The sequence below is a fragment of the Lelliottia wanjuensis genome, from assembly GCF_030238365.1.
Classification (GTDB): Bacteria; Pseudomonadota; Gammaproteobacteria; order Enterobacterales; family Enterobacteriaceae; genus Enterobacter; species Enterobacter wanjuensis.
The window spans coordinates 55966-113636 of the sequence record NZ_JASSOT010000079.1 but is presented as its reverse complement, the minus strand read 5'-3'; the positions used below and the strand labels follow the sequence as shown (position 1 = coordinate 113636).

Below are 57671 nucleotides of genomic sequence, written 5' to 3'. Positions count from 1 at the left end.
AAAGAACTGGAAGCGACGGTTCGACAGGCCAGAAATCCCGGCCATGGTCGGCAGCAGGGTGCGAATAAATGCCAGAAAACGCCCGGCCAGCAGTGCCAGCAGACCGTGGCGGTCGAACATGCAGGTGGCTCTTTCATGGTATTTAACCGGCAGCTGTGCCAGCCAGCCTTTCACCACGCGGGTATTCCCGAGCCAGCGGCCCTGCAAATAGCTCAGCCAGCAGCCGAGGCTGGCGGCGGAGGTTAAAATCACGACCGTCGGGGCGAAGTCCATAACGCCTTTACCGATTAACGCACCCGCTAATAACAGCAGGCTGTCGCCAGGGAGAAACGAGGCAGGCAGCAGACCGTTTTCCAGAAATAGCGTGGCAAACATAACGAAATAAACAACACCCACAACGTGCGGGTCCGCCAGCGCGGCAAAATCGTGTTGCCAGAGCGCAGCGATAATATCTTGAATGACAGCCATGGACTTTCCTGTGGAACAACGGATATGCGGCTATTGTACTCCTGATTTACCCGGCTTGGGTTGATCGCGGACGCAACAAACGCAGACTTTTCTGCTGTCAGTGTCTGTAAAACCGTCCGGGAGTACGTTTACAGCCTGCACTCTACACGATACGTGCAAAACCTGCCGACAAATCCGCGAGCAGATCATCAACATTTTCTAAACCGATATGCAGGCGGATTAGCGTGCCGGTAAAGTCGATTTCCCCGCCGGGACGCAGCTCGGCCAGTTGCTCGGGCTGATTCGGCAGAATCAGTGATTCAAAACCGCCCCAGGAGTAGGCCATGCTGAAGAGCGAGAAGTTATCCAGGTAGGCCGCCAGCTCGTCGTTATTCAGGCGCTTTTTAAGCACAAATGAGAACAACCCGCTGCTGCCCGTAAAGTCCCGTTTCCAGAACTCGTGGCCTTTGCTGCCCGGCAGCGCCGGGTGATTGACGCGTTCCACCTGCGGATGTTGCGCCAGCCATTCGGCAATTTTCAGGCTGCTTTCGTGATGCTGACGCAGACGCACGCCCAGGGTACGAATGCCGCGGCTGGTCATGTACGCCGTATCGGCGTCGACCATCTGCCCCATCAGGTAAGCATTCTCGCGCAGCTGATCCCAGCAGCGGGCGTTAGACACCGCCGTGCCGATCATGCCGTCCGAGTGGCCGATGAGATATTTGGTTGCCGCCTGAATCGAGATGTCTATATCAAACTCGAGGGCTTTAAACAGCACGCCCGCCGCCCAGGTGTTATCGATGATGATGATCGCCTCAGGCGCGACGCGGCGTACCGCGCGGACGATCGCCGGGACGTCGTGAACTTCCATGGTGATCGAGCCGGGAGATTCCAGAAACACGATGCGCGTATTAGGTTGAATAAGTTCGGCAATGCCTTCGCCGATCAGCGGATCGAACCAGCCGGTGGTGACGCCCAGACGGGTGAGGATTTTGGTGCAGAAATCCTGGCTCGGTTCGTAGGCGGTGTTGGTCATCAGGATATGATCGCCCTGCTCAACAAACGCCAGAATGGTGTTCGCCACCGCCGCCGCGCCGCACGGGAACAGGGCGCAGCCGACGCCGCCTTCCAGCTCGCACATCGCTTCCTGCAATGAGAAATGGGTCAGCGTACCGCGACGTCCGTAAAACAGTTCGCCTTTCGCCCGGTTGCGGGTGGCGTGTTTCTTGGCCTCAACCGTATCGAAGACCAGCGAGGAGGCGCGCTGAATCACGCTATTGACCGAGCCCTGAGTGTACTTTTTACTGCGTCCGGCCTGAACGAGCGTGGTATCAAGATGCTTCTCTGTCATGTTCGCTAAACCTGTTTTTATCCGTCTGGACGTCCAGACTACCACGATTGCGAAAATCTGCACCCGCAAGCTTTGCGAATAAGCACAATATTTTATGAAAAATACGCATAAGAATTTTTTACTGCGTAAGCGCAAGGAAAATGAGCGAAATTTACGGCACTATGCAAATACTAATGAGAACCACTATCAATTCGACGTGATTTTGATATTATTATGCTCAGAATTTGTGATTTGCGTCCTGGAGATACAGAGTGGGTAATAATTTGATGCAGACGGACCTCTCCGTTTGGGGCATGTACCAACATGCTGACATCGTGGTTAAGATTGTGATGATCGGCCTGATTCTGGCGTCCGTGATCACCTGGGCAATTTTCTTCAGCAAGAGCGTCGAGCTGATTTCGCAAAAGCGCCGCCTCAAGCGCGAACAGCAGCAGCTGGCTGAAGCCCGCTCTCTGAATCAGGCGTCTGACATCACGTCAGCGTTCCACGCGAAAAGCCTGACCACCCAATTAGTCAACGAAGCTCAGAACGAGCTGGAACTCTCCGCAGGCAGTGAAGATAACGAAGGCATTAAAGAGCGTACGGGCTTCCGCCTGGAGCGTCGCGTTGCCGCCGTCGGTCGTCACATGGGCCGCGGGAATGGTTACCTGGCGACTATCGGTGCGATCTCCCCGTTCGTCGGTCTGTTTGGTACCGTATGGGGCATCATGAACAGCTTCATCGGGATTGCGCAGACGCAAACCACTAACCTCGCGGTTGTCGCCCCGGGTATCGCAGAAGCTCTGCTGGCAACGGCTATCGGCCTGATTGCCGCCATCCCGGCGGTGGTTATCTATAACATCTTCGCGCGTATGATTGGCAGCTTCAAAGCCACGCTCGGTGATGTTGCCGCCCAGGTTCTGCTGCTGCAAAGCCGCGATCTCGACCTCAGCGCCAGCTCCGTTAAGCCGGTCCACTCTGCTTCGAAACTGCGTGTAGGTTGATAAGCCATGGCAATGCGTCTTAACGAAAATCTGGACGATAACGGCGAAATGCATGAAATCAACGTGACGCCGTTTATCGACGTTATGTTGGTTCTGCTGATTATCTTCATGGTGGCCGCGCCTCTGGCGACGGTGGACGTGAAGGTCAATCTGCCGGCCTCTTCCAGTCAGCCGCAGCCGCGTCCGGAAAAACCGATTTACCTGTCGGTGAAAGCCGATAAGTCGATGTTCCTGGGCAACGACCCGGTCACCGATGAATCCGTCGTTCCGGCGCTCGACGCGCTGACACAGGGCAAGAAAGACACCACCGTCTTCTTCCGCGCGGATAAAACCGTCGACTACGAAACCATGATGAAAGTGATGGATATGCTGCACCAGGCGGGCTATCTCAAAATCGGGCTGGTCGGTGAAGAGAAAACTGTTCAAAAATAAGTTCGTTGTGCCGGGTGGCGGCTTCGCCTTACCCGGCCTACGTGCTGGAAAGTAGGCCCGGTAAGCGAAGCGCCACCGGGCAGATTGAAAGCACTATCCCAAATGTTCCCCGCCGCACACGCCGTGCACTTCTGCCGTTACGTAGCTCGACTCCTGACTCGCCAGATAGACATACACTCCGGCCAGCTCCGCAGGCTGCCCTGCGCGCTTCATCGGCGTCTTCTGACCAAACTGCGGGATTTTCTCCTGCGTCTGTCCGCCAGAAATTTGTAGCGCCGTCCAGATAGGACCCGGTGCGACCACGTTCACCCGAATCCCTTTCTCAGCCACCTGTTTAGCCAGTCCTCGGCTGTAGTTCAGGATCGCCGCCTTAGTGGACGCATAATCGAGCAGATGCGCGCTCGGCTGATAGGCCTGAATCGACGAGGTGGTCACGATGCTGGAACCGGCAGGCAGAATCGGAATCGCCTCCTGGGTGATCCAGAAAAGCGCCAGAACGTTCACCGCGTAGGTTTGCTTGAACTGTTCGGTGGTCAGGTCGGCAATCTTCTCGACGGCGACCTGTTTCCCCGCGACCAGCGCCAGCGTATCCAGCCCGCCCAGGGCTTCACGCGCTTTATGCACCAGCGAACGGGCAAAGGATTCATCGCTCAAATCGCCTGGGATCAGCACCGCTTTGCGGCCCGCCTCTTCGATCAGCTGTTTGACCTCCTGCGCGTCCTCTTCTTCCGCAGGCAGGTAGTTGATCGCCACGTCAGCGCCTTCACGCGCGTAAGCAATGGCGGCGGCACGCCCGATACCGGAGTCCCCGCCTGTCACCAGTGCCTTACGATCCTGGAGCCTGCCGCTGCCCTTGTAGCTCTTCTCGCCGCAATCGGGCACGGGCGTCATTTTCGCCTGAACGCCTGGTGCTGGCTGCTTTTGCTTAGGGTATTCGCCGGTGTGGTACTGGGTGGTTGGGTCCTTGAGCTGTGTCGGATGTTTTGACATAAGGCCTCTCCTGCTGGGTGAGTTAGGCCATTAAGTGTAGAAGAGCGAGCGGAGGGGATGACCGTATTCAGGGGAATCTGACTGGCGAGACGAGGCTATTCAGGGTCGACGGGCGCGGGGGAAGCGGCATCCGCTTTCGCGGCCAGCGCCTCTTCGTCGAGGGCGACGGCGGTGACGTTCGAGGTGTGATACCCGCCGTCAGCCAGCTTGCGCGTCAAACGCAGCGTGGAGACTTCTCTGGACAGCAGGTGCTGATAATTGCTCTCAAGACGCCCCATGATTTTTTCTGTCAACTCGGGCTTGAGGGTCATCACCGCATTGATCATCGCGCCATAAATCTCTTCTTTCACCTGCAGAGAATAGATTTCACGGCGATTTTCCCATTTCAGACGCACCAGCGCGGCCGGGATCGATACCATGTCTTGCGCAATGCGGGTCATCTCGTCGTTCTTATGCGTTATTAATGCGTCGAGATTTTGCTTTAAGATAAACTCATCGCTTTTATGGTTATCTAAAGTCAAATAAACGTTATTATCTTCAACTTCTTTCAACTTAATCATCCTCTAGTTTATAAAAGATGGGGTTGTTTTTTTCGCGAGTAATAAGATTAAGCCAAATTTCGTTGCCCGCTTCATTTATTTCTTCGGTTTTTTCAGCCATTATTTGACTTAATGTCTGGGCATCTATTTCACCCTCGGCCTGCAGGTCGTTAAGCAGGTGGGCAAAGGCTTCAATCTTCACGACGCGGAATAGTCGGTCTTTAATATGGCGGTCGTGCTCTTCCAGCAGCATATTACGTGATTTACCGGTACGGGTAACACCAATTAATATGTCAGCCTCAAAATCTGACAGCTTTCTTTTTCCCTGAGTGAAATTAGCATTGCTTTCTGCTTCCGCCGATTTAGGGACCACAGAGGCGATGTGGTACCTGACCGGCACAAGATTGTCGGGCAGCATTTTAATATCCTTTAATTTCAACAGGGTAGATTCAAATAGGGCGTGAGATTCGTTGACAATAACATGAGGCAAATTTAAAATCAAAAAAAATGGAGCCAACCCATGAACAGCATTTTTTATTCTGTCATTACCTTACTATTGCTTACCGCTGGTGTTCTTTTATTGATGCGAGAGTTCAATAAAACGAAAGACTTACGGCAAACTGGCGAGTCATCTCAGCCGGTTCTGATGACCAAAGAAGAGGGCGAGGACCATTTCTCGCTGCTGATGAATGCGATTACGCCGGTCTGGTACTGGCGAGTGAATCACGAATATATCGACTTTCTTCACGCGACAATTAAGCGAATGAAGATGACCGAAATAAATGACAGGCCCGGTTTGTTTGAAGCGCAGCGTCGCTGCAGCGATCTGAACTCCGCGGTCTATAAATATTATGACAATATCAAAAAGCGCTGCCTGAACGGCGAGAAGGTCTCTTATTCCGATCTCGACGTGCTGAATCTGCGCCAGTGTTTTCGTGAATTTAGCCTGGAAGCCTATCCGGAGCTGGTGGTGCTGGTCTGGCCGGAGTATGAGCGTCCGGTGGTGGATCCGGCGATGGTTTAGGGAATGTGCCCGTTTTTCCCCCTCACCCTAACCCTCTCCCACAGGGAGAGGGGATTTCGACTCCCTCTCCCTGTGGGAGAGGGCCGGGGTGAGGGCACCAGACCGCATTACTTATCCGACGACGCCTGCCACAAATTTAATTCGCCGTCCGCGACATGCTGATCAATCCGCTTCAGCTCATCGGCGCTAAAGTGCAGATTCTCTAACGCCTGAACGTTCTCTTCGAGCTGCTCCGGGCGGCTGGCCCCAATCAACACCGACGTCACCCGCTCATCCTTCAGCAGCCAGCTCAGGGCCATCTGCGCCATCGTCTGACCGCGGTCCTGCGCCATCTCATTGAGCAAACGCAGACTGTTCATGTTGGCGTCCGTCAGCATCTTCTCCGTCAGCCCGCGCACCTTTTTCCCCTCGCGCTGCATCCGCGAACCGTCCGGAATGCCGTTCAGGTATTTTCCGGTCAACAGGCCCTGCGCCAGCGGCGTAAAGGCAATACAGCCGGTGCCATTTTCCACCAGCGTATCCAGCAGGCCGCTCTTATCTACCCAGCGGTTTAACAGGTTGTAAGACGGCTGATGGATCAGCAGCGGAATTTTCCACTCGCGCAGCAGCTCGGTCATCTTCTGCGTGCGTTCCGGCGAGTAAGACGAAATCCCGACGTACAGCGCTTTACCGCTCTGCACGGCGTGGGCCAGCGCGGCGGCGGTCTCTTCCATCGGCGTGTTCTCATCCACGCGGTGGGAATAGAAAATATCAACATATTCCACGCCCATGCGCTTCAGGCTCTGGTCGAGACTGGCGAGGAGATACTTGCGCGAACCGCCGGAGCCGTACGGACCGGGCCACATGTCGTACCCGGCTTTGGTGGAGATAATCAGCTCATCGCGATACGCGGCAAAATCCTCGCGCAGCAGGCGGCCAAAGTTCTCTTCCGCGCTGCCCGGAGGCGGCCCGTAGTTATTGGCGAGGTCGAAATGGGTGATGCCGCAATCAAAAGCTTTGCGCAGCAGCGCGCGCTGAGTGTCCAGCGGCTGTACGTGGCCGAAACTGTGCCACAGCCCAAGCGACAGGGCGGGCAGGCGCAGGCCGCTTTTACCGCAGAAGCGGTACTGCATATTTTCGTAGCGGTCAGGGGAAGGGGTCCAGGTCATGATGTCTCCTTTCTATGATGAATTTTCGAAACAACGTTTTCATTCTATGATTATAAAATCACAATTCGAGGAGATATGCGATGACCCGCCTGACCGCCAAAGATTTTCCGCAAGAATTGCTCGATTATTATGACTATTACGCCCACGGCAAAATATCTAAACGCGAGTTTCTGAACCTCGCAGCGCGCTATGCAGCGGGCGGCGTCACGGCGCTGGCGTTATTCAATATGCTCAAACCCAATTATGCGCTGGCCGAGCAGGTGAAATTCACCGATCCCGATATTCTGCCGGAATACATTCATTACCCGTCGCCGAACGGTAATGGTGACGTGCGCGGATATCTGGTGAAACCCGCGAAAACGACCGGAAAAGTGCCTGCCGTGGTGGTAGTCCACGAAAACCGGGGGCTGAACCCCTATATTGAGGATGTCGCCCGACGGGTCGCCAAAGCGGGATATATTGCCCTGGCACCGGACGGATTAACCTCCGTCGGCGGTTATCCCGGCAATGATGAAGAGGGCAAAGTATTGCAACAGAAAGTCGATCCGACAAAACTGATGAACGATTTCTTTGCCGCCGTCGAGTTTATGAAAAAACATCCCGATGCGACCGGCAAAGTCGGGATCACCGGGTTTTGCTACGGTGGTGGCGTTTCTAATGCCGCGGCGGTGGCCTATCCGGAGCTGGACTGCGCCGTACCCTTCTATGGTCGCCAGCCCGCCGCGGCGGATGTCCCGCGCATTAAAGCGCCGCTGCTGCTGCATTACGCAGAGCTTGATAAGAATATCAACGAAGGCTGGCCCGCCTATGAAGCGGCACTCAAAGCCAATAATAAAGTCTATGAAGCCTGGATTTACCCCGGCGTGAATCATGGTTTCCATAACGATTCGACTCCACGTTACGACGAAGCCGCAGCCGAACTGGCGTGGAAACGAACGCTGGGATGGTTTGAGAAATATTTGAAGTAATATGAATTTAATGTTTCAAAAAGGAGCCGGAAAATCCCGGCTCTTTTTTATTATATTTGCGCGCTAATTATAAGGGTATTGGGTGATATTATTTTTTTAAAAATTAAGATGCGTAAGTTTTTATAAAAATACTCCTTAAAGTGTATGCGTTGCCGATAACGAAGATAAGACTCGTCTTAGACGAGTTTTCCCTAACGGCAAGGATACTCTTATGCAAATGCTTCGTAATTTTACTATCCGGTTCGTCATGCTGACGATTCTGGGTATTTTTTGTTTGATGTGGGCAGGGGTTGGGCTTTATAGCACCTGGTCACTTTCCAGGGTTTCAGACGGGAACGACATCGACCGCCAGATCGTGAAACAAATGACGATTTTGAGTCAGGGTAACGATCAATATTTCCGCTTCGTCACGCGCCTGAGTCGCGCAATGGAAGCCAAAGCGGCAGGCGGCAATCCTGATTTAGCCTCCGCACAGCAGGCGCTGGATAATATGAGCAAGAAGCTCAACGAGATGAAGGCCATCTCGCCAGGACCGATGGACGAAAACGTCTCAGCGGAAGTGATTAGCAGCTGGCAGGCGCTGCTGGATCAAGGGATTGCCCTGCAAATGCAGCAGGCGCAGCAGGGGACGATCGAGGGATATCGTCAGCAGGCGAATAACGTCACACCACCCCTGAGTCGCGCGTTTGGCGCGGCGGCGGATAAATTTAACACCTCCGCGGCGAGCACTCTCGACAGTACCCGTGACGTGGTGGACAGCCTGACCCGCATGACCCGCGTGGTGATCATCGTCGCGACGATTATCGGTCTGCTGATCCTGCTCTTCACCGACCGCTATCTGGTCGCCATGCTGGTGAAACCGCTGGATCGCATCCGCGAGCACTTCCGCCAGATCGCCCAGGGCGACCTCAGCCAGCCCATTGCCCCGTTTGGACGTAACTGCGTGGGCCGACTGGTGCCGCTGTTAACCGCGATGCAGGACAGCCTGCGCGAAGCGGTCAGTTCGATTCGCTCCGGCAGCGAGAATATCTGGCGCGGCGCGACGGAAATCTCCAGCGGCAATAACGATCTCTCCTCCCGTACGGAAGAGCAGGCCGCAGCGCTGGAACAGACGGCGGCCAGCATGGAACAGCTTACCGCCACGGTAAAACTGAACGCCGAAAACGCGCGTCAGGCCAGCCAGCTGGCCGATGTCGCCTCCACCACCGCGAGCCGCGGCGGTTCGCTGGTGGATGACGTCGTCACCACCATGAGCGGGATCTCCACCAGTTCGAAGAAAATCGCCGAGATCACCACGGTGATTAACAGCATCGCCTTCCAGACCAATATTCTGGCGCTTAACGCGGCGGTTGAAGCGGCGCGTGCCGGGGAGCAGGGCCGTGGATTTGCCGTTGTCGCGGGGGAAGTACGTAACCTGGCGAGCCGAAGCGCCAACGCGGCCAAGGAAATCGAAGGGCTGATTGCCGATTCCGTTTCACGCGTCGAACAGGGTTCTAAGATCGTCAGCGACACCGGCACCACCATGGAAGCGATCCTGCGCGCCGTGACCGAAGTGACGACCATCATGAAGCAGATCGCTTCGGCGTCGGAAGAGCAGAGCAAAGGGATTTCGCAGGTTGGCGTGGCGATTACGCAGATGGACGGCGTGACGCAGCAGAACGCCTCGCTGGTGGAGCAGGTCTCCGCCGCCGCCTCGGCCCTGGAACGTCAGACGGAAGAGCTGCAGCGCTCGGTGCAGAAATTCCGCCTGTCAGCGCAGGAGCCGCAAAACGGTGCGCCTGCTGTTTCGCCGAAAGCGCCAGCGCTGGCGAAAGCATCGGGCGTGCCCGATGAGTGGGTTTCGTTCTGATCGATCTTTAAAGCTTCTTTGTGGCGGTAGTGGAATTGTTCCGTCCACTCATCGTTGGCTGCTACCTGCTGACCTCTCAGCGGTGAACGTGTTAAGGGGGCCGCCGCCCCCTTAACAATCCCGGCTCCCGGCCAGGAAAATCGCCGCTTCGCGGTGCCCTCAGCTTATTCCTTACGGCTTTCGGGTCGGGCGCGATCCTGCATCCATGCAGGTCGCACCCTCTCGGCGCATCCCTGCGCCTCGACCCGGCCTCCAGGAAACGCTTCGGCGATTTTCAGCCGGACTCACGATCCCTCCAGCTTCACAACCGTCTGAATGTGGCGCTGGTGTTGGTCCCCTTGTCACGTTCACAGGTTATAGAGTGATTATATTCTGCTCAGCATAAGGTGAACGGAATAACCTCTAATGCTACAGGGGTCAACAGAGCCTCGCGCAGCCCCAATTTCCACTAGCCATCGCTCAAAATATCGCTATATAATTTGATATATAACGATTGAGGGTTAAGCGATGGAAAACCATTTTGGCAAAGGGTTGATGGCGGGGATGCGCGCGGCGCAGGCGGATACCGCACACAACGTGGCGCATTTCTGTTCCGACTATAAGCGTGGGTTTGTGCTGGGCTTTTCGCACCGGATGTTTGAGAAAACCGGCGACCGCCAGCTTAGCGCGTGGGAGGCGGGAATTCTGACGCGCCGCTACGGGCTGGACCGCGACATGGTGATGGATTTCTTTAAAGAGAATCAGTCCAGCACCACGCTGCGCTACTTTATGGCGGGCTATCGTCTGGAGGGGTGAGCGTCGGTAATCATCTGCGTGACCTGGGACAGGGAGCCGATTTTGACTTCGCTCGAACGCTGGAACTTACTCTTATCAATCAATAACAAAGACTGGCTGGCGCGGCGTAACAGCTGCGACTTAAAGGCCGCGTTTTGCTCGGCGGGGTCCCATATATCACCCTGTTCATCCACCCCTTCGCAGGAAAAGATAAACAGGTCGATCTCAAGCCCTTTCAGCAGCGTCACCAGCGCAGGGTTAACGTAGCAGCGATATTTGCGATCCAGCATCCCGCCCGTGCAGATCAAATTAATGCGCTCACGTTTCGCCATTTCATGGCAGATGGGCAGGCTGTTGGTGACCACCGTCAGGTCGATGTCGGGAAGCTGGCGGGCGAGATGAAAACAGGTCGAGCTGGCGTCGAGGGCGAGGGTCATGCCAGGGCTGACCCAGTCCAGCGCGCGGTGGGCGATATCCACTTTATCGGCATAATGGCTTTTGAGACGCGCGCCGAACGGTTCCCCGCCGTCGCGGTTGTCCGGATGAATCGCCCGCGCGCGGCCGTGGTGACGCACAATTTTTCCCTGCTGCTGCAACCCTTTCAAATCGCGGCGGATTGTCTCCTTGCTCACGGCCAGCTGGTCGGCCAGCGCCTCGGTCGTCAGGCCGTCGCAGCCGCTCAGCAGCTGGATGATCGTCTGCTGACGGTTGGCCTTCACGCGTCGGTTCCGGTGCGCGAAATGGAAATCAGCGTCGTGCCGATCGCCACGCCGTTCTTGCCGGTGTGTTTGATCTGATACATCGACTGGTCCGCGCGGCGCAGGGCGTTGACGAAATCATCCTGGGTTTGCACCTCATCAATCCCAATCGACGCCCCCACCTGCGCCTGGCCGTTATCCAGCTCGAAGGGGGTGAGCGCCGCGCGCAAACAGCTATGCGCGGTGCTGTTCACCCACAGACTGGAGAGCGGGAAGGGCAGCAGCAGGACAAACTCATCCCCACCCAGGCGACCGACAATCGATCCCTGAGGACAGGTTTCGCGCAGGCGTTGGCTCAGCTGGATCAGCAGCTCATCGCCGCTGCGATGGCCGAAGGTGTCGTTCACCGTTTTGAAATCATCGAGATCGATAAAGGCCACGCACAGCGGGCCCTGAGCTTTGAGCGCGCCGAAGTGTTTGACGAGGGCATGGCGGTTGGCGAGGCCGGTAAGCGGATCGTGATTTGCCAGCAGCGCGAGCTGTTCCTCGTACTGCTTCTCTTTGGTCATATCGATGTGGGTGCCGGTCACTTTAATCGGGTTGCCGACCTCGTCCCACTCGCTGACGCGCCCGCGATCCAGCACCCAGCTGACGGTGCCGTTTTTATGCTGCATCCGGTGCAGCGCTTCGTAGAAGGCGGTTTTGCCATGCAGATGGTCATAGAAGGCATCCAGCACCATCTGTTTATCGTCGGGGTGAAGATGTTCCCGCCAGACGTCAAACTGCGCGCTTAGCTCTTTCGGCTGGTAGCCGAGCATCGACCCCCAGCGGCGATTGTAGATAATCAACTTCCCTGTCGGCACATCAAGCTGCCACAGACACAGGCCCGTGCCGTCCAGCGCAGCGCTGAGCTTGCTCCGGGCGTCGCGTGCCAGCCTGGCAAGCCGGGCGTTATGCTTTTTCAGATTCTGGATCTGTTGTCTTAGCGCCTGTTCTGACATAGGAAATTTCTTAGGAAAATAAGAATTATTCTTGCCAGTTTAGCGTCGGTTGTAAATATGCTGTAAAAAAAAGAGGGTGATTTGCGATAAGTGCATCTTTTTTCAAAGATGTGGAACAATCGTCAGCGCGACGGCGTCCGATTTAACACGAATTTTTGAATGTTTAGTCCACTTTTGGAATTGAATTACATATGAATATAGGTGCCTGAGAATTATCTTGTAGAGGATTCACTATTTTTATTTGATGCAATGGATGCTATGGATTCCCTACCTCTTATTATTCTTTATGAACCACGCGTACTTATACGCCATGGCCTCTGTCTACAGCTTCAGGAGCTGGGGCATCAGGTGATTGCCTGCCTGTCTCCCGATCAACTGACCGAAGAGATTTGTAGCCAGTCAGATGCCGCCAAAGTGCTGCTGGTCGGGGCGGCAGGGCTTGAAGGCGTGCTGGGAAAAATCCTTCGGACGTTACACTTTACGAAAACGCTGTCGCTAAAAACGGTGGTCTATCTTCCGCAAAAAGAGGAACTGCTGACGCGTTTATTTATCGCCTCTGGGGCGAGCTATTGTCTGACAGAAGATGAGCTGGGCAGCAGATTGCCGCTCATGATTAACGATGTTTCTCTCCGAACCGTGCGGGGAAAACATTTTTCCCTCTCGGAACTGAATGTCCTGCTGGATTATTCCAGCGGTCTGCAAACGCAGGAGATCGCGACCCGTCGGCACTGCAATTATAAAACGGTATTTACCTTTAAACGCAATGCGCGACTGCGCTTAGATATTGATACCAAAGCGGGCTGGATGAATTTGCTCTCGGCAATGGCTCAACTCTCTTCTTACTGTAAATAAGGATATTTATGTTTATCTGTCAGATTCATTACCAAATCCGGAATGAATTATATCTTGCCGGGATCCGCAACAGCCTGGATAAACTGGCCAGCCACAATCCTCACTGGGGCTACCAGCTGACAGCGAAGGATACCTCCCCGCAGGACGAGGCGCATTTTTCGATTTTTGATATGACCGAGTGCCTGACAAAAGAGGCCTTCCTCAGCCATGGCATCGCCGATCAACCGCGCTCGCTGATTCTGCTGAAGGCAGCGCAAAAAGAGTTGATGTCCGCGCTGGTGCTGGGCTCCCGCTGCTCGATTCTTTGCGTGGATGAAGTGCATTTCAACATGCGTGAACTGATTGATACCGTCATGAAGAAAAAGCGCTATCTCAGCGTGCTGACCACCCGGCATCAGACCATCACGTTGCCAACATCACCGGTGGCGCTGACGCGGGCGGAAAGCATGATTCTGGATTATCTCTGGCAGGGGCGTTCCGGCGTGGATATTTCGAAGGTGCTGTTCCGCAGTGAAAAAACCATCAGCACGCACAAGAGAAGTATTATGCGTAAGCTCAATGTGACCACCGATCTGGAACTGCGAAAATGCATCCAGCACTATGAAAATAAGAAAATGGATGTCGTGAATTAATTCTCGCGGTGGGGATATCAATAAAAAGGCCGGGCAATCCAAAAGATGCCCGGCCTTTTTTCTGCGACTTAGTGAGTGGCTTCGCCCACCAGACCGCCTGCACCGGCGCCCACGGCCGCGCCTTTCAGCACGCTTTTGCCGGTGATCGCCGCCGCACCTGCGCCAACCACCGCGCCCACGGCACCGCCTTTGCGCGCCGCTTTGCCTTTATCGCCACTTTTGAACATCGCTCCGGTGCCTGCGCCCACCACGGCACCGCCGACGGTGGATTTCACGCTTTTGCCCGTTGCCGCGCCGATAGCCGCACCGGCAACGGCACCTGCGGCGGTTTTATCGATCGCAAGCGTTGAGGCGGAAACGAGGAGGGTACCAATGAGTAGCGTTGCCTTCATGCAGTTCATCATGTTTATTTCCTTATGCTCTAAAATCCACTTCGCTCACCCAGGTGGAGAGCAAACGCCAGGATACTGCCAGTAAAACGGGGCCAATAAATAGGCCAATCATGCCCCAGGCCAACATCCCCCCGATCACCCCGATCATGATCAGCAGCACCGACGTGTCTGCACCACGGTTGATCAGCAGAGGTTTAATAAAGTTATCCAGCGCGCCCGCGACGACCGTCCAGGCCAGCAGCAGCGACGCCATTCCGTGCATTCCGCTCCAGAATAACCACGCCACGGCGGGCAACATGACAATCACCGGGCCGAGCTGCATCAGGCACAGGACGAAGATCATGCCGGTGAGCAGGGCGGCCGCCGGGATCTGGCAGATCAGCAAACCGATACCCGCAAAGGCCGACTGAATCACCGCCGTCAGCACAATCCCCATCGCCACGACCTGAATCGTTTTACCGGCCAGAACCACGGCGGTTTCACCGCGTCCCTGGGCAATACGTCTGGCGAAATGCCGCAAGCCGCGCGCAATACGCTCGCCGTGCAGATAAAACACCAGGCACGAGACCAGCATCAGCACGCCGTTCACCAGCAATGAGCCAATATGCGTCAGCTCGTTGATCAGCAGGGTCGCGCATTTCATCAGCCAGGGTTTCAAGGTGCCAAACAGCACGGCGCTGTCGCTGTGAATCAGTCCCAGCCATTTGTTATGCAGATGCGGGCCAATTTTGGGGATCCGATTGAGGAACTCACAGGTCGGCAGATGAGCCATATCCAGCTGCATCAGCCAGTGCAGGGCATCCTGTGCCATGACGGTAAAGGCCGTGGCGCTCAAAATGACCGGAAGCAGGAAGATAGCGCTCAAAAACAGCATCATCAGCAGGATCGCCACCCCTCTGCGGCGCACGATTTTGCGCTGCAGCAGAGTAAACAGCGGCCAGGTAGCAATGGTAATCAATCCGGCCCAGATGACGCTGAGAATAAAGGGTTTCACGATCCAGACGCAGCAGCAGAGCATCGTTAAAATCAACAACACGCTGAACAGGATCTGCGGCACATCGCGCTGCGGGCGAGAAGCGATCATGAGTGCGTCAGCTCCTTCGCATTCGCGGGCTGCCTCAGGTCATTCAGATGGATATCCATTTGCGGGTAAGGCATGGCGATCTGATTAGCATCCAGCGCGTTCTTAATGTTTTCCATCAGGTCGTAATAAACGTCCCAATAGTTTTTATTTTCTGTCCACACGCGCACCACAAAATTCAGCGACGACGGCGCAAATTCGTTTAAACGAATGACCTGCCCTTTGTCATGCAAGATCCGCGGGTCAAGGGTAATGACGGTTTTAATGACGCTTTTCAGATGTTCAATCGAGGTGTTGTAAGCCACGCCTAACGTAATATCGACCCGGCGATGCGGCTGGCGCGAAAAGTTAGTGATTTCGCTGGCGATGATTTTCCCGTTCGGGACCACCACCATTTTATTATCGGAAGTGCGAAGCGTGGTGGAGAAAATATGCACCTCTTCGATGGTGCCTGCCACCGCGCCCACGCTGGCATATTCCCCGGCGCGGATCGGGCGCAACGTCACCAGTAAAACACCCGCTGCGAAGTTGGACAGCGATCCCTGTAACGCCAGACCTACCGCCAGCCCGGCGGCACCAATCACCGCGATGATCGATGAGGTTTCCACCCCAAGACGGCCCAGCGCGGCTACCACGGCGAAGGCCAGCATCGCATAGCGCAACAGGGCGCTACAGAATTGCGTGACGGTTTTATCGACCTGACGGCTCAGCAATAACCGTTTGAATCCCGCGCTGGCGATGCGCGCGATAAAGACACCGGCACACAATAAAAAAACGGCACCAATAAGATTGAAAACACCCTGAACGATGGTGGATTCATTATTGATAATCCAGTGGATCAACTGCCTGATCCCGGGGAACGCCTCGAACTTCATTTCGTATTCCTTGGCCAAGTAAATCCGTCAGTTTAATGGCGGTGAGGAGAAGTCCGGGAGCGCTATTTCGTCTCTTTTTGGAGTAAATAAATCTGGATAACTCATTGTTATCGCAACTGTTTCATGTATACCTACAAAGAGTGCGGCGAATCGATCTCTCAATCGTTATATAATCCATTTCATAACGAAAGTGAGAGGGCATTATGAACACACGTTTTTGGCAGGCAGTCACCTTGAGTTTACTGTTTTTACTCCCGTTATCGTCCGAGGCGTCCCGCCAGATAACCGACCAGATTGGCCGCACGATCACCATCCCTGACAAAGTCGATCGCGTCGTGGTGCTTCAGCACCAGACGCTGAACTTACTGGTGCAAATGAACGCCAGCGACAAAATCGTCGGCGTGATGGCGAACTGGAAACAGCAGCTTGGTGACGGCTACGCCCGCCTGGCACCCGAGCTGAACCAGAAAGCCACGCTTGGCGATCTCACCCATGTGGATCCAGAAAAACTGATTGCCCTGCATCCACAGGTGGTGTTTGTCACCAACTACGCGCCGCAGGAGATGATCGACAAAATCAGCAGCCTGGGCATTCCGGTGGTCGCCATTTCCCTTCGCCACGACGCGCCAGGGGAAAAAGCAAAACTGAATCCGACGATGGCCGACGAAGAGAAAGCCTACGATCTGGGGCTGCGCGAGGGGATCACCTTGATCGGCGAGATCGTCAACAAACCGCAGGAAGCCAAAGATCTGATCGCCGCCACCGATAAGGGGCGCAAGATGGTCAGCGATCGTTTGAAAGATATGCCGGCAGAACACCGTATTCGCGCCTATATGGCTAACCCGGAACTCACCACCTACGGTTCCGGGAAATATACCGGTCTGATGATGGCCCATGCGGGGGCTATCAACGTGGCGGCGGCGACTATTCAGGGTTTCAAAACCGTGGCGATGGAGCAGGTTATCGCCTGGAACCCGCAGGTGATTTTTGCGCAGGATCGTTATCCGTCCGTGGTCGACGAAATTAAAAATTCACCCCAGTGGCAGGTGATCGACGCCGTGAAAAACCACCGCGTCTACCTGATGCCGGACTACGCCAAAGCCTGGGGCTACCCGATGCCGGAAGCGATGGGCATCGGCGAGCTGTGGATGGCGAAAAAACTCTATCCGGAGAAGTTTAAAGACGTCGATATGCATCAGGTCGCCGATGAGTGGTACCAGCGTTTCTATCGCACCCACTACCAGGGTATCGACTGATGCACGTCCTGGCGGCGGGCAGCCTGCGCGGCGTGTGGCCGCAGCTGATGGCGCATTTCTCGCATCCGGTCGACACTCAGTTTGGCCCGGCCGGCCTGCTGCGGGAGCGGATTGAAGCGGGCGAGCCGTGCGACCTGTTTGCGTCGGCCAATGTCGCGCATCCGCAGGCATTGCTCCAGAACGGGCGAGCACGTTCCGTGGCGGTGTTCGCCAGCAACACGCTTTGTCTGACCGCACGCAGTGACGCCGTGCGCGAGGGCGACGACTGGCTTTCGCTGCTCACGCGTCCCGATTTACGCCTGGCGACCTCCACGGCGGGGTGCGACCCTTCTGGCGACTACACGCAGGAGTTGTTTACGCGCATGGGGGACGCGGGCGTTGCCGTGCGCAAGCGGGCGCTGGCCCTGGTCGGCGGACGGGAATCTGCGCCAGTTCCGCCGGGAAAACTGGCGGCGGAGTGGATCATTCAGAGCGGTCATGCGGATCTGTTTATCGGCTATGGGAGTTACGCGCCAAAACTGCGTCTGATTCCGGAGTTAAAGGTCCTGAACATTCCGGCACCTTTTAACCCGCGAGCGGAATATGCCTGTGCAGTGATGACGCCAGAGGCGGAGAATCTGGCGGAGTTTTTACAGTCGGAAAAGGCAAAAGCGATATTGCAGCAGGCGGGGTTCGGCGTATAAATCAGCCGGATGGCGCTGCGCTTATCCGGCCTACAAAACAAACGTAGGCCCGGGAAGCGCAGGGTAAGAACCGGAAACATGGTGTAGGCCCGGTAAGCGTAGCGCCACCGGGCACGTTATCAGCGCATTAAGCCTGACGTTTATCTTCGGTATTGGTCTCGAAATCGCTCGCCGCATGACGCTCATGCAGCTGTTCGCTCGGCTCGCCAAAGGTGCGGTTGACGATACGCCCGCGTTTCACCGCCGGACGCTCCGCCACTTCTTTCGCCCAGCGCTGGACGTTCTTATAGCTGCCCGCATCCAGGAACTCGGCGGCGTTGTACACATTGCCGAGGACCACGTTGCCGAACCACGGCCAGATGGCGATATCGGCGATGCTGTACTCATCCCCCGCCACATAGCGACCGCGACCTAACTGCTTATCCAGCACGTCGAGCAGGCGTTTGGACTCCATCGTAAAACGATCAATCGCATACTCAATCTTCACCGGCGCGTAGTTGAAGAAGTGCCCGAAACCGCCGCCGAGGAACGGGGCCGAGCCCTGCAGCCAGAACAGCCAGTTCAGGGTTTCGGTGCGTCCCGCCGGATCTTTTGGCAGCAGGTGGCCGAATTTCTCTGCCAGATACAGCAGGATATTGCCGGATTCAAATACGCGCAGCGGCGGGTTCACAGAGTGGTCACGGAGTGCCGGAATTTTCGAGTTCGGGTTCACGTCGACAAAGCCGCTGGAGAACTGATCGCCTTCGCCGATGCGGATCAGCCAGGCATCATACTCTGCGCCCGTCACGCCGAGCGCCAGCAGCTCTTCCAGCATGATGGTGACTTTCTGGCCGTTTGGCGTGCCGAGGGAATAAAGCTGGAGCGGATGCGCGCCAACCGGCAGTTCTTTCTCATGCGTGGCGCCAGAAACCGGGCGGTTGATATTGGCAAAAGCGCCGCCGTTGTTGTTCTGTTTCCATTCCCACACTTTCGGTGGCTGGTAAGTGTTGTCGGACATGTTGATCTGCCTTTTGAGTGATGTGTTGAGGCAGTGTAGCAGGAGATTCGTGAAGGGTTTAACGAACTGAGCGCATAAGGATATGCGCTATTCCCGAATGCGCTTATATATATCAAATTCGTTATAAGCTTAATCGAAAATCGCATTTTCATTGTTAATGCGCAATATGACAAAGCTGCATATGATGCTCTCGAATAAATATAAGTTGGCAATATAAAATACTATTGAGGCAAGGAGTTAGTTAGATATGCGCAAGCTACTGTTATCTGCTGTTCTGGTGTCTATGGCATTGGCCGCCGCGGGCTGTGACGATGCTAAAAAAAATGAAACGGCGAACGCGCCAGCAGCAAAAAGCGACGCGCCAAAAGAGGGTGGCTCGCTGATTATCGGTATCACCTCCGGCGACCCGCTGGCCGTGAACCCACTTTACGCCAGCGACCGCACCACGCTGACCATCATGCAGGCGCTTTACGCTCCCCTCTACAGTTTTAACGACGGCAAAATCGAATGGGGTCTGGCCGAAAGCCTCACGCCGTCCGCCGACAATCTCAGCTATACCCTGACCTTAAAACCGAATCTGAAATGGCAGGATGGCCAGCCGCTGACCGCCGAAGACGTGGTGTTCACCTTCAATAAACTCCTCGAAGCCAAACAGCACAGCTTCTTCCGCAGCATGTTTACCTACGGCGGTAAGCCAGTAGAAGTCAGTAAGGTCGACGATCGCACCGTTAAGTTCACCTTACCGCAGGTCAGCGCGGCCTTTGCCGGAACCCTGGTGCAGATCTATCCGATTCCGGAACATGTGTTCGCGAAAGAGGACGATCTGGAAAAGAGCACCAAAAACGATGCGCTGGTCGGTTCCGGTCCGTTCAAGTTTAAAGAGTACCGCGCGGGGCAATACTACTCTCTGACCCGTTTCGACGATTACTGGAACGGCAAAGCGAAGCTCGACTCCGTGACCTATCGTTTTGCCAAAGACAGCAACTCGGCGAACCTCGCCCTGCAAAACGGCGAAATCAATCTCAAGATGGTCGATCCGCAGGACGTCAGCCGCCTGAAAAATACCGGGAAATTTGACTTTGTGGTCTACCCGGAAGGCCGTCTGGCGTACATGACCTTCAACCAGAACGTCCCGGTAATGAAAAGCAAAGAGCTGCGTCAGGCGATTGCATATGCCATCAACAAAGACGAGCTGACGCAAACCGCGTTCACCTCGCTGGACTACGCCAAACCGGCCACCTCGTTCCTGACGCCGGACACGCTCTATCAGACTAATGACGTTGAGCAGTACAAATTCGATCAGCAGAAAGCGAAAGATCTGCTGAAAGCGTCCGGTGCGCCTGCCGACCTCAAGCTGCGTCTGGCCTACGTGAACACCAACAAAACCCAGGAGAGCATGGCGCTCTACATTCAGCAGCAGCTGAAGGGCATCGGCGTGAACGTTGAACTGATGCCGCTGGATTCGAACGCCATGTCCCAGCGCAGTCTGGATATGAACAACACCGCGTGGGAGCTGAACCTCGGCGGCTACATCATGGGCGCGGAGCCTGACGGCTATAAATCCCTGTTCATGAGCAACGAAGCCTACAACTACGCGCACTACAAAAATCCGCAGTTTGACGCCCTGTGGGACAAAGGTGCGGTGGAGACCGATGCGGGTAAACGCGCGGAGATCTACAAGCAAATTCAGCAGACCGTGGCGAACGACATGACCTACTACCCGATCGCCTACACCAACGCGACGGTCGCGGTGGATAAACGCTTCGGCGGTACTCAGGAAGCCGAGCCAAAACCGGTTTATATGTTCCAGGATCTTTCTAAAATCTATCAAAAATAAGCAGTTGCCCCGGTTTTGCGACCGGGGCTTTTTGTAAGGGCAAGTCGTGAACACATTACTGACGCGTCGGTTGCTGCAGCTGCTGCCGATGCTTTTCTTTATTTCGCTGGTGGCGTTTTTGCTGGTCAAACTCGCGCCCGGCGATCCGGTAGCGGCGTACATCACGCCGAGGATGGCTCCGGAGGATATCGAGCGTATCCGCCAGAGCATGGGGCTGGATAAGCCATTAGTGACGCAATACGTGCTGTGGCTGAAAAACGTATTGCAGGGCGATCTGGGCTATTCGCTGATTTACCATCGCCCTGTGCTGGAGATGATCGGCGAGCGCATTCCGGCCACCCTCGGGCTGATGGGCGCGTCGCTGCTGATGGCGATTGTGCTGGCGATCCCACTCGGCCTGCTGGCTGGCGCATTCAAACACCGCTGGCTGGATCACATCCTGAACTTATTCGCCTATATCGGTATTTCCGTGCCGATTTTCTGGTTCGGCATTTTGCTGATCACCGTCTTTGCCGTGCAGCTCAACTGGTTCCCCAGCATGGGGATGCGCACCATCGGCATGGACGACAGCTGGCTCGACGTGGTGCGCCACGGCGTGCTGCCGTGCATCGTGCTGACCTTCTATAACCTCTCGAGCTACGTGCGCTATATCCGATCGAACACCATTTCGCAGCTCTCCGCCGACTATGTGCAGACCCAGCTGGCGTACGGGGCCACGCGCACCAGTATCCTGTTCCGCCACGTGTTGAAAAACGTGCTGCTGCCGGTGATCACCCTGTTTGGCCTGTCGTTTGGCGAGCTGGTGGTCGGGGCCTATGTGACCGAAAGCGTCTTCTCCTGGCCAGGGATGGGCTTGCTCGGGATCCAGTCGATCACCTCCCTGGATTACCCGCTGATCATGGCGATCATCATGCTTTCGTCGATGATGCTGATCGTCGGCAACCTGATCGCCGATCTGCTCTATCGCTTCGCCGATCCCCGCATTCGTACACTGAGGTAACCCCGGATGAGCAGACGCTGGCAACAAGTTCGTCACCAGCTGCGCCGCAATCGTCCGGCGCAGTTCTCCTTATTTGTCCTGTTTATTTTTATCGTTGCGGCCCTCTGCGCGGGGCTGAGTCCTTACGATCCGGATCAGATGTCGCTCGGGGCGCGCACCCTGCCGCCTGACGCCGCGCACTGGTTTGGTACCGACGAGTACGGGCGCGACTACTTCACCCGCGCCCTGTACGGCGGGCAGATCTCCCTGATGGTCGGTTTCCTGGCAATGCTCTTTTCGACGCTGATCGGCACCCTGGTGGGCACCATCAGCGGCTATTTTGGCGGCTGGCTGGATAACCTGATGATGCGCGTCGTCGATATCCTGATGGCGATCCCGGCGTTTTTCCTGCTGCTGGTGGTCAATGCGTATCTCAAGCCGGGTGTGGATAACATCATCTTCATTATCAGCCTGCTGACGTGGATGAGCATGTCGCGGCTGGTGCGCGCGGAAACCCTTTCGGTGAAGGAGCGCGAGTATGTTCTGTATGCCCGCGCGTCGGGCGAGCATCCGCTGCGCATCATTCTGCGTCACATTATTCCCGGCGTGCTGCCGACCATTATCGTGGCGGCGACGCTCAACATCGCCTCCGCCATTCTGATGGAATCGACTCTCAGCTTCCTCGGGCTCGGCGTGCAGGCGCCTGCCGCGTCGTGGGGGAGTATGCTCAACAACGCCCAGTCGTACATTGGCGAAGCCTCGTGGCTGGCGATGTTCCCCGGTATTTTGATTTTGCTGACGGTGTTCAGTTTTAACGTGCTGGGCGATGTGTTCCGCACCGCCTTTGAGCCGGGAGCGAACCGCGATGAATAACTTATTAGAACTCGATAACCTGCACACCGCGTTTCGCACCCGCGACGGCGAGGTGCAGGCGGTGCGCGGCGTGAGCTTTCATGTGCAGGCGGGAGAACTTGTCGGCATCGTCGGCGAATCCGGGTGCGGGAAAAGCGTCACCTGCAAATCGATCATTCAACTGCTCGGCAGCAACGGACACATCTCCGGCGGCAGCATCCGTTTTCAGAATGAGGATCTGGCGCGCAAAACCCCTGAACAAATGCGCAAGATCCGCGGAAACGAGATTGCGATGATCTTCCAGGACCCGATGACTGCCCTGAACCCGGTGGTGACCATCGGCAGGCAGATGACGGAGATCCTGGTGCGCAACAAAGGGCTGTCCAAAAAGGCGGCCAGAGCCACGGCCATCGCCATGCTCGATCAGGTGGGGATTGCCGAAGCCGAGCGTCGTTTCGACCAATACCCGCACGAGTTTAGCGGCGGGATGCGCCAGCGCGTGATGATTGCCATCGCGCTCTCCTGCAACCCGAAACTGCTGATTGCCGACGAACCCACCACCGCGCTGGACGTGACCATTCAGGCACAAATTCTGCGCCTGCTGAAAAGCCTGCAGCAGCAGACCCAGACCGCCATTTTGCTGATCACCCACGATCTCGGCGTGGTGGCGCAGGTGTGCAGCCGCGTGGTGGTGATGTACGGCGGGCAGGTGATGGAGGAGGGGAGCGTGGAGGATATTTTTTATCGCCCGGCGCACCCGTACACTCAGGGTTTGCTGGCGTCGCTTCCGCGACCGGACGAGGCCAATCAGCGCCTGTCACCCATCGAAGGCACGCCGCCTGGCTTGCTCAATCCACCGCCGGGCTGCCCGTTTGCCGAGCGCTGTCCGAAACGGATGCCGCAGTGCGAGCGCCAGCCCGCATTCTATTCCGTCGGGGAGGGCCACCGTGCGGCCTGCTGGTTATGGGCCGATAAGGAGGTTCAGGCATGAGCGAGCAAAACAGTCCTTTAGTGAGCGTACGTGAACTGCGAAAACACTATCGGGTTCAGGGTGGGCTGCTACGCAAAGGCGTGGCGGTGAAAGCGGTCGACGGCGTGAGTTTCGATATTCAGCGCGGCGAAACCTTTGGTCTGGTGGGCGAATCCGGCTGCGGAAAATCAACGCTTGGGCGGGCGATGCTGCGCCTGTTTGATATCACTTCCGGCGAGATCCACTTTGACGGGCAGGAGATCGCCCAGGCGAGCGAGAAACAGCTCAAGCCTCTGCGCAAACGCATGCAGGCTATTTTCCAGGACCCGTACTCGTCGCTCAATCCGGGCATGACGGTGCAGCAGCTGGTGGCCGAGCCGATGCAGATCCACGGCTACAGCCGCGAGGAGCAGCGGGAACGTACGGAAACTCTGCTCTATAAAGTCGGGCTCAAACAGGAACATCTCCAGCGTTTCCCGCACGAGTTCAGCGGCGGTCAGCGTCAGCGCATCAGCATCGCGCGCGCGTTGTCGGTGCGCCCGGAGTTTGTGCTGTGCGATGAGCCGCTCTCGGCGCTGGACGTGTCGGTCCAGGCGCAGGTGGTGAACATTTTGCAGGACCTGCAGCAGGAGCTGGGGCTGACCTATCTGTTTATCGCCCACGATCTGTCGATGGTGCGCCATATCTCCAGCCGTATCGGGGTGATGTACCTCGGCAAGCTGGTGGAAGTGGCCCCGGCGGGTGAGCTCTATTCCCATCCGGCGCACCCCTATACCCGCGCGCTGCTGGCCGCCGTTCCGCTGCCCGACCCGCGCATCCGCCACCTGGAGCAAGCCACCCTGCGCGGAGAGATCCCCGGCCCCACATCAGTGCTTCCCGGCTGTAAGTTTTGCAGCCGCTGCCCGCACGTGATGCCCGTTTGCCGGTCACAGGAGCCCGCAATGCAGGAGATCTCCCCCGGACATTTCGCAGCGTGTTGGTTGTTTAAATTGTAACGAACCGCCATCAACCCGTAGGCCGGGTAAGGCGCAGCCGCCACCCGGCACAAAGACCGCACAGAACAAGTAGGCCGGGTAAGGCGCAGCCGCCACCCGGCAAAAGCGGCGTTGCGGCCTGAAAGCCGGGCGGCGCTAACGCTTGCCCGGCCTACAATGGCCAGGGCCTACTCTGTACCACGGCGCTTTCCCAGGTGTATGATAATTCCACTTCTGTCAACGCGCAGACGACAACCGTCATCCTCTTGCCGCCTGCCTTTTTAGGTTGGATTCATGCGAAATAATGGAAAGTTAAGCAGTGACGCTCCGTTTGGGACGTTGTTAGGTTATGCGCCGGGTGGCGTGGCAATTTACTCCTCGAATTACAGCAGCCTTGATCCGCGCAACTACCCCGAAGACGCGGAGTTTCGTAGCTATATCGGCAACGAATACATGGGCCACAAATGGCAGTGCGTCGAGTTCGCGCGCCGCTTCCTGTTCCTCAACTACGGCATGGTCTTTACCGACGTCGGCATGGCGTGGGAGATCTTCTCCCTGCGCTTCCTGCGCGCCGTGGTCAACGACACCATTTTACCGCTGCAGGCCTTTGCCAACGGTTCACAACGCGCGCCAAAAGCCGGGTCGCTGCTGATCTGGCAAAAGGGCGGTGAGTTTCATGAGACCGGCCACGTGGCGGTTATCACTCAGCTGATGGGCGATAAAGTCCGCATCGCCGAGCAGAACGTGCTCCATTCGCCGCTGCCGGTCGGCCAGCAGTGGACGCGCGAGCTGCGCCTGTCGGTCGAAAACGGCTGCTACACCCTGCACGATACCTTTACGGATACCACCATTCTGGGCTGGATGATCCAGACTGACGACACCGAACACAGCCTGCCGCAGCCGGAAATTGGTGGCGAACAGCTGAAAATCAGCGGCGCGCGTCTGCCCAACAAACGCCAGTTCGACGGCAAATGGCTCAACGAAAACGATGCCCTCCAGCAGGCCTATGTTCGCGCCAACGGCCATGTGATCAACAAAGATCCCTGCCAGTATTTCACCATCACCGAAAGCGCCGAGCAGGAGCTGATCAAGGCCACCAACGAACTGCATCTGATGTATCTTCACGCCACGGATAAGGTGCTGAAAGACGACAACTTGCTCGCGCTTTTCGACATCCCGAAAATCCTCTGGCCGCGCCTGCGCCTCTCCTGGCAGTGGCGTCGTCACCATATGATCACCGGTCGTATGGATTTTTGTATGGATGAGCGCGGGCTGAAAGTGTACGAATACAACGCCGATTCCGCCTCCTGCCATACGGAAGGGGGCCTGATCCTCGAAGAGTGGGTGAAAAACGGCTATCGCGGAACCGGGCACAACCCGGCGGAAGGCCTGCTTGAAGAGCTGACCGGTGCGTGGAAGCACAGCAACGCGCGTCCGTTCGTACACATCATGCAAGACAATGATATCGAAGAGGATTATCACGCGCTCTTTATCCAGCGCTCCCTGATGCAGGCCGGTTTTGAGACCAAAATCCTGCACGGGCTTGAGGCGCTAAGCTGGGATAAAGCAGGACAGCTCATCGATGACGAAGGTCGCCCGGTGAACTGCGTGTGGAAAACCTGGGCGTGGGAAACGGCCATCGAGCAGGTGCGTGAAGTCAGCGAAACCGAATACGCCGCGGTGCCGATCCGCACCGGCCATCCGCAGAACGAAGTGCGTTTAATTGACGTCCTGCTGCGCCCGGAAGTACTGGTATTTGAACCGCTCTGGACGGTGATTCCTGGCAACAAAGCGATTCTGCCGGTGCTGTGGCAGCTGTTCCCAAACCATCGCTATCTGCTGGATACCGACTTTGAAGTCAACGAACTGCTGACCCAAACCGGCTACGCGGTGAAACCTATTGCCGGTCGCTGCGGCAGCAATATCGATCTGATCAGTGCCGAAGAAGAGCTGCTGGACAAATCCAGCGGCAAATTTGTCGATCGCAAAAATATCTACCAGCAGCTGTGGTGTCTGCCAAAAGTGGACGGGAAGTACATTCAGGTCTGCACCTTTACCGTCGGCGGCAACTACGGCGGCACCTGTCTGCGCGGGGATGATTCGCTGGTGATTAAGAAAGAGAGCGACATCGAGCCGCTGATCGTGGTGAAAGACAACTAGCGCGTTCACCGCGTTGAGGCTGCAACTGAACATCCGCAAGTGAGCCTTGCGGATGTTTTTTTATGGGCGGGCGAAACTTTTGTTCGCGGGCTAACGAACTATTATTCAGATAGCCCACTTTTCCCCGATGGAGTTGACCATGAAAACTTTGAAAACCTTGTCCGCCGCCGCCGTACTGACGCTTTCACTCTTTTCCATGAACACCCAGGCCGCGCTCGAAGCCGGAGCCAAAGCGCCAGACTTTACCCTGCAGGGCGCGCTGGGCGGTAAACCGCTGACCTTTACGTTACAGCAGGCGCTGCAAAAAGGGCCGGTGGTGCTCTATTTCTTCCCGGCGGCGTTTACCAAAGGTTGCACGCTGGAGGCCCACGCGTTTGCGGAAGCGACGGATGATTTCAAAAAACTGGGCGCGACGGTGGTGGGGGTGACCGCCGGGAATGTCGATCAGGTGGATGAGTTTTCGAAACTCGAGTGCCGCGATAAGTTTGCCGTGGCTGCCGATCCCGGTGCCAAAGTGGCGACCGAGTATGAAACCCTGATGAAGGTGAACGGTAAAACGCTCTCGGATCGCACCTCGTTTGTGATCGCGCCGGACGGCAAAATCCTGCTCAGCTACACGGACCGCAACCCGGATGCGCACATCCAGAAAACGATGGATGCCGTCAAGCTTTATGCGAAATCGCACTCGTAATTAACGCCGACTTTCGCCTTCGAGGTTCGCTATGTTAACCGCCATTTTTGCCGCCTTTCTGGGCGGCGTGATCCTGAATTTCATGCCCTGCGTCTTTCCGGTGATCTCCCTGAAAGCGCTGGGGATCATGCGCCATCAGGGCGACACCGCCAGCGCACGGACTGAAGGATTCGGGTTTCTGCTCGGCGTCATCTTTACCATGATGGCGCTGGCGGCACTGCTGCTGGCATTGCGCGCCGGGGGAACGGCTGTCGGATGGGGCTTCCAGCTTCAGTCTCCGCTGGTGATCGCCGTGCTGGCGCTGATTATTCTTGGGGCCGCGCTCAACCTGCTTGGGGTGTTTGAAGTCGGGCTGTCGCTCCAGCGAGCCGGGGAGATCTCCGTCGGGCGCGGGGCGTTTGTCCGCTCGGCCCTGACGGGCGCGCTGGCCATTATCGTTGCCACGCCGTGCTCCGCGCCGTTTATGGCGGGGGCGGTAGGCTACGCGCTGGTCCAGCCGCCTGCGGTTTCGCTGGCGATTTTCTTTGCTCTGGCGCTCGGTTTTGCTGCGCCCTTTACCCTCGTCTCGCTGTTCCCGGCGATAGCTCGTCGACTGCCGCGCCCCGGCGCGTGGATGGACGTGCTGAAACGCGGACTGGCCTTCCCGATGCTGGGCGCTTTTGCCTGGCTGGTGTGGGTCCTGGCGCAGCAGGCCGGGACTACGGCGCTGGCGGTGATGCTGGCGAGCGCTGTGGTGGTGAGTTTTGCCGCCTGGCTGTATGGCATCGCCCAACGCCGACGCTATCTCGGAAAGTCTTATCGAGTGCTGCTGGCGTTCACGGTGGCGTTTTTTGTCGTGGCGATTGCGCCGTTGCCTAAGGCAATCAATACCGGATCGGCACAGCCCGCTACCCTGGTGGCGGAAAACGTCGCGCCGGTGAAGTGGTCGCCGCAGAGCGTGGAAGCGATGCGCGGTCACGGCAAAGCCATCTTTGTGAATTTCACCGCGTCATGGTGCATCACCTGTCAGGTGAACGATCGTACTTCGCTCTCGACGCAGGCGGTGAAAGAGGCGATGGCGCGCACCGGCGCGGTTTATATGGTGGCGGATTCCACCAAATTTAACGCCGATATTGATGATGCGATGAACGCCTTCGGGCAGGGCGGATTGCCGCTGTACGTGGTCTATCCGGCGGACGGAAGCGCACCGAAGGTGCTCCCGCAGGTGCTGACGCCGTCGATTGTGGTCAACGCCCTGAATCAGGCGGCTGACAAAAAAGCATGAGGTAACCGTCATGGCGGAATATGGATAACGGGTTTGCCCCGCGCGAGGCCTGGCCTGAGCTGATGACCAAAGCGCAGGCCGGGGATCGTCACGCCTATACCCAGCTGTTGCGGGCAATTGTCCCGGCGATTCGCACCCTCGTGCGCCGACAGGTATCCGACACGGTGCTGGTGGAAGATGTCATCCAGGATGTGCTGTTGACGGTGCATCGGGTGCGCCATACCTACGATCCGGCCTGTCCCTTTTTGCCATGGCTGATGGCGATTACCCAGGCCCGCACGGTCGATGCCTTGCGCCATCGCGGGCGGACATTGCGCCGCGAGACGGATACGGAAGCGGCGCTGGTGGACGTCGCAGCCACGGAGAGTGCGGAACATCAGGACGTTCAGGAGGAGCTGAAGCTGATCCTCGACAGACTGCCCGCGCGCCAGCGGGAAATCGTGGAGCATATTCACCTGCAGGAAATGACCCTTGCGCAGGCCGCAAGCCGACATAATTTGACGATCCCGGCGGTGAAATCCCTGCTGCACAGGGCCATCACCTCTCTTCGCCGGATGGGAGCGAACCATGACCGATCATGAGCTGTTAATTGAAAAACTGAGCCAGCAGGCGCTGCCCGTCAAACGCCCCTGGCCCGACGGCTGGCGTGCGCTGGCGTGGACCCTGATGGCGCTCCCGAGCGGGTGGCTGAGCAGTTTGCTGTTACAGCGCGTGGCGACGGACTGGGCGCATTCCGGAGCATTTTTGGCCCTGCTTCAACTGGGACTGACGTTTGTGATGGGCGTTCTGGCGATCCGTAACGCGTTTTTACTCAGCATTCCGGGCCGTCGCCCGCTTAGCTGGAAAGGGTTTATGCCGCTGCTGGTTCTGTGGCTGGGCTGCGTGCTGGCGAATCTCGGGCAGACATCCCTGACGCATCACCGGGATGAGGTGAATTGCTACGTCTTTATGATGACCGTCAGCGCGCCGATGATGCTGCTGGCGATCGGTTATTTGCGGCGCACCCGCAGTCTGCATCCTCTGCAAAGTCTCGCCACTGCCGGGGCGGGCGTGGCCTGCATGGCGCTAACTTTGCTGTCGTTCTGTCATCCGGTCGAAGTGCATCCGCTGGATTTTGCGCTGCATCTGGCGGCGATCTTCACCATTGTGGTCGCCACGGTGGGGCTGGGGTGGAAGTGGGTGGCGATCCCACTGCCTTGATGATTCTATCTGGCATTAGAGGGTGTTCCGTTCACCTTATGTTCAGCAGAATATTAAACCTGTATCACCTGTGAACGTGACAAGGGGGCTACGCGGCCCCCTTGTCAATCCCCGCGCCCCGCCATGAAATCGGTGCTTCGCACTGCGCTCACCTCCCGGCCTGCTGCCTGCGGTCGGCTCGACTCGACATCCTGTCTCGTTTCGCCTCTGGCCGCCATCCATGGCGTCCAGCCCTTGTCATCCGGCCTCCGGTTCGCCGATTTCTGCGGGGACCCAAACCGGTGCCACATGCAGGCAGCTGTGAAGGTTGAGGGAGCGGGAGTCCGGCTGAAAATCGCTGAGGCGTTGACTGGAGGTAGGGGCGACGCACAGGGATGTGCGTCGAGGGCGCGACTTACAGGGATGTTACCTGCGCCCGTCCCCGTCAGCCGGAAGGAATAAGACGAAGGTACCGCGAAGCGGCGATTTTCCTGGCCGGGAGCCGAGATTGTTAAGGGGGCGGCGGCCCCTTAACACGTTCACCGCAGAGAAATGGACAGGAAGCAGAGAAACCAAAGTGAACGGAACGATTCCACTGCTTTTTCAAAGGGCTTTTGAACGCGTCCAGCGGTCAGCAGCCTTCACATCAATCAGAACATCTTCCGCAGTCGCAGACTGAAGGTGTGCGCCTGATAGCGATCTCCCGCCTGCAGATCGTAGCGCGCGTCCAGGCTCAGATCGTTCGCGTCGTACAGCGTGCTGCCGACTGCAACACCCGCCATATCCTCCACTGGCGACGCGCCTTTGGTGATAAAGCTAGTTTCACCCACGGCGTCGGCGGCATAGGTCGCATGGCTGCTCACCTGGCGGTTATCGTACTGATGAATCCAGGAGACCTGCGCGAAAGGCGTCAGGTTGCCGAGACCCGTCGCAAAGGTTCTCTCGACGCGGGCTCCGATGTCGCTCACGACCGACTGGGAATGCGTGCTGCTCACGTCCAGCGCCATGCCGTTGCCGCCGGTTTCCTTATAGTCATCAACGTGTTGATAACCATAGGTCAGGCTGGCGAGCGGCGTGATCACCACGTCGGCTGGCAGTTTGACCGGATAGCCGAACTCCGTTTGCAGGGTGACTGATTGACCGTTGAACTTGCCCTGGGCCGCGCCGGAGAAGCCGGTGAAGTCCGCGCGGCGAACGGAGCTGTAGTTCTGGCGGTTCACACCCGCTGAGAGGTTCAGATACCATGGCGAGCCTGTGTAACCGGCATAACCGATGATGCCGTAGTTATCTGCGGTGGAGGTGTTACCGCTCAGGTTGCCTTTTCCGTGAACGGAGGTGTTGCTGTAGTTCACGGCAGCGCCCAGACGCCAGTCGTCGCCGAGCGAGCGGTCAGCGCCCATGATCAGGCCGCCAAATTTCGCCGTATAGCCGCTTATTTCAGCGGTGCTGTCCTGACGCGCATAGCCGCCGAACGGCTGACCCCATACGATCCAGTTGCTGGCGTAGTCATCCCCGGTCGCCACGCCGCTGGTGCCGGAGGTGTGTGGATTGCGTACCGCATCAATGTGCGCCCCGACCACAGCCTGTGCGGTGGAGGTGGCTACCGCAGCCGCTGAGCTGGTGTTGAGATTCTGACCCGGAGAGAGTTTCTCGCCCGCGCGGTTGGCTTCATCTTTGCCTTTAATCGCCAGTGAGGCGTTGTACAGATCCAGCAGCTGTGGAGAAGAGATGCCGGTGTAGCTCGCCAGACCGCCGAGTGCCGCGGTGGCGCCTGGGATGGTCGCCAGCGCAGGTTTCGGCGTTGGCTGAGTCGGCGGCGTCACAACCGGCGGTGTAACGACAGGTGGAGTGACAACGGGCGGTGTCACCACCGGCGGTGTAACGACAGGTGGAGTGACAACGGGCGGTGTCACAACCGGAGGCGTCACCACAGGTGGAGTGACAACAGGCGGTGTCACAACCGGAGGCGTTACCACAGGTGGAGTCACCACTGGCGGTGTGACAACCGGAGGCGTCACAACCGGTGGAACCACTACTGGCTCCGCGCCAACGGTTAACACCAGCGCCCTATTCGCGCCGTCCTCGTAGACTGAGCCATTCACCGCGCCGTGATAGCCAATCGCCTGATAGTTCAGCTTATCCGCGTTGTACTCCGTCCCCGCGCCTGTGGCAGTGATCACTACATAACGCTGGCCTTCAGCGAACTGATAGGTGGCACCGGTGCGCAGCAGGTTAACGCTGGAACCCGCGTCAACCGTGGCATTGCCGATGACGTTCAGGCGTCCATATCCGGTGTCGGCGGTTAAAAAACCGTTTTGCGTGGCCAGATCGGAGATACCAGAGATAAGCGTAGCGGCGGCTTTCTGGTGATAATCCCCGACAATCGAAATGTCGCCGTTCACCTGCAGCGCTGCGCCATTGTTCTGTACCGTTGCGGCATTCACGTTATCGTTCAGCAGCAGGGAACCCGTACCAAAAATCACCTCTGAGCTCTGGCTGGTGATCTGACCAATGCCATTCTGACCGGTCAGCGTCCCTGTGGTATTTGTGCCGCCATTAATGGTTAACGGCGTTGAGCTTTGGGAGAAAATATCCCCCTTAACCGTACCGCTGTTGGTGAGCGTGACGTCCGCGCTGGAATTGGTATAGGTAAATACATACAGGGCGGTGCTTCCCCCGCTCAGCGTACCGTTGTTAGTAATCAGCGTGGCGGGATTTTGATCGCTGTAGCTTGTGAGATAAATTCCGTACAAACCGCCGGTGATTTCACCGTTGTTAACGATCTCTGCGATGGAATTTCCGCTGGAGCTGTTAGCGTTAATGCCATTATTAATCCCGGCGATGCGGCTGTTATTTTCGATAGTGCCGATGCTGCCGTGGTTGGTAATACCGTCCGCGCTGCCGCTAATTAAACCATCGTTAATAACAGAATTGATCGTTCCCCAGTTCACCACCCCTGCGCTGCCGAAAAAATTGAGGGTGCCGGTTTGAAGCGTTCCGGTATTGTGCAGCGTGCCAATGAGACCCTGGTTGTAAATGGCCCCATTTTGTCCCGGCATCGGCATCATATTATTATTGGCGGCGGTAATAACGCCATCATTGGTTAAATAATCAATGGTGCCCGCGTTATTAATCCCGCGATAGCCCGTGATTGTTCCTGTGCTGGTATTGAACAGATTAAGGATGTGACCGTTATTCCCCACTGCGCCAGTATTGTTCGAACCGAGAAATATATTATTCGGCATATTCTGGATGGTGCCGTGGTTAATAAAACTATCCACGACCCCGGTGGGGGTGACTGTCACAATGCTGCCCGTACGGAAGGGATCGAGGTTTTCAATGATTCCGGTGTTGCTGAATTCAGTTATCGGTGCATCAATGATAACGTCCGATGAAGCGATGGAGTGTGTCGTCAGCAGCCCCTGCGCCGCCGTTGAAGCCACCAGCAAAGAGATCAGCTGGCTTAGATATTTTTTTCTCATGGTGTGCCGTCACAAAGTTGCGATTGTTGTAAAAATTGCAGATAAATAAACTTCGGATTAATCCGATATTGTTCGGGCGCAGAATATACAATTTGTTGCAAAAAACAATAAGCTTTGCTTAATTATTTCTGGGTGGAATTATCCCGTAGAAATAGTGTTGTTTTTAATTTTACTTAAGTGATTCCCGGATATGTGGGTTAAAGAGAATATATTCTTCGCAGTCTTATTGATTAGCTTATCTTTTTTATTTACAGGCTGTGCTGCGGTAGAACCGCGCAATACGGCGAGCCAGATTGCGCAACAGGCAGGTCTTACCAGAGAGAATGTGCAGACAAACGACTTTCTGATTGCCAGCTGGAGCCGAATGACCCCGCCGGTCAGGTCATTACACGTCTACATCGAAGGAGATGGGTTTGCCTGGCAAAGCCGCACGCGGCCTTCGGACGATCCAACGCCCCACAACCCGGTCGGACTGACGCTGGCCGCTGCCGATGCGCACGCCAGCGTGCTGTATCTCGCCCGACCCTGCCAGTTTGCCGGGCCGCCGTTGCCCGCTGAGTGCAGCGCGCGCTGGTGGACGGAGGATCGTTTTTCACCCGTCGTACTGGAGTCAATGAACGAGGCGCTCGATCGGTTTGTGGCGCGCTACCCAGGCGTTCAGCTTGATTTAACGGGATATTCGGGCGGTGGAAATATCGCGGCGCTGCTGGCTGAACGGAGAACGGACGTGCGCTCGCTACGCACGGTGGCGGGGAATCTGGATGTCGCTTATGTGAATGCGCTGCATCAGGTGAGCGCCATGCCCGGTGCGATCAATGCCATCGATCGCGCTCAGGCGCTGCGTCATATACCGCAGCTTCATCTCAGCGGCGAGGCCGACAAAACCGTTCCCCCGGACGTCGCCCGCCGTTTTGTACAGGCGGTTGGCGGAAACTGTACTCGCACGGCTGTGGTAAGCGGGATGAGCCATGGCTCTGACTGGGCCGCCATCTGGCCACAATGGCTGGCACAGGGCGTGCCAGCCTGTTAGCAGAACATCTTAAAGATCTTCTTCATCCTGCATTATGGCGCTGCGGCCACCGTCCATCACGATGGTGGTCCCCGCAATAAAGCCCGCCTTATCGCTGGCGAGGAACAGGCATAATTCGCCGACTTCATCCGGGCGACCGATGCGCCCGACGGGGTGTTTTTTGATGGTGCGGTCGCGGGCGATTTGCGCGTCGGGGTGGGAATCAAACCACGCCTGGTTGCCGAGAGTATCAATAAAGCCGGGGGCGATGCCGACGGTGCGGATCTCCGGGCCCCATTCAATCGTCAGGCTCTGCACCAGGGAAAGCAGGGCGCGTTTGCTGATGTTATACGGCGCGCAGCCCGGCATGGTCGAAAACGCATGGTTTGAGGTGATGATAATGATCGTCCCCTGGCTTTTGCGCAGCGCCGGGCGGGCGCATTTCGCCAGATACCAGTGCGAGCGCAAATTCAGACTGAAATTATGCTCCCAGTCGCTCTCTTCGCAGTCGATGCCTTTAAAGACATTTTTCCCCGCATTCGACACCACAACATCGATTCTGCCGAACAGTTTTTCTGCGCTGTCGACAAACTGCTGAATAGCCTCCGTACGTGTGACATCCACGGAATAATAGAAATAGCGATCCGGATAGTCGCTCAGCATTTGCTGCGCGGCGGGCGCTTTTTCCAGAGCGGAGAAGGCGCAGCCAATAACGATATCGCCGTTATCTAAAAAAGTCTGCGCAATGGCCTGGCCGATACCCTGGCTGGTGCCGGTGACAATGACAATACGGGGTGTTGTTTTCGTGGTCATGTTGAACCTCATTGCAGGCTGCGGGCTGGCCGCAGCCCTATGATCATAGCTGGAATTGGTGAATAAACTGGTGAATGAGCTGCTCGTCTTCCGGCGTGAGTTTCCATCCCGGACGACGACAGTAATCGCTGGCGATAATGCCCCGACGCGTGAGGATGGTTTTTTCCACCTGGATGATGTATTCGCAGTGGCTCATCCAGCGCTGGATGTACGGCAGCAGGCTCTGGTGCAGCGCTTCGGCCTGCTGAATTTCGTCGTTCAGCCAGTGGCGATAGATGCGCACATAGACTTCTGTGAACGAGCAGCCCGGCATCACGCCTTTGCCGCCTGCGGCCAGCATTTGCAGCATGTACAGCCCGGCATAACCGTTCAGCACGCTGGCCTGCGGGGCTTTCGCCAGAAACTCGCGGGTGTAGTCGACCGGCGGATTGCACTCGATTTTAAACACCGCATGGGGATACCGGGCCGCGATCGCCGCCATCTGTTCAGGGGTGATCGGCAGGCCGGTTTCGCCCGGCGCGTACTGGACCATCACCGGGATATCCACCGCTTCGAGGACGGCAAAAATATGTTCCTGAATCGCCTGCGGGCTCGGGCTCAGGAAGAACGGCGGAAGCAGCATCAGGGCATCGACGCCGAGTTTTGCGTAGTCGCGGGCGCGTTTTACCGCCTGTTCCGTGCTGTGGTCCGTGACCGACATCGCCCGATACAGCGGGCTCCCCGCGAGGGTGGAGACAAACAGCTGCGCCAGTCGGTCCCGTTCGTGATCGTTGAGCTTAGGAAATTCGCTGGCGATGCCAAACAGCGTGGTGCCCTGAGCGCCGCTGGTGGCGAGGTGCTCCAGCAGGCGGACCATGCTTTTCTCATCCACGTCACCGTGGGCGGTGAAGGGCATGGCGACAATTGGGTTAACGCCAGCAATGTGCTGCGCGGTGTAGTGGGTCATCAGTCGTCCTCCCGGTCTGCCAGCACCGCGCCTTGCGCAGCAGGCAACGCCCAGCGGCGATAGAGACGCAGGAAGCCGCGCGGCACCTCTTTGTTGACCGGTTTCCAGCTTTCGCGGCGGGTGGCGAGCACCTCTTCTGCTACGTGCAGCGTCAGGGTGCGGGTTGGGATATCAATTGAGATCTCGTCGCCATTTTCCACTAAGCCCAGCTCGCCGCCGTCCACCGCTTCCGGGGAGATATGGCCGACGAACAGGCCACGGTTGGAGCCGGAGAAACGTCCGTCGGTGATCAGCGCGCAGCTGTCCGAGAGGCCCATGCCCTCAAGGGATTTCATCGGTTTGTACATTTCCGGCATACCTGGCCCGCCTTTCGGCCCTTCGTAGCGCAGCACCAGCACGCTGCCCGGCTGAATTTCCCCGGACATAATGGCTTCGACGGACTCCTGTTCGCTGTTGAACACCACCGCCGGGCCGCGGAACACCATCAGGTTTTCCGGTACCGCCGCCGGTTTCACCACGCAGCCAAGTGGCGACAGGTTGCCGTGCAGCACCGCCACGCCCGCCTCGTTACGCACCGGGATCGCCAGGGTGTGGACAACCTCCGGACGGCTGCTGCGTTTGGCCTGCGCCAGCAGTTCGCCTTTGGTTTTTCCGGCCACCGTCAGGGCGTTGAGATCCATCAGGGAGCTGATCTCTTTCTCCACCGCCTGCACGCCGCCCGCTTCCCAGAAGTCGATCATGTCGTGTTCCGAAGCCGGATAGAGCGAGGCGACCAGCGGCACGTGGTGGCTCATTTCGTCGAAGGCGGAGAGCGGCAGATGGCCGAGTTCGGCTTCGTAATGGATCGCCTGCAAATGAAGGATCGCGTTGGTGGAACCGCCGGTCGCCAGCAGGTAAACCATCGCGTTGCGGATCGATTCCGGGGTGATGATTTGGCGAGCGTTAACGCCGTTTTGCACCAGTTTCACCGCCTGGCGGCCCGTCTCGGTTGCGCAGTCGCGGCGCTCCTGAGACACCGCAGGCAGCGTGCTGCTGCCCGGCAGGCTCATGCCGAGCACTTCGCCGATGCAGCACATGGTATTCGCCGTGCCGTACATGGTGCAAGAGCCAGGGCCAGGCTCGGCGATGTTCTCGATATGGGCGAACTCTTCTTCGCTGATTTCACCGCGTTTTTTCCAGCCAATCGCTTCGGTAACGATGTTGCCGTCCCAGTGTTTGCCTTTGTATTCCGCGGGGTACATCGGGCCGCCGTTGACCATAATGGCCGGAATATCGAGGCGCGCCGCCGCCATCAGCATCGCCGGAACGATTTTGTCGCACGAGCCGAGAAGCACCATCCCATCGAAGCGGTGGGCGCGCATCATCACTTCGATGGAGGCGGTAATCACCTCGCGCGCGGCGAGAATATAGCGCATACCGAGGTGGCCCTCGGCGATGCCATCGCACGGGGCGATGGTGCCGAACACCATGCCGACGCCGCCCGCCTCTTCAATGCCTTCCAGCACTTTCGCCGTCAGTTCATTCAGATTGGCGTGGCCCGCCGTGGCATTGGTATAGCTGTTCACCACGGCAATCACCGGGCGGCGCAGTTGTTCGTCCGTATGGCCCATCGATTTGTACAGCGCACGTTTCAGCGCGCCGTCATCACCTTCAAGGATTGGGTTGAAATGCGTGCCACAGCTGGCACATCCTCCACATCCACTCATATGCTTTATCTCTTTCTACGTTAACGACTGATGTGATGCGCAGATTCAGACTGCACATCGCTCTGTTCGGGTTCAGGGATCACTTTTTTCGGGTTTGCCAGACGGGCGGGCAGCGTCAGGATCAGCGGAGCGCACAGCAACAGGAATCCGGCAAGAATGTACAAACCGGTGTCGGTGCGCCCGGTGGCATCTTTCAGCCAGCCCAGCACCGTCGGGCCAAAGAAACCGGCGAGGTTGCCCACGGAGTTGACGAAGGCGATACCTGCCGCCGCGGCGGTGCCGGAAAGCAGCGCGCCGGGCAGGCTGATGTAAGTAGGGATTAACGCCAGGGTGCCGGACATCGCCAGGCAGATCCACGCCATCATCCAGAAGGTCGACCCGCTGCAATACGCGCTGAGCGCAAGGCCGATGCAGCCGATCATCGCCGGAATGGCAATGTGCCAGCGGCGCTCCTGTTTCAGATCCGAGTGACGGCTGTTCCACACCATAAAGCACGCACCAAAGACGTACGGCAGGGCGGCGAGCAGGCCGATGTGGAAATCATCGCTCACGCCGGAGCTTTTGATGATCGACGGCAGCCAGAAGTTGATCCCGTAATAGCCAATGTTGAAGCTGAAAAAGACCAGCGCCAGCAGCCAGACGTAGCCGTTGCTGAGCATCCCTTTCAGGGTGCTGTCGACCTTGCCCTGGTTAGCGCGTTCGCGGTTGGCGGCATCTTTCGCCAGATCGTCCACCACCACCTGTTTTTCTGCCTCGGTCAGCCATCTGGCGGACTTCACGTCGTTATCCAGATAGCGCAGCACCACGAAGGCCAGCAGGAATGACGGGATCGCTTCGACCAGGAATAGCCACTGCCAGTTATGCAGCCCGTCGACGCCTTCGAACAGTTTGAGGATCAGGCCGGAAAGCGGGCTGCCGATAATGGTCGAGAGCGGCGTCACCAGGATAAATAGCCCCAGGGTGCGGGCGGAGCGCCAGGACGGGAACCACAGCGTGAGATAGAACACGATGCCAGGGAAAAAGCCCGCTTCCGCCACGCCGAGTAAAAAGCGCACCACGTAAAACTGCGTGGGGGTGGTGATGAAGATCATCGCCGCCGACAGCACCGCCCAGGTCGCCATGATGCGGGCGATCCAGAAGCGTGGCCCGAAGCGCTGCATCAGCAGGTTGCTCGGCATCTCAAACAGGAAGTAGCCGATGAAGAAAATGCCCGCGCCCAGGCCGTAGACGGTGTCGCTGAAGTTCAGCGCATCCTGCATATGCAGCTTGGCGAACCCGACGTTGACGCGATCCAGGTAGGCGAAGAAATAGCAGAGGATCAAAAAGGGGATCAGACGGCGCGTGATCTTCGCGTAAACCTGCGATTCGGCGGCCTTTCCTGACGACTCTTTTGCAAGACTCTTGTTCATGACGACTCTCCAGGATGCGGCGGCCTTGCAACGTGGCAGGCCGCCTTCGTTTTTATTTGGCCGTGATACTCTGGCCAGCCGAGGCGTGGTGTTTTGTCTGTCCGATATTGCGCAGCGCTTCGCCGTTCATCAGGTTGCGTTCGATGTTTTCCAGCGAAATGTTTTTGGTTTCAGGCACAAACAGGATGGTCAGTACGATGCACGCCACGTTCAGCACGCCGTACAGCCAGAAGGTGTTTGGGCTGCCGATGGTGTCGATCAGCGTCAGGAAGGTTGCGCCGATAATCATGTTGGCGATCCAGTTCGCCATCGTGGAGCAGGTGACGCCAAAGTCGCGTCCGGCCAGCGGCTGGATCTCCGAGCACAGCACCCAGATCAGCGGGCCCGCGCTCATCGCAAAACCGGTAATAAAGATCAGCAGCACGATCACGGCGGTGTACTGCTCGGTCGGATTGGTGATGCCGCTGTGGAACATGTAGCCGAGAATGCCCATGCACACCGCCATCCCGGCGAAGCCCAGCTTGAGGATCGGTTTACGTCCCCATCTGTCGACCAGGCCGATGGCGATAAAGGTTGCCAGCACGTTAGTCAGACCGGCGATCACCGTGCCCCACATCTGCTCGCGGGTGGTGGAGAAACCGGCGATTTCGAAGATTTTTGGCGCGTAGTACATGATCACCGTCATGCCGGTGAACTGCTGCATAAACTGCAGCAGCACACCCATGTAGGTGGAGCGACGGAAGTGCGGGTTGTGGCGGAACAGCTGCCAGCCGCGCTGTTTCATCTTCACGCTTTCACGGATCTGATCCAGCTCGTACTGGGCTTCTTTATCGGAGTTACGCAGCAGCTTCAGGACTTTGCCCGCCAGAGCGTGGCGATCTTTCATCGCCAGCCAGCGCGGGCTCTCCGGCAGGGTGAGCACGCCAAGGAACAGCACGATGGCCGGGAAGGTGATCACCCCGAGCATCCAGCGCCAGTGGCCGCCAGCGCTCAGGGCGGTGTCGGACAGGAAGGCGGCGAGAATGCCGATGGTAATCATCAGCTGATAGAGGGAAATCATGCTGCCGCGAATACGTTCCGGCGCGATTTCAGACAGGTAAAGCGGAGCCGTAAAGGACGCCACGCCCACCGCCAGACCGAGCACAAAGCGGAACACGGAGAGCACCGCCATGCTGTCTGCAAAGGCGCAGCCCACGGAGCCGATCACGAACAGGATGGCACCGAGCAGCAGGCTTTTACGGCGACCAAGGCTGGAGGACATCGGCCCGCTGCACAGGGCGCCGAGTGCGGCACCGAACATCATCACGCTGACCACAATTTCCTGGTGATGGCTGCTGAGGCCAAATTCATTGGCAATAAAGGGTAAAGCCCCGGCAATCACCCCCATATCGAGGCCAAACAGCAGGCCTGCGAGGGCGGCAAGAAAGCAAACAAGCAGCGTTTGCCGGTTAGTTTTTGTAGGGTTCAATGCTGTGTTCATAATGACACCTTGATTGTTTTCGTTTTTTTAAAGCTGAAAAAGACCGGCTGGCAGTCCGGTTAACGTGGTGGAGATGCTTAACAGCGCACCCTCCGTTTCATTCGGTCGCTCAATCCCGTCGCGGGCTGAGGTGATGTACAGCTCATTAAGATCCGGGCCGCCGAAGGTACAGCTGCTCGGCTGCATGACGGGGAGCGCCAGGCTGTCCAGCTCCTCAAGGTTCGTCTCGCAGAGTTGATACCGCACCAGGCGCGACTGTCCCCAGCGGGCGTTGATCAGCTGACCCATTGCGGTAAGCGCAGATCCGTCCGGAATGCCGTCCACGCTGTGTGCCGTCAGTTCCAAAATTTCTGACTGAGCCATCTGTGCGCAGTAAAAACGGTGCAGCAGGGAGTCGGCGAACCAGATTTTGTCGCCATGCCACTGCAGAGTGTTGGGCACCAGTTGGTTGCCGAGCAGGCGTTGCGGGGCGTTATCGCCAGAAGCAAAGCGATACCAGCTGCCGATGGCCTTTTCGGCCGCCGGATCCATGGTGCTGAACCACAGTGCCCCGTCCGGGGCAATGGCGGCTTCGTTTGGGCGCGTACCTATGGCATCAGCCGGGTAATCGCAAAGTGGGGTGAAGCGCGACTGGGCGTAGTCGTACAACCCGATCCCGCTCTGGCTGACGGTCAAAAATGTCTCTTCCTGCGTCGTCAGCAGCACCGCGCTGGTAAAAGGCGGCATGGCGTGGATCTGGGTTCTTGCATTCTCTCCCGGCCAGTAGCGCAGCAGGCGCTGAGCAAGGATATCCACCCACAGCAGCGACTGGCTGCGGGCGCACCAGACCGGGGTTTCACCAAGCTGCGCGCGATAATGGCCGATGGTTTTGAGAGGACCGGTGACGACGCGTTTCATGGGGATTACTCCGCGCACTCACGCCAGGCTTTCTGATAAGCCTGGGCGCGCTCACGCAGTAAATTCATACTCATACCGGCCTGATACAGCCCGCCGCCGAGACCAAAACCGTTCGCACCAGCCTGGATATAGCTGCGCATCTGTGCGGCGTCCGGCTGAATACCGCCCACCGGCAGACAGGCCACGTCATGAGGCACCACGGCGCGGAACGCTTTGGTGATCGCTGGGGTGACATGTTCGGCGGGGAACAGTTTTAGCGCACTGGCACCGCTGGCGATGGCGCTAAACGCCTCGCTCGGCGTCATCACGCCCGGCATGCTGATCAACCCGCGTTTCACCGAGTGGCGAATGACCTCGGGATCGCAGTTTGGCGAGATGATCAGCTGACCACCGCAGTCGGCAACCTGATCGACCTGCTCAACGGTGAGGACCGTACCCGCGCCGACAAATCCCTGACTGCCGACGGTTTTGCGCATCAGTCGGATGGATTCAAGCGGCTCAGGGCTATTCAGCGGGACTTCCAGCCAGTGAAAACCGCAGCTCAGTAAAATGTCTGCTGCTTCGCAGGCCTGTGCCGGTGTGATACCGCGCAGGATGGCGACCAGCGGCAGCGGCTCCTGTTTCCAGCGGGTCGAAAACGTCTTCGGATCCATTATGCGATTCCTTGAATCAGGGAGAAGAGGTGGCTCAGGCCACGGATAAAGCAGTCGTCACCGTTGACCGGCGTGAGTTGCAGATCCATCAGCGAGGCGGCCAGCTGATAGCGCGCGGTGAGCGCAGGGCTGCCGACAACCCACGCCTGCTGTCCGGCCGGTATCGCCAGCAGTTCGTGACCAATCGTCAGACCGGAGAGATAGCTGTGGACATGCGACGTCGCGATTTCCCCTGCCAGACGGCGCGTGCGGGCAGAGAAAATAAGATGCGTAAAGGGCGCGCCGCGAAGGGCGGTTTGAACACCGAGCAGGTACGCGGCGTTGTCTTCCTGCTGCTCTGGCAAATCTTTGCCGAGGAGAGAGCGCTGGCTCAGAAGCGAGAAGATCTCGCCGGTCATAAACGTTGAGAAGACAGATATTTTTCCCTCAACGAGCTGAGCATGTTTGCTGTGCGTGCCGGGCAGCAGGGCAAAATGGTGAGTCGCGGGGTGTAACTGGCACAGACCGAGAAGCTGCACTTCTTCGCCGCGCATCACGTCCGGCTGGGCGAAATGGCTGGTGCCGCTGACGCCGGGAATGATCCACGCCGGACTGCCCCAGGATGTGGTGAAGGTGTGAGTGCGTGCGAGCAGATCGCGGGCTCCGCAGGGTTGCGGCGCATACGGAACTTCATGCCAGCCCTGCTGCGATCCCACCATGCCAGCCATCACGACAGGTAATTTTCCATATTGCTCAAGCCACGGCTGGAGCATGGCGTAAAGCGTGGGGCCAAACTGCGTGTTTTCCACCGATAACAACCCGCGAGGGTGGTTAATCTGATCTATCCGCTGCACCTGGTTCATCAGGAATGCGCGGAAGTTGGTGGTGCCCCAGTCGATGGCAATCCAGTATCTGCTCATATCAGGTAATACAACCCATGCAATCTTGTAATACAAGAATGCTAGAGCAAAAAATCCCCACGATCTGTGAGGAAGATCGAAATTATTTTAAGGAATGATCAGGAGATAAAGTTGAAGAGTTCCGGCAGATCTTTCCAGAGATGCTTTCTGGCGGCGTTGATCAGAATGGTGCGCATCTGCTGACGAGCGCCATCTGGTTGTTTTAAGCGAATGTTTTCAAACAACAAAAAATGATCGTCAACGGCAGCGTGGGAATCGCGAACGTCTTTTTCCAGCGTCTGGCGGAATGACAGCACCATCGCCGCAGAGAGGGCATTACCAAGTGCGAGGAGGAAAGGGTTGTGGGTCGCGCGAAGCAGCGCCTGATGGAAAGCGAGATCGCCTTCTTCAAATAATGCCCGTTCCGCTTCGGTTTGCCCGCGGCGCATCAGGCTCAGCGCATCTTCCAGCGCGGCAAGATCGTGGCCCGTAGCGTTCAGCGCGGCGAGGGTCGCTACGTCAGGTTCAAAAATGAGTCGCGCCACCATCAGCTGCTCGACCAGCTCCGGCCCAACTTCCCCTTCCGCCAGCCAGTTCAGAACATCGGCATCGAGCAGGTTCCACATCTCACGGTTATTCACCGTGGTGCGTTTTTTGGGCTGAATCGTGATGAGCCCCTTGGCGGCCAGGAACTGCAGCGCATTACGCACAGATGTGCGCGAAACCCCGTATTCGCCCGCCAGTTCATTTTCGCCGGGCAACGAGCGCCCCGGATGGAGGTCGCCGTGAAGAATACGACAGGCAATATGCTGCGTGACGGATTCGGCAAGGGTGGTTTGCGGTAGGCTCATGGTATCCAGACAGAAATAAAGTATGAGGGGTATAGTAAGGGATATTGGGAGGGGGGGGAAATGGAGAGTGTGGTGGGGGCGGGATATCCTTGCGCGGTGCCGATCTGCGCACCTTCCAGACGCGTTATTTCTCGCTTCACCTTTAAAGATTACTGGCCGAAGTAAGTGGGATTTGATACCTGGACTGGGTGACGATGAAAATATTAAAGAAATGTCTGACGATTATTGCTGGCAGCAGCGAGGTGCAGGCTCTGCGGGCTGAGCTTTGTCAGGTTAAGAAGGTGGTTAAAGGGATGAAAGAACTGGTTGGTTAGCGGGATGGGGATAATATAAAGCCGGAGATGTTTGATAATCTTTCCGGCTTTTTACCATGCATTTAAGATAGTCATTCAATTATTACGCTAGACCAGTGACATTCGCAGAAAAATGTCCCCGGTTTTGGTTGGCTTATTTTTTCAATACTAATGTTCAATGCTTTAGGTGACGAGTCTTTTTTAATTTTTATAATAACTTCATGAAAATGATAATCAGCAATTTTTTGTTCAATGATTGTGAAATCATTCTTTATTAAAAAAGAAACTAATTCAGTTATTGGGTGACAAACCTCAATGTCATCTATTCTCATGATTACTCTAATCCTATTGGATTTTCAGTTGGACGTAATACTGACGGGAAGTCTTCTACAAAATACTGAGTGGCCCCACCTTCACCAAAATGAGGGTTAGCTTTAGCGGTTGAAGTAGCTATCTTAGTATCCTGTAAAACCTCATACGTCTGCACTTGTGGTATGTAGCCATAGATATCATGAGGCTTAACCTGTGTTATTTTTCCAAGAGCAACTCTTTAACCTCCAGCAATCTCTAAGCTAGCGCCTGACAAATAAAATTCAGATTGTCTCGGGACGGCGCCGTAGATAGTATCGCCTTTTTGCAATTTGCCAATCATCAACTCCAGGATAATCACCTTTACCTTGCCACTTCGAAGCTTTGTCAGTGATATCCGTTTTACATTACCCCAATGGGTCCAAAAATTTCAGCGGATCATTAACGTAACTATAGGGGCTCATTCCCCCCGCAAGCCCTATCGGGTCGGCCGAAATGTACTCCCCAGTCTCCTCTTCGTAGTACCGAAAACGGTTGTAGTACAACCCGGACTCTTCATCCTCATACTGCCCCGGAAAACGCAGGCGGCAGACGGGCGCATCGTCTTTGTTGATGCCTTCTTCCCGGCCCCAGAGCTGCTGTTTTCCCTGCCAGGCAATGGTCCCGTCTTTGATCAATAGTTCCTAAAGACAGTCGGTGAAGTCGGTCACGGTGTAGTGTAGTTGTGACATTTCATAACGTAATCGGCTTCAGCTGTCCTGCAGCATAAAGTCAATGGGTGCTTTATTTATACGTCGTGGCTGTTTGCGTACAGTGTTATTCCACTCCCAATTAACTGCTTTTGTAGCTTTTGTAGCTTTTGCAGCTTGTGCAGGAGAATATCAATAGTGTGGGTTTAAGCTTGCGAATTTATCAGCAAGCTGTTCGTTATTATTTAATGAATCTAATTGGAAAATCCAAAATCCAAATAACCTTCTGAGCTAATTACAAAACACCATTTAGTATCCAGATTAAAAAAGTAATGATGTTGAGGGACATGCTCTATTAATAAATCAAACATTGTATCAATTTTATCGACTGATATTGCCAGAGCAAAATCCAATGATGAATCATTGATGTAATGGATTTTTTCTGAGTTATAAATGAAATCCCTCAGATATTTACAGGAGAATTTTTTAACTAAAGAAGGCCAACATTTTTTATCCTCCCCAAGTTCTTGATGCATATGTTTAATCGTTTTTTTCCAATCGATTTTTGAACCCACCCAGTTGAACATTCCGGATAGTGAATCAGCAATAGGTTCCCAGTTATCAATTATTTCTGGAGCATCCGGGAGTTTTGTAATTTGCAATCTAATTTCATCGTTTAAAGTCATTCACCTCTCCTCGGTTTTGTGGGGTGATCATACCGGTCTTGATGTTTTGTCGTTGTCGGTTCAGTTGCATCAAATTGATTATGAGTGATTTTTTCTTTTCCATGTGCGTAATCGAAAAACATAATTACTGACATCTTGGGAATTCGTAGTGTCCGGCATTCCATCAATAGAGCTATTTCTGGAGGTATTTCAAGTTTCGGGAACTAGTGGACATGGGTCAAAATGCTGCCCTTGATTACCTAGAATTCCCGGCGAACCATATGTATGACCGGCAGAGTGTTCCTCAAGAGTAATTTTAGAACTATCTGGGCGAGAATATGTATATTCTGTTGTATAGATTGACTTTTGATTAGCATCCAATATATTACGGCCATTCATATCTGTCTTCTCAGGTTAAAAAGGTGGTTAATGGGATGATAAAAATGGTTGCTTAGTGACTTGAGGATAATAAAAAACCGGGGAGAGCTAAATTCTCACCCGGATTTATTCATTGGCTGATATATACTGATGGTCCCATCAGTTGTATGTGAGAACACTTCAAATTTAAAAAGATAGAACGTCCCTTTATTATTACTTCATTATTTTTAGTATGCATGCCTATAGTTATATTTGCTGGCATCTCTGTGGACATCCCTTCTATTTTTAAATGGTTTACCCCACTGCAATTTAAGCCACATCTACATCTGTTATAACCTTTTGTCCATTTTGGAGGTGGGTTGTCTGGTAATTCATCAATTAGATCAAAAGATATTATTACCGTAGCAGCTTCACGATCTATTTTTATATCGAAAATATCGATTTTTCTTACTTCGATAGGTTTGGTAAAAACCTTGTTAAACAATATACTACCATCAATATCATTCCAGAGCATGCCACTCTCCTCAAAATTCATAATGATCAAGTGTACCAGGAACTGAGCCTGTTCGGGTATTGTCCATTGGTCTTACATTTATATGCGAGCCTTGATTTCCTATTCCGTTAGGATAAGAGTGTCCATCTGAATGATCTTGGATAATAATTTTATCCCCATTTGGCTGGGTAAATTGATATTCTCTTGTCCAGACTTGATTACCATTGCTATCAAAAATCGGTTTTTTTCTGGAGTCAGTCAATGGTACATTTCGATGATCACCAAAGAATCCAGTTTTAGAATTGAATAATCTATCTGGTTGTTGATTCATTGGTATTCCTGCATCTCTTTTCGCCGCTCTGAACGCCTCATTTCTTGACCCATATTTGGGAGGACAACAAGCCAGCCCCAGCGGATCAACCCACCTCAGCGGATTCGCCACATACCCGTATGGATTCACTCCACCCGAAAGCCCTATCGGGTCCGGACTCAGATACTGTGCCGTCTGCGCATCATAGTACCGAAAACGGTTGTAGTGCAATCCGGATTCTTCGTCCTCGTACTGGCCCGGAAATCGCAGGCGGCAGACGGGCGCATCGTCTTTGTTGATGCCTTCTTCCCGGCCCCAGAGCTGCTGTTTTCCCTGCCAGACTATGGTCCCGTCTTCGGTCAGGAGTTCCTGAATATGTCCGGTGATGTCGGTTACGGCATAATAAAGTATCCCCTTTTCGTAATGAGCCAACGGAGTGAAGCTGCCCGGCTCGTACAGCCAGCGGATGGCATTTTCAGGCTCCGGCTGGCCTTCCGCACCCACCGGGATTTCCGCCGTTAACCGATCACCGTCCCAGTGAAAATCCATCCCCGGTTTGTCGCGGTTGGTGCAGCGCTTGCTGATACGTCTGCCAAATGGGTCGTATTTATACTCCCAGCGTTCCCCTTCCGGAGTCTCGAGACCGGTTAACTGGCTTCTGGCATCCCAGCGGTAGCGCCACTGCAGCGGACGGTACCCACCTTTGTCGACTAACTTTTCAACCAGACGACCATTTACATCGTATTTCCAGATGACGCCATGGGCATTTACGACCCGGACAAATTTCCCTTCTTCGGGTTTGCCGGTATCCGGATTGATACGGTGGGTGCTGTGCCGCCAGCTCTTGCATTCGCGGGTGCTGATCCGCCCGTGCTGTTGCTGCTGGTGCGCTTCACTCTCCAGCACCTCATTGACCCAGGTCTGGCGGCGTGTGATGTTGAGGTTTTTGTCGTAAGTGAATCGCTCCTCATGCATCGGGATGTGGCGGTTGCCGGTCCAGGTGGCGTGGCTTATCTGGTCGTTCGCCGTCAGTGTGTGAACGGCAGTACCGCGCAGCGAGTCGGATATCATCGTCAGGTTGTACGCTTTGTCGTACAACCATTCCCGCGTCAGGATTTTGTTCCGGTCATGCGGCCCGGCGTTCTGGTCTCCGGCCTTTAGCGTGGTCAGCATGCCGGCTGGTGTGTAGCCGCGTTGCTGATAAAACCCGGCGTCACTGCAACGCGATATTTCCTGGCTACGCAGGTCGTGCTCAAACGTGAGCGGGGCGTGGTCGTTAAGCTGCCAGGCTTTCAGTTCACCCATCAGGCCGCGGGTGAAGCGCTCTGTAATTCCGCCAGTGGTGCATTGCGTGACAAAATCACGTTGTTCATTGTAGCCGTACTCGGTGCGCCTGCCGTTGAGGGTTTCAGCGGCAAGACGTCCGGCCTCATCGTACTCGTACGTGACGGTGGCATCGTTATTTTTAGCCTCGACCAGTCGGCACAGGGTGTCGTAGCGAAAAGACGTGGCGCTGAGGATGCGGGCATTATCATCGCGCGTGACCTCTTCATCGGTGAGCTGGTCGGTCACGTTATAGCGGCGGTTGAGATGCGTGCCATCCGGGAAGGTGGTGCGGATGCAGCGACCTGCGGCGTCGTATTCATAGCACAACGTGCGGCCGGTGAAGTCGGTTTCTGCAATGAGCTGCCCGGCTTTGTCGTATTCCAGCCTGTAGCTCTCTCCTGCTGCACTGGTGATTTCTGTTAAACGGGTGAGCCTGTCGTAGCGACATGTCAGTCGTTCGCCGTCCGGGCGGATGATAGCGGTCAGCAGGTCAAAGGCACCGTATTCATATCGGGTGGTTTTCCCTTCACCATCGGTGAAGCTCTCCGGCAGTTTCTCGCTGTTCTGTTGCATCAGCTCGCGTACGCCGTCGGGGCGGTTGATTTCCTCAACGCTGCCCTGTGGCCCCGCGTGGGTTTTACTGTGACGGAACTGTGTGGTGAAACCCAGCGGGTCTTTCACGCTTAGCAGGCGGCCGAGAAAATCGGTTTCGGTGTGAGTGACACCGCCATCAGGGGCTACGGTTTCCTGAACCTGATGCAGGGCATCATGATGCCATACCCAGGTGGCGCCATTGGGCAGGATATGGGTCAGCAGGTCGCCCTGTGCGCTGTGGCTGAACTGCTGCTTGCGGCCCTGCGGGTCGGTGAGAATGACCACGCTGCCGTTGTCGTCGTAGTCCCACCGCCACACCTGGTCGCCCGGGGCTCTCAGGCGGGTCAGCTGTCCGTTTTCGTTGTAGTCGTAATACAGACTGTAACCGCCCGGGAGGGCGACCTGACGGATGCCTCCTTCACGGTTGTAATCATATTTTGTGATGCGCCCGAGTGCGTCGGTGCGGGACTGAAGTCGGGTGTTGTCCCAGACGGAGTGCTCTTCGCGCCCCAGCGGGTCGATGCTGCGGGTGACGAGTCCGTCGTCGTTATACCAGTAGCGGGTTTCGCCGCCTTCGGCATCAAGGTAAGTGGTGCAGCGCTCTTCGTCGTCATAGACGAAACGGTCATCGTAGTAGCCTTCCGTTGACAGCGTGCTGATGGCCCGGCCCTGTGCGTCATAGCCAATATCGACACAGGTTTTATCGGTGTCTCGCCAGCGCGTCATAAAGCCTTCAGGCGAGTACTCATGCCACAGATGGGTAAACTGGAAGGTGTCACATTCGGCGAGAAAACCCTGCTCGTCGTACTGGCAGGTGACCATGCGCTGGCGCAGCGGGGTTGCGAGGTCGATGTTCATTAACCGGGACTGTTGCCAGTCAAGTTCGAGCGTATAGCCGTCGCTATGGTGGATGGCCGTCAGCAAATCGCCGGTGTAAAGGAAATCAGCCCGGTTGCCGTGACGGTCGTGCAGCGCGGAGAGCCGACAGGTGCCATTTTGCGTCAGCGTAAATTGTTGCGTCTGCTGTGAACGGCGGTCGAAGAGTGACAGCCCGTCGTGCAGACTGCCGGAAAGCCGGTAGTGGGCCTGACGGCCATTTACTGCATCACGGAAAATGCCGTCCTGCGGAATGGGATAATAGAGCACCACCCCTTCGGCATCAGCGAAGTGCAGATTATCACCGTGCAGGGTCAGTGAGCATGACCACTCATCGGTCCATTTAGGCCCGAAAATACCGCTGCCTTTTGCCTTTGAGCGATAAAAGCGGGAAAGTGACAGGGGAAGTGAACCGGGCAGGGAAAGGACGCTGAAATGCTGGAGAAAATCACCGGTTCCGGCATCGACGGGGTCACCGGGTTTGGTGCACATGCCGCTGAAAACACCTTCTCCTTCGCCTTCCAGCGCTTTGATTTTTCCGCTGATATTGGCGCCGTCCATTGTTGCACTACCGGCTGTTCTTAGCGCAAAGCCCATGACCAGACTTTGTGCTACAGTCATCAATGCCCTGTTTTGAGGGGTATCCGCTGCATTATAGGTCTCGAGAGCCTCCCCCCCAATCTGTTCTGCCGCGTTCCGTGCAGCTTCCGGAGTCGTGTTGTAGTAACCGGACGCATAGAGCATTGCACCGATTTGCTGGCTGTTCATCACCCCGTCTGGCGTATGGTCAGTCGTAAAATCCTTAAAGGCTTCCCTTGCCTGATCGTCGTCAGGCTGTGACTCCGCTTGTTGCCTGTAGTGATTTATCAGGCCATTAATGTAGCTTTGTTCTTCTGCTGTTTCGGGCACCACAGCCGGATCGGCCTGACTGGCAGGCACGCTGGCGGCAGGAGGTTGACCCAAAATAATTCCCGTTGTATTGCGGGCATTCATCCAGAACTTATCGAGGTGCCGCAGAACCGGTTTTCCTCCGACACGCACTGTGGTGCTAGACTCCAGCGGCTCACAGATATCCCCCACGGTGCCGCTTTTAATGCCTTTAGCGACACCAGGTTCATCACCTTTGGTTTTGGGAATAAAGCTCTGATTCAGCACCAGTACCGGGCAGTCGTTAGCCAGCACGTCAGGCACCGTCAGCACTGAACTCACCATATCGGCAGTAACCGGATAGGGGACAGGCGGGGTCGCTGGCCCCATCGGGGTTTTACAGACGTCCGGCGTGGTGCTGACTACCGTCCACGACGCATCCTGACGTGCGATATAATTCAGCGCCATATTGATTCTCCTTCCATGCTGTAGCGTGCTTCCATTGCCCGCACTGGCGAATTGGCTGGCAGCAAATAACGCCATGTCTGCGCTACCGTGAGAGCATCGGTATCAATGACTAATGTGTCGACCCACATTTTCTGGGGTGCTAACGCCCCCGTATTCATCCGCAGCAAAATAACGGCCTGGTTTGCGGGCAGCGTGAAGGTGATCTCCCCATCAGGATGCAGCCCCTGGAGGGTGATTGTTGAACTGGGTTCAGGAAAGGGAATTTGCTGATTGCCCGGTGCGCTGTTCCAGTAACTAAAATTGAAATCATCAGGCAGGTTGGGATGGCGGTTTTCCAGCCATTCCCGGTCATAAGTGCCAGCCAGCGGCAGACGCGGCAACCAGGTTCGGCTGATACAGCCAAAACCCGCAGGCTGAAATTGAGGCGCAGACCTGTCGGCTTTTCCGTCCAGGCAGGCAACAAAATGACCAAGGGTGAACTGACTGTCAGTGGCGATAATACGCGGCGCTTCAACCTGGTGAATGTCACAGGCTTTCAGGTACCACGGCTGCGTATAACCCAGCCCCAGCGGATTCACTTCGCAGGCGATATGCGCCAGTGGCGGGTGATCCTGGTCAGGATATTCGCGGAGCTGGGCCTCGGTAAGGCGGTATTTTTCAGGGATTCGGCTGGCATACTTACTGTCAGCCACCACGCGACATTCGCCGCCAAAGGCATGGCGGTAATCCAGTGGCAGGGAGGTGAACGGCTCGGGTTCTGTTTCACTCCATTGGCCCGTGAGTGAATGACGCTGGTAAAAACGTTTACCCGTCACCCGTAATTTTTTGTCCAGAATGACTTCATCCGTGGGTGAACGCATCAGCACGCCCGCTGTCATATCTGGTACGGTGCCGCCGCCCGGTGTGTAAGCGGTTCCGTTGATGATGATGTCACAGGCGGGTTTAAAGGGGGCAAGGTCGCTTTCACGAAGCACAGGGGAGTTATTCATTTCCCCGACAAACTCATCCTCCACGCATAAAGGTAATGGAGGATTTTCCATCAGTTGTGGCTGCCATTGTCCACTCTCGTCCTGCTTAAGTTTGAAGCCGGTTTTCATGACAACGACACGATGGCGCTCATTCTGTTGGTCATCCATGGCGTATTCCATTACTGAAAACGGCGTCAGATTACGAAATTCCATTTTTCACGCCTTAGTTAATGAGAACGTCTTTGCCTTTGATAGTGGCCGGACCGCTTGCCGTAAATTCAAATGCTGTCCCGGTAATAGTGACCTTCCCTCCAGCCTCCAGCGTGATAGAGCTGGCGCCACACTTCAGCTCGATTTTCTCGGCAGAATGGACGGTGGCGGCGTTCGTAACCTCGAGTGAGTAACTCTTGTTCACGGTGATTTGCTGATCCTTGATTACGGTTTCAGTATCATTCCCGGTGATAGTGCTCTCCTGATCGCCGCCAACGGTTTTCGTGCGATTCTCAGTGACATCCAGCGTCTGGTTGTTCTGCACGGTGATGGTCTGATCATTGGCAACGGTGACTTTCTGATCATGACCGCCTTCTTTTTTGCTGCCGACATTCACTGTCTGACCGACGATGACCGTAATCGCCTGATTGTTCTTCACTGTTTCAGTGTGATCGTGGTCTACCGTCGTCTTTCGGTCATGCAGCACCTCGGTTTCCATATCCTTCTGGGCATGGATGTAGACCTGCTCTTTGCCGGTCGCATCTTCAAAACGAAGCTCGTTAAACCCACTGCCCATGTAAGTTTTCGAGCGGATAGTCATCTGGGTTTTGGTGCCGGGCAGGCCACCGGGGGAGGTGTTATCCGCGTGATAGGTGCGCCCCATAATGATGGGCTGGTCCGGGTCTCCGTTGAGGAAATCGACAATCACTTCCTGGTTGATGCGCGGAATAGCCAGGTTGCCAAATCCTGCGCCTGCCCACGCCTGCGATACCCGCACCCAGCAGGAACTGCTCTCATCTTTAGGGTTATACCTGTCCCAGTGAAACTGCACACGCACGCGGCCATGTTCGTCGCAGAAGATTTCCTCTCCGGCAGGGCCGGTGACGATGGCGCTCTGCGGGCCGTCGACTTTGGGTTTAGGGAGGGGTTTAGCTCTCCAGGTGCGGTCTGCCGGGATGACGGAAAATTGATTATTCAATGTGGTGCCCGTGCCCGAGTTTCCGTGCAATGCCTGAGGTTGCAGCCCTACAATAGTGCTCCGCACAACCTGCCATTTTCGGTTAAGCGTTTCTTGCGGATGATTTTCAAGCGCGAAGCTGGCACCTGGCCATAGTTTGGGGGAGTTGCTGAGACCGTAGGCCGTCTCAGCGTTGTTACGTAAACCATCCATCTGATAACGGGAAAAATCCTGCCCGTGCTGCTCATCTTTGAAACGCCCCGGATAGTCATAGATTTCATACTGTGTGAGTTGATTATTCAGGTTCTCGCCGTGCTGGGTAAATGTGCCGTTCCAGCCGGGTACTTTGAATGTAAAATCTTTACTCATAACTGATGAAGGACGAACTCCTGCGTCATAATGGAATTCACTTATGCATTCACGACTCACTTCAGTCGTTATATTTGGGTTGAAGAGCATCGTATCATTGAGTGGAGACAGGCTGGCCACGTCATCACACAGCATCAGTTTCTGATTTGGGCCGCCAGGGAAGTGTTTGTCATAAAAGAAGATGCCTTCTTCAGCCCAGAGACGTGATAAAAATGCCAGATCGGTTTCGCCGTACTGCACGCAGAATTCACGGGAAGAGTGGCTGGCATTAAAAGATGGTTCCCAGTCACTAATCCCGCTCTCATCCAGAAGCGTTGCAGAGATCGTCTGGATATCTTGCTGTTGAAAAATGCGGAAATTCTGTCGCAGGCCGCAGCGCCAGAGAGGGGGCTGGATACAAAAACGATACTGCATTTGCCAGCGATTATTTTCCTTCATTCCAAAACTGGAGACTACACCAGTGACATAGCGAAGAGCCTTTGGGCCCTGCCAAATGGTTAGTGTTGCTTTTTTTTCTAATAAATTCTGCGCTTCTTGGTTAAAGGATTTACTCGCTACATCAACATCTAATACAAATGGAAATGAGAGTCTTTGCTTTAACCAGAAACTGACTACAGCGAATGTATCAGATGACTGACCATCAACATCTAGCGTAAATCGGAGTCCTTTCAATGACATATATTTATCCTTAAGAGAAATAAAATATTAGTGAATGATTCGGCAATATATTAATTAAGTTGGAAAAATTGTGGAGTTGTGATTTTTTTGAGTGTGAAATTGTGGTTTTATACTTTAGATTTCTAGATTGTTTATTTTGAGAATAATGATGGGTTTTCTGTATTGCTAGAAATAGTGGTGTTTCCTATGAATGAATTTTTCTTGCGATAATGTAGGGTAATGAACTTAACCACGCTAAACCGAATGAAATGTAATAAAGTGGAATGTTGTTATAGATATAGATATCCACAAAAGGTATTCTTCCAAAATTAAATACATAGAAATGGAATAAAGGTAATGCCATTGATGTGATGATCGCGTAAAGATGGGATACGGGGTTTTCAGATTTTAAAAGTTTATTTACAATGGTGAAGTTAATATGCAATCCGAGCAGTGAGAAAGCAATGTATAAAAGATTTGTTTTATTCCCAAGCGCCTCTAAAACAAAATCAATGATCATTAATATGCTCTCCATTGTCCTACTACTGTATTCAGGTCGCCGACTACCTCAATAAATAAATCACCCGGCCCCATTAGAGTCACTCCCATTTTCTTCATACCCCAAAGCAGATCTGCATTGATATAACGGTAGAGTCTTTGTGCATCCTCTGTCAATTTATATTCGAGTAAACCATTTATTGACAGAGCAACATCTACAAAAGTATAAAAAATATCAGAATCTCTAGCATTCAAGCCAAATAGGTCACCCAATCCCTCATAAACAAAACGTAAGGGTCCGGTGCAACTTTGCCGATAAAGCAAATAATAGCCATTTTCAATAAGATTGTTGACCCCATGAGCTGTCAATAATGCCCCTGGAATTATCCCTGCACCTGTGCTAATCATTCCAATTCCAGAGACAACCTGTAATCCTCCGGCAATAAATCCAGCACCAGCGATGAACAGGTCAACATTTATGGTTTCCCTTCCACCGCTTCCTCTGGTCCTCTCATGATATGTTGGGTGAAGGAGAATAACCTGTTTAACCTGGCTTTTCGATAATTCATCATCCTGCCTTCTCAGGGATGTAATTTCAAGATCAAGAGCTTCGATGGCTTCGCGTTCTGTCAAATTTCCCGAAAATACATTCGAATTTATTTGCGATGAGTAATTAATTACTTCACTGATAAATCGGTCTTTGGCAAGGCTCCATTCCATGTATTTGCTTGCGACACAATTCATTGTTTGTATAAGTTCATTTTGTTTTACAGCCAGATTCATGGTGATTTCTCTCGTTTTTATTTTTAGAGGCCGCAGTATCCAGACATTTCAACCTTCATTTGACGATTGTTTTTTTCTATAATGATGGCGACTTTAGTGTCATATCCTTCTTCATCCATTGCTGTGTTTTTCAATGGATTTTGTAGTGTAGTAATAACAATGTTCCCCCCCTGAAAAACGGAGGTGTTATTATTTGAAAGTATCTGTTTTAATATGGTTAAATTTCCATCCAATTTCATAATGGCTGAGTATGTACACTCTTTCCCACCTACAGGGCAAATTGCACCTTCGACATAGTTATAGAAATTCTCTTTCTTATTATCAACAAGGCGCAATGTACAAGTGGAGTGTCTCAAATCCGGAATCTCCTCATCAGCAATCTCACCAACGTCGAAACTATTATTGTTAAGGCCATCTAACGGCATGCTGCCAGGTTCAGTTGCATTACAACCAACAACGCCAGATAACATCAGGGTTAAAATAAATAGAATGTTATTAAGCATTTTCATAAACGGCTCGAAGGTCAAAATTTGGGAAGATTATTTTTCCATTTATCAGATATTGTGTTGGAACAGTCTCGTTGGAATCTCTTCTGTAATCTCCTGCACGTGTTGAAAGATCTCCTTGCTAAACGCTCTTTCCTTGAGCAAGTTACGAAGACGATGACTTGAAATACTTTATTCATTCATGCTCATCATATATTTTTCTTCAGACACGCTACCGCCGAAGTCTCCGGCATCCGCCATCTCCCATAAAACGTCATCCCTAAAAACGCTCTTTTTCGACTGCGCGATACAAAAACAGCATCCAGCCCTAAAGGCTGGATGCTGTGCGTTTAACTTATGCTTCCAGTGGTGCACGCCAGTCATCGGCACCAGAGGTACCTGACTTCACGTGCTCCCACTCGATTTTACGGTAGGCGAGAGAGACCTGAATTAACTGGGTAAACTCACGCTTTTCCGCGTCCTGACAGTGCGGCATGTTGCAGTCGATATCCACGATGGTGGAGTCGGTCAGGCGGGTGGTAAAGAAGTGTTCTTGCTTGCCCTCAATGGAGGTGCGCCACCAGTGAAGTTCAGTGGTTGGTAACATCTCGCCGGAAGCCAGTGCGTTATACAGCAGCGGTACGGCTTTGTTCAGCGCCACGGTAAAGATGAAAGGCTTGTGAGCGCGCTGGCCAGATGGCTGACCAGACTGCGGATCCGTAGGGACTGTCACGTTATGCTGAAATTCCTGTACCAGCATTTCATCTTCGTGACCCTGCACGTAGATGTTGCCGACCGACGGTGCGGTAAATGCACCTTCGGTAATTTTTCCCTGGGTCTGACCCGTGATTGAGATGTAACACGGTGTAGGCATTTTCAAACTCCTTGTTAATGTTTCAATGACTGCTGATGATCACCTGTCGTTTATCCTCGACAGGTAAATAGCGAAACGACTCATTCCTGAAGGTTTCAGTTTCTGCATCCCGGTTACTGGCTATGAGAAAAAGTAGTCGCCGTTAAATAATTTTCAGTCACTTTTAAATGCCCATCATGAATATATGAGTTAACGGTATATATAATCCGTAGTTATAGTTTGTCATGATAAACCCAATGGGCGAGACTGAATCATAGAAAATATCGTGTCAATCTCTTTGTGTATTTTGCCGCTGATGATGTATGAGAGATTCCTTAAATTGATGGTTGCGACATGAATATATAGGTCTTAAATTATCAAATATAATTATGAAGCTCTTTCATCTGTATGTTATTCAATGGGTTGTGAGGTTGTCTTTGTGTTATCCACGGCTTTTAAATCGTTTATAACACGCATTTTATATCTGACAAATAGCCATTGCTTATCCGAAATCGAAGTATTTTTGCCATGTTGTATTCGCGTAGGATGTGAGTTGATAAGGCGTTTTTATTTCTTTAACCGCCACTGCGGCGGCATTTCCGGTGTTTTTTCGTGGTGCG

At 55.0% G+C, this 57671-nt stretch carries 52 protein-coding genes and 1 pseudogene (1 of these 53 running past the window's edge); 21 read left to right on the top strand and 32 right to left on the bottom strand.

Annotation, left to right across the window (positions count from 1 at the left end; genetic code table 11):
* On the bottom strand, nt 1-468 hold the 5' portion of the coding sequence (yghB, locus tag QQF33_RS24535) for a DedA family general envelope maintenance protein YghB (protein ID WP_282494313.1). The gene continues 192 nt to the left of window position 1, outside the view; 468 of the gene's 660 nt are visible here — the first part of the coding sequence; its start codon is at nt 466-468; its stop codon lies beyond the left edge, outside the window.
* Between the two features lie 142 nt (nt 469-610).
* On the bottom strand, nt 611-1798 hold the full coding sequence (metC, locus tag QQF33_RS24530; protein ID WP_285158774.1) for a cystathionine beta-lyase: 1188 nt from the start codon (nt 1796-1798) through the stop codon (nt 611-613).
* A gap of 251 nt (nt 1799-2049) precedes the next feature.
* Here metC and exbB point away from each other — a divergent pair, with 251 nt between their 5' ends.
* On the top strand, nt 2050-2781 hold the full coding sequence (gene exbB, locus QQF33_RS24525) for a tol-pal system-associated acyl-CoA thioesterase (protein WP_282494315.1): 732 nt from the start codon (nt 2050-2052) through the stop codon (nt 2779-2781).
* Between the two features lie 6 nt (nt 2782-2787).
* Nucleotides 2788-3213 (top strand): TonB system transport protein ExbD, encoded by a 426-nt coding sequence (exbD, locus tag QQF33_RS24520; protein ID WP_285158773.1) that lies wholly within the window; start codon nt 2788-2790, stop codon nt 3211-3213.
* A 93-nt stretch (nt 3214-3306) separates the two neighbouring features.
* On the opposite strand, the gene QQF33_RS24515 is transcribed toward exbD, so the two are convergent.
* From QQF33_RS24515 to QQF33_RS24505, 3 genes are all read right to left on the bottom strand, one after another.
* Nucleotides 3307-4203, bottom strand: coding sequence for an SDR family oxidoreductase (locus tag QQF33_RS24515; protein WP_285158772.1), 897 nt, complete (start codon nt 4201-4203; stop codon nt 3307-3309).
* Nucleotides 4204-4298: 95 nt separating this feature from the next.
* Nucleotides 4299-4763 (bottom strand): cytoplasmic protein, encoded by a 465-nt coding sequence (locus QQF33_RS24510; RefSeq protein ID WP_285158771.1) that lies wholly within the window; start codon nt 4761-4763, stop codon nt 4299-4301.
* Nucleotides 4756-5160 carry a hypothetical protein gene (locus QQF33_RS24505; protein ID WP_095283367.1) on the bottom strand — a complete coding sequence of 135 codons (405 nt, stop codon included), beginning with the start codon at nt 5158-5160 and terminating at the stop codon, nt 4756-4758. Before QQF33_RS24505 ends, QQF33_RS24510 begins: the two co-directional genes overlap by 8 nt.
* 102 nt (nt 5161-5262) lie before the next feature.
* Between QQF33_RS24505 and QQF33_RS24500 the strand changes: the two genes are divergently transcribed.
* On the top strand, nt 5263-5766 hold the full coding sequence (locus tag QQF33_RS24500) for an ESA_00282 family adhesion-associated protein (protein ID WP_282494319.1): 504 nt from the start codon (nt 5263-5265) through the stop codon (nt 5764-5766).
* A 107-nt stretch (nt 5767-5873) separates the two neighbouring features.
* On the opposite strand, the gene QQF33_RS24495 is transcribed toward QQF33_RS24500, so the two are convergent.
* Nucleotides 5874-6914, bottom strand: coding sequence for an aldo/keto reductase (locus QQF33_RS24495; protein ID WP_285158770.1), 1041 nt, complete (start codon nt 6912-6914; stop codon nt 5874-5876).
* 80 nt (nt 6915-6994) lie between these two features.
* On the opposite strand from QQF33_RS24495, the gene yghX reads away from it, so the two are divergent.
* The 3 genes from yghX (at nt 6995) to QQF33_RS24480 (ending at nt 10526) form a co-directional block, all read left to right on the top strand.
* Nucleotides 6995-7882: a YghX family hydrolase gene (gene yghX / locus QQF33_RS24490; protein ID WP_282494321.1), complete on the top strand. Its 888-nt coding sequence runs from the start codon at nt 6995-6997 to the stop codon at nt 7880-7882.
* A gap of 211 nt (nt 7883-8093) precedes the next feature.
* Complete coding sequence (locus tag QQF33_RS24485; RefSeq protein WP_282494322.1) at nt 8094-9731, top strand: methyl-accepting chemotaxis protein; 1638 nt, start codon at nt 8094-8096, stop codon at nt 9729-9731.
* Nucleotides 9732-10238: 507 nt separating this feature from the next.
* Nucleotides 10239-10526 (top strand): DUF2623 family protein, encoded by a 288-nt coding sequence (locus QQF33_RS24480; protein WP_282494323.1) that lies wholly within the window; start codon nt 10239-10241, stop codon nt 10524-10526.
* Here the strand turns inward: QQF33_RS24480 and fucR are convergent.
* Together fucR and QQF33_RS24470 are read right to left on the bottom strand one after the other, a co-directional pair.
* Nucleotides 10508-11224, bottom strand: a complete 717-nt coding sequence (gene fucR, locus QQF33_RS24475; RefSeq protein WP_282494324.1) for an L-fucose operon activator — start codon at nt 11222-11224, stop codon at nt 10508-10510. The genes QQF33_RS24480 and fucR overlap by 19 nt on opposite strands.
* Nucleotides 11221-12204: a sensor domain-containing diguanylate cyclase gene (locus QQF33_RS24470; protein ID WP_282494325.1), complete on the bottom strand. Its 984-nt coding sequence runs from the start codon at nt 12202-12204 to the stop codon at nt 11221-11223. The genes fucR and QQF33_RS24470 overlap by 4 nt, the downstream gene beginning before the upstream one ends.
* A 201-nt stretch (nt 12205-12405) precedes the next feature.
* On the opposite strand from QQF33_RS24470, the gene QQF33_RS24465 reads away from it, so the two are divergent.
* Together QQF33_RS24465 and QQF33_RS24460 are read left to right on the top strand one after the other, a co-directional pair.
* Nucleotides 12406-13056: a helix-turn-helix domain-containing protein gene (locus tag QQF33_RS24465; RefSeq protein ID WP_285158769.1), complete on the top strand. Its 651-nt coding sequence runs from the start codon at nt 12406-12408 to the stop codon at nt 13054-13056.
* Nucleotides 13057-13064: 8 nt separating this feature from the next.
* On the top strand, nt 13065-13688 hold the full coding sequence (locus QQF33_RS24460) for a helix-turn-helix transcriptional regulator (RefSeq protein WP_285158768.1): 624 nt from the start codon (nt 13065-13067) through the stop codon (nt 13686-13688).
* 68 nt (nt 13689-13756) lie between these two features.
* Here QQF33_RS24460 and QQF33_RS24455 read toward each other — a convergent pair whose 3' ends face one another.
* Genes QQF33_RS24455 through mscS form a run of 3 tightly spaced genes read right to left on the bottom strand, consistent with a single transcriptional unit; the run spans nt 13757 to nt 16036 of the window.
* Complete coding sequence (locus QQF33_RS24455) at nt 13757-14089, bottom strand: glycine zipper domain-containing protein (protein ID WP_282494500.1); 333 nt, start codon at nt 14087-14089, stop codon at nt 13757-13759.
* 13 nt (nt 14090-14102) lie between these two features.
* Nucleotides 14103-15164, bottom strand: a complete 1062-nt coding sequence (ydiK, locus tag QQF33_RS24450) for an AI-2E family transporter YdiK (protein WP_285148286.1) — start codon at nt 15162-15164, stop codon at nt 14103-14105.
* Complete coding sequence (gene mscS, locus QQF33_RS24445) at nt 15161-16036, bottom strand: small-conductance mechanosensitive channel MscS (RefSeq protein WP_285148287.1); 876 nt, start codon at nt 16034-16036, stop codon at nt 15161-15163. The genes ydiK and mscS overlap by 4 nt, the downstream gene beginning before the upstream one ends.
* 203 nt (nt 16037-16239) lie before the next feature.
* Between mscS and QQF33_RS24440 the strand changes: the two genes are divergently transcribed.
* Nucleotides 16240-17292, top strand: coding sequence for an ABC transporter substrate-binding protein (locus QQF33_RS24440; RefSeq protein WP_285148289.1), 1053 nt, complete (start codon nt 16240-16242; stop codon nt 17290-17292).
* A complete protein-coding gene (locus QQF33_RS24435; protein WP_285158767.1) occupies nt 17292-17975 on the top strand; it encodes a molybdate ABC transporter substrate-binding protein in 684 nt (227 codons plus the stop codon). The genes QQF33_RS24440 and QQF33_RS24435 overlap by 1 nt, the downstream gene beginning before the upstream one ends.
* A 127-nt stretch (nt 17976-18102) precedes the next feature.
* Here the strand turns inward: QQF33_RS24435 and yghU are convergent, their stop codons facing one another.
* Nucleotides 18103-18972: a glutathione-dependent disulfide-bond oxidoreductase gene (yghU, locus tag QQF33_RS24430; RefSeq protein ID WP_285148292.1), complete on the bottom strand. Its 870-nt coding sequence runs from the start codon at nt 18970-18972 to the stop codon at nt 18103-18105.
* Between the two features lie 247 nt (nt 18973-19219).
* Between yghU and QQF33_RS24425 the strand changes: the two genes are divergently transcribed.
* From QQF33_RS24425 to QQF33_RS24380, 10 genes are all read left to right on the top strand, one after another.
* A complete protein-coding gene (locus tag QQF33_RS24425) occupies nt 19220-20809 on the top strand; it encodes an ABC transporter substrate-binding protein (protein ID WP_285148294.1) in 1590 nt (529 codons plus the stop codon).
* 46 nt (nt 20810-20855) lie between these two features.
* Nucleotides 20856-21809 (top strand): ABC transporter permease, encoded by a 954-nt coding sequence (locus QQF33_RS24420; protein ID WP_285148297.1) that lies wholly within the window; start codon nt 20856-20858, stop codon nt 21807-21809.
* Between the two features lie 6 nt (nt 21810-21815).
* Nucleotides 21816-22661, top strand: coding sequence for an ABC transporter permease (locus QQF33_RS24415; protein ID WP_282494334.1), 846 nt, complete (start codon nt 21816-21818; stop codon nt 22659-22661).
* Nucleotides 22654-23631, top strand: a complete 978-nt coding sequence (locus QQF33_RS24410; RefSeq protein WP_285158766.1) for an ABC transporter ATP-binding protein — start codon at nt 22654-22656, stop codon at nt 23629-23631. The genes QQF33_RS24415 and QQF33_RS24410 overlap by 8 nt, the downstream gene beginning before the upstream one ends.
* Nucleotides 23628-24605, top strand: coding sequence for an ABC transporter ATP-binding protein (locus tag QQF33_RS24405; protein WP_285143956.1), 978 nt, complete (start codon nt 23628-23630; stop codon nt 24603-24605). Before QQF33_RS24410 ends, QQF33_RS24405 begins: the two co-directional genes overlap by 4 nt.
* Before the next feature lie 273 nt (nt 24606-24878).
* The gene (gene gss / locus QQF33_RS24400; protein ID WP_285158765.1) at nt 24879-26744 is read left to right on the top strand and encodes a bifunctional glutathionylspermidine amidase/synthase; all 1866 of its coding nucleotides are present in this window, start codon (nt 24879-24881) and stop codon (nt 26742-26744) included.
* A 139-nt stretch (nt 26745-26883) separates the two neighbouring features.
* On the top strand, nt 26884-27435 hold the full coding sequence (locus QQF33_RS24395; protein ID WP_390888254.1) for a peroxiredoxin: 552 nt from the start codon (nt 26884-26886) through the stop codon (nt 27433-27435).
* A 31-nt stretch (nt 27436-27466) separates the two neighbouring features.
* Entirely contained in the window at nt 27467-28699 is a 1233-nt protein-coding gene (locus tag QQF33_RS24390) for a protein-disulfide reductase DsbD family protein (protein WP_285158764.1), read from the top strand.
* Between the two features lie 20 nt (nt 28700-28719).
* Nucleotides 28720-29280 carry a sigma-70 family RNA polymerase sigma factor gene (locus tag QQF33_RS24385; protein ID WP_285148305.1) on the top strand — a complete coding sequence of 187 codons (561 nt, stop codon included), beginning with the start codon at nt 28720-28722 and terminating at the stop codon, nt 29278-29280.
* Nucleotides 29267-29899 carry a DUF1109 domain-containing protein gene (locus QQF33_RS24380; RefSeq protein ID WP_285148306.1) on the top strand — a complete coding sequence of 211 codons (633 nt, stop codon included), beginning with the start codon at nt 29267-29269 and terminating at the stop codon, nt 29897-29899. Before QQF33_RS24385 ends, QQF33_RS24380 begins: the two co-directional genes overlap by 14 nt.
* A 629-nt stretch (nt 29900-30528) precedes the next feature.
* Here the strand turns inward: QQF33_RS24380 and QQF33_RS24375 are convergent.
* Nucleotides 30529-33360 (bottom strand): autotransporter family protein, encoded by a 2832-nt coding sequence (locus QQF33_RS24375; RefSeq protein ID WP_285148308.1) that lies wholly within the window; start codon nt 33358-33360, stop codon nt 30529-30531.
* A 190-nt stretch (nt 33361-33550) separates the two neighbouring features.
* Here QQF33_RS24375 and QQF33_RS24370 point away from each other — a divergent pair, with 190 nt between their 5' ends.
* Entirely contained in the window at nt 33551-34390 is an 840-nt protein-coding gene (locus QQF33_RS24370; protein WP_285148310.1) for an alpha/beta fold hydrolase, read from the top strand.
* 9 nt (nt 34391-34399) lie between these two features.
* On the opposite strand, the gene QQF33_RS24365 is transcribed toward QQF33_RS24370, so the two are convergent.
* From QQF33_RS24365 to QQF33_RS24280, 19 genes and pseudogenes are all read right to left on the bottom strand, one after another.
* Complete coding sequence (locus QQF33_RS24365; RefSeq protein ID WP_285158763.1) at nt 34400-35182, bottom strand: SDR family NAD(P)-dependent oxidoreductase; 783 nt, start codon at nt 35180-35182, stop codon at nt 34400-34402.
* A gap of 43 nt (nt 35183-35225) precedes the next feature.
* Nucleotides 35226-36128, bottom strand: coding sequence for a dihydrodipicolinate synthase family protein (locus QQF33_RS24360; RefSeq protein ID WP_282494347.1), 903 nt, complete (start codon nt 36126-36128; stop codon nt 35226-35228).
* Nucleotides 36128-37834 carry a dihydroxy-acid dehydratase gene (ilvD, locus tag QQF33_RS24355; RefSeq protein ID WP_282494348.1) on the bottom strand — a complete coding sequence of 569 codons (1707 nt, stop codon included), beginning with the start codon at nt 37832-37834 and terminating at the stop codon, nt 36128-36130. Before ilvD ends, QQF33_RS24360 begins: the two co-directional genes overlap by 1 nt.
* A 20-nt stretch (nt 37835-37854) precedes the next feature.
* Entirely contained in the window at nt 37855-39243 is a 1389-nt protein-coding gene (locus QQF33_RS24350) for an MFS transporter (RefSeq protein ID WP_285158762.1), read from the bottom strand.
* A 52-nt stretch (nt 39244-39295) separates the two neighbouring features.
* Nucleotides 39296-40735: pseudogene (locus tag QQF33_RS24345) on the bottom strand (sugar porter family MFS transporter); the annotation flags it as partial.
* 15 nt (nt 40736-40750) lie between these two features.
* Entirely contained in the window at nt 40751-41620 is an 870-nt protein-coding gene (locus tag QQF33_RS24340) for an SMP-30/gluconolactonase/LRE family protein (protein ID WP_285158761.1), read from the bottom strand.
* Nucleotides 41621-41625: 5 nt separating this feature from the next.
* Complete coding sequence (locus tag QQF33_RS24335) at nt 41626-42273, bottom strand: 2-dehydro-3-deoxy-6-phosphogalactonate aldolase (protein WP_285158759.1); 648 nt, start codon at nt 42271-42273, stop codon at nt 41626-41628.
* Nucleotides 42273-43172 carry a 2-dehydro-3-deoxygalactonokinase gene (locus QQF33_RS24330; RefSeq protein WP_285158758.1) on the bottom strand — a complete coding sequence of 300 codons (900 nt, stop codon included), beginning with the start codon at nt 43170-43172 and terminating at the stop codon, nt 42273-42275. Before QQF33_RS24330 ends, QQF33_RS24335 begins: the two co-directional genes overlap by 1 nt.
* Before the next feature lie 98 nt (nt 43173-43270).
* Nucleotides 43271-44002 carry a FadR/GntR family transcriptional regulator gene (locus QQF33_RS24325; RefSeq protein WP_285143935.1) on the bottom strand — a complete coding sequence of 244 codons (732 nt, stop codon included), beginning with the start codon at nt 44000-44002 and terminating at the stop codon, nt 43271-43273.
* 1009 nt (nt 44003-45011) lie between these two features.
* The gene (locus tag QQF33_RS24320) at nt 45012-45281 is read right to left on the bottom strand and encodes an RHS repeat-associated core domain-containing protein (RefSeq protein WP_285158756.1); all 270 of its coding nucleotides are present in this window, start codon (nt 45279-45281) and stop codon (nt 45012-45014) included.
* 266 nt (nt 45282-45547) lie between these two features.
* Nucleotides 45548-45979 (bottom strand): type IV secretion protein Rhs, encoded by a 432-nt coding sequence (locus tag QQF33_RS24315; RefSeq protein WP_285158755.1) that lies wholly within the window; start codon nt 45977-45979, stop codon nt 45548-45550.
* Between the two features lie 189 nt (nt 45980-46168).
* Complete coding sequence (locus QQF33_RS25825; RefSeq protein WP_350319021.1) at nt 46169-46357, bottom strand: HNH/endonuclease VII fold putative polymorphic toxin; 189 nt, start codon at nt 46355-46357, stop codon at nt 46169-46171.
* 109 nt (nt 46358-46466) lie between these two features.
* Nucleotides 46467-46850, bottom strand: coding sequence for an Imm50 family immunity protein (locus QQF33_RS24310; protein WP_285158754.1), 384 nt, complete (start codon nt 46848-46850; stop codon nt 46467-46469).
* Between the two features lie 10 nt (nt 46851-46860).
* Nucleotides 46861-51270 carry a PAAR-like domain-containing protein gene (locus QQF33_RS24305; protein ID WP_285158753.1) on the bottom strand — a complete coding sequence of 1470 codons (4410 nt, stop codon included), beginning with the start codon at nt 51268-51270 and terminating at the stop codon, nt 46861-46863.
* Nucleotides 51261-52451 carry a DUF2169 family type VI secretion system accessory protein gene (locus QQF33_RS24300; RefSeq protein ID WP_285158752.1) on the bottom strand — a complete coding sequence of 397 codons (1191 nt, stop codon included), beginning with the start codon at nt 52449-52451 and terminating at the stop codon, nt 51261-51263. The genes QQF33_RS24305 and QQF33_RS24300 overlap by 10 nt, the downstream gene beginning before the upstream one ends.
* A gap of 10 nt (nt 52452-52461) precedes the next feature.
* Nucleotides 52462-54453, bottom strand: a complete 1992-nt coding sequence (tssI, locus tag QQF33_RS24295; protein WP_285158751.1) for a type VI secretion system Vgr family protein — start codon at nt 54451-54453, stop codon at nt 52462-52464.
* A 498-nt stretch (nt 54454-54951) separates the two neighbouring features.
* On the bottom strand, nt 54952-55713 hold the full coding sequence (locus QQF33_RS24290; protein WP_285158750.1) for a DUF4225 domain-containing protein: 762 nt from the start codon (nt 55711-55713) through the stop codon (nt 54952-54954).
* A gap of 23 nt (nt 55714-55736) precedes the next feature.
* A complete protein-coding gene (locus QQF33_RS24285; RefSeq protein WP_282494355.1) occupies nt 55737-56222 on the bottom strand; it encodes an adhesin in 486 nt (161 codons plus the stop codon).
* A gap of 331 nt (nt 56223-56553) precedes the next feature.
* On the bottom strand, nt 56554-57072 hold the full coding sequence (locus QQF33_RS24280; RefSeq protein ID WP_282494356.1) for an Hcp family type VI secretion system effector: 519 nt from the start codon (nt 57070-57072) through the stop codon (nt 56554-56556).
* Nucleotides 57073-57671 lie beyond the last annotated feature (599 nt).

Coding starts and splice junctions, on each gene's coding strand:
- metC (WP_285158774.1), bottom strand. CDS start 1,798: ATGACAGAGAAGCATCTTGATACCACGCTCGTTCAGGCCGGACGCAGT.
- exbD (WP_285158773.1), top strand. CDS start 2,788: ATGGCAATGCGTCTTAACGAAAATCTGGACGATAACGGCGAAATGCAT.
- QQF33_RS24515 (WP_285158772.1), bottom strand. CDS start 4,203: ATGTCAAAACATCCGACACAGCTCAAGGACCCAACCACCCAGTACCAC.
- QQF33_RS24510 (WP_285158771.1), bottom strand. CDS start 4,763: ATGATTAAGTTGAAAGAAGTTGAAGATAATAACGTTTATTTGACTTTA.
- QQF33_RS24505 (WP_095283367.1), bottom strand. CDS start 5,160: ATGCTGCCCGACAATCTTGTGCCGGTCAGGTACCACATCGCCTCTGTG.
- QQF33_RS24500 (WP_282494319.1), top strand. CDS start 5,263: ATGAACAGCATTTTTTATTCTGTCATTACCTTACTATTGCTTACCGCT.
- QQF33_RS24495 (WP_285158770.1), bottom strand. CDS start 6,914: ATGACCTGGACCCCTTCCCCTGACCGCTACGAAAATATGCAGTACCGC.
- yghX (WP_282494321.1), top strand. CDS start 6,995: ATGACCCGCCTGACCGCCAAAGATTTTCCGCAAGAATTGCTCGATTAT.
- QQF33_RS24485 (WP_282494322.1), top strand. CDS start 8,094: ATGCAAATGCTTCGTAATTTTACTATCCGGTTCGTCATGCTGACGATT.
- QQF33_RS24480 (WP_282494323.1), top strand. CDS start 10,239: ATGGAAAACCATTTTGGCAAAGGGTTGATGGCGGGGATGCGCGCGGCG.
- QQF33_RS24470 (WP_282494325.1), bottom strand. CDS start 12,204: ATGTCAGAACAGGCGCTAAGACAACAGATCCAGAATCTGAAAAAGCAT.
- QQF33_RS24460 (WP_285158768.1), top strand. CDS start 13,065: ATGTTTATCTGTCAGATTCATTACCAAATCCGGAATGAATTATATCTT.
- QQF33_RS24455 (WP_282494500.1), bottom strand. CDS start 14,089: ATGAACTGCATGAAGGCAACGCTACTCATTGGTACCCTCCTCGTTTCC.
- ydiK (WP_285148286.1), bottom strand. CDS start 15,164: ATGATCGCTTCTCGCCCGCAGCGCGATGTGCCGCAGATCCTGTTCAGC.
- mscS (WP_285148287.1), bottom strand. CDS start 16,036: ATGAAGTTCGAGGCGTTCCCCGGGATCAGGCAGTTGATCCACTGGATT.
- QQF33_RS24440 (WP_285148289.1), top strand. CDS start 16,240: ATGAACACACGTTTTTGGCAGGCAGTCACCTTGAGTTTACTGTTTTTA.
- QQF33_RS24435 (WP_285158767.1), top strand. CDS start 17,292: ATGCACGTCCTGGCGGCGGGCAGCCTGCGCGGCGTGTGGCCGCAGCTG.
- yghU (WP_285148292.1), bottom strand. CDS start 18,972: ATGTCCGACAACACTTACCAGCCACCGAAAGTGTGGGAATGGAAACAG.
- QQF33_RS24425 (WP_285148294.1), top strand. CDS start 19,220: ATGCGCAAGCTACTGTTATCTGCTGTTCTGGTGTCTATGGCATTGGCC.
- QQF33_RS24415 (WP_282494334.1), top strand. CDS start 21,816: ATGAGCAGACGCTGGCAACAAGTTCGTCACCAGCTGCGCCGCAATCGT.
- QQF33_RS24410 (WP_285158766.1), top strand. CDS start 22,654: ATGAATAACTTATTAGAACTCGATAACCTGCACACCGCGTTTCGCACC.
- QQF33_RS24405 (WP_285143956.1), top strand. CDS start 23,628: ATGAGCGAGCAAAACAGTCCTTTAGTGAGCGTACGTGAACTGCGAAAA.
- gss (WP_285158765.1), top strand. CDS start 24,879: ATGCGAAATAATGGAAAGTTAAGCAGTGACGCTCCGTTTGGGACGTTG.
- QQF33_RS24395 (WP_390888254.1), top strand. CDS start 26,884: ATGAAAACTTTGAAAACCTTGTCCGCCGCCGCCGTACTGACGCTTTCA.
- QQF33_RS24390 (WP_285158764.1), top strand. CDS start 27,467: ATGTTAACCGCCATTTTTGCCGCCTTTCTGGGCGGCGTGATCCTGAAT.
- QQF33_RS24385 (WP_285148305.1), top strand. CDS start 28,720: ATGGATAACGGGTTTGCCCCGCGCGAGGCCTGGCCTGAGCTGATGACC.
- QQF33_RS24380 (WP_285148306.1), top strand. CDS start 29,267: ATGACCGATCATGAGCTGTTAATTGAAAAACTGAGCCAGCAGGCGCTG.
- QQF33_RS24375 (WP_285148308.1), bottom strand. CDS start 33,360: ATGAGAAAAAAATATCTAAGCCAGCTGATCTCTTTGCTGGTGGCTTCA.
- QQF33_RS24370 (WP_285148310.1), top strand. CDS start 33,551: ATGTGGGTTAAAGAGAATATATTCTTCGCAGTCTTATTGATTAGCTTA.
- QQF33_RS24365 (WP_285158763.1), bottom strand. CDS start 35,182: ATGACCACGAAAACAACACCCCGTATTGTCATTGTCACCGGCACCAGC.
- QQF33_RS24360 (WP_282494347.1), bottom strand. CDS start 36,128: ATGACCCACTACACCGCGCAGCACATTGCTGGCGTTAACCCAATTGTC.
- ilvD (WP_282494348.1), bottom strand. CDS start 37,834: ATGAGTGGATGTGGAGGATGTGCCAGCTGTGGCACGCATTTCAACCCA.
- QQF33_RS24350 (WP_285158762.1), bottom strand. CDS start 39,243: ATGAACAAGAGTCTTGCAAAAGAGTCGTCAGGAAAGGCCGCCGAATCG.
- QQF33_RS24340 (WP_285158761.1), bottom strand. CDS start 41,620: ATGAAACGCGTCGTCACCGGTCCTCTCAAAACCATCGGCCATTATCGC.
- QQF33_RS24335 (WP_285158759.1), bottom strand. CDS start 42,273: ATGGATCCGAAGACGTTTTCGACCCGCTGGAAACAGGAGCCGCTGCCG.
- QQF33_RS24330 (WP_285158758.1), bottom strand. CDS start 43,172: ATGAGCAGATACTGGATTGCCATCGACTGGGGCACCACCAACTTCCGC.
- QQF33_RS24325 (WP_285143935.1), bottom strand. CDS start 44,002: ATGAGCCTACCGCAAACCACCCTTGCCGAATCCGTCACGCAGCATATT.
- QQF33_RS24315 (WP_285158755.1), bottom strand. CDS start 45,979: ATGACTTTAAACGATGAAATTAGATTGCAAATTACAAAACTCCCGGAT.
- QQF33_RS25825 (WP_350319021.1), bottom strand. CDS start 46,357: ATGAATGGCCGTAATATATTGGATGCTAATCAAAAGTCAATCTATACA.
- QQF33_RS24310 (WP_285158754.1), bottom strand. CDS start 46,850: ATGCTCTGGAATGATATTGATGGTAGTATATTGTTTAACAAGGTTTTT.
- QQF33_RS24305 (WP_285158753.1), bottom strand. CDS start 51,270: ATGGCGCTGAATTATATCGCACGTCAGGATGCGTCGTGGACGGTAGTC.
- QQF33_RS24300 (WP_285158752.1), bottom strand. CDS start 52,451: ATGGAATTTCGTAATCTGACGCCGTTTTCAGTAATGGAATACGCCATG.
- tssI (WP_285158751.1), bottom strand. CDS start 54,453: ATGTCATTGAAAGGACTCCGATTTACGCTAGATGTTGATGGTCAGTCA.
- QQF33_RS24290 (WP_285158750.1), bottom strand. CDS start 55,713: ATGAATCTGGCTGTAAAACAAAATGAACTTATACAAACAATGAATTGT.
- QQF33_RS24285 (WP_282494355.1), bottom strand. CDS start 56,222: ATGAAAATGCTTAATAACATTCTATTTATTTTAACCCTGATGTTATCT.
- QQF33_RS24280 (WP_282494356.1), bottom strand. CDS start 57,072: ATGCCTACACCGTGTTACATCTCAATCACGGGTCAGACCCAGGGAAAA.